Raw genomic sequence first — 54,821 nt, 5'->3', positions numbered from 1 at the left:
GTGCGGGCAGAGGATTCCGTCGACGGACCTCGCTCGAAAAGAATCTTTCACAAGTCGCGTCATGATCCGCGCGATCTGGGATCTACCTCCTCGGAACGCATTTCTGACGCAATTCCCCTCACCCAACGGGATTGCGTGAACCCTCACCCGAAAGGTACTACCCGTGAAATTCCGCGCTCGCTTAACCGTCATACCCATTGCCGCCGTTGCGGCCGTCGGCGTATTCGCCCTGGCGAACCCTTTCTCCGCATCGGCGGTGGGCGCCGCGGCGAACCCCCTCTCGCCTCTCGCCGGCTTCACCGTCGTCGTTCAGGGCGATTCGAGCCTCGGCAATCAAGAAATCGAAGGATCGGTCGCCGTTGGCGGCGATCTGACCCTGACCAAGAACTACAGCTTCATCCACAGTTCCGGCCTGACCCCGACGAACTACGACCTGCCCGTGATCGGCGGAGATCCCACACGGCTCCTCATCGGAGGCCAATTCGACACCACCGCGTCCGTCGGGGTTTCGGAGCTGAGCTCCAGGGGATACGTTCGCGCGAATCAGCTGGGCTACCTGAAGATCGGCGACACCAGCAATCTCGCTCTCAACCCGCGCGGTAACCAGGGCTTGGGTGTGTGGGCGAGTGCCGTGGGAACCACCGCGGGCACGGAGCCGGCCCTCTACGTGACCGACACCGTCGCGGAGCCGCAATCTTCTGTCGCGGCGACCGGCGCCTTTGCGAGCGAATTCAGCGGTGCATTTGCGACGCTGACCGCCACCGGGGCCAGCCTGCGCAACCTGGCCACCTGCACGGCAGCCCACGAGACGGTGTTGACCCCCGGTTCGGATGCGGGTCAGCGCACGATCGCCCTCGTGGCCGGAGTGACCAACTACATCAGCCTCTCCGCCGCCGACCTCGCCTTCAACGAGATCGTTTTCGTCGGCGCCCAGCCGAGCAGCGACACCCCCGTGATCTTCAACATCACAGGATCGCCGGACACCATCACGATTCCGCGCTTCGCCGCAGCCAACTCGACCTCCGCGACGTCACCGAACACGATCGCACCCTATGTGCTCTGGAACCTCAGCGGCGTCACCGACCCGATTACCATCCACGGCGACAAGATCAGCGGGAGCATCCTCGCCCCCACGAGCGCCGTAACCCTGGATGCGTCGAGCCCGCTCGAGGGCCAGTTGGCTGCCAACACGTTGACGACCGCGGGCGGCGAAATCCACCACTACGCGTTCAACGCCACCGTTGCCTGCCTGACCGGCTCCACCGTGACCACGACGCCGACGGACACCGTGACGCCTACCGTCACCGCGCCCCCCGCGCCCCCCACGACGCCGACGGACACCGTGACGCCTACCGTCACCGCGCCCCCCGCGAACCCTGCAACTCCTACCGTGACGCCGACGGATGGCGCCACAACGACCACGACAGGAAGCACGTCAAGTGGCTCTGACGGGAGCGTGACGGTGTCGACGACCGAGCAGCCCCCGACGACCGAGCAGCTCCCGACGCTGGCTTTAACCGAAAGCGACGTGACCGCGCTCGCATTCACCGGAGCGAACGCCACGGCTACCGTCATGACGGGCGCAGTGCTGCTTGGTCTTGGCGTGCTGGCGCTTCTGGCAACAATGGTCCGTAGACGGCGGAGCGCACGCGGTGCCGAGGCATCCGTCGGCAACGATTCCCTCTGAATTTGCTGATCCGATTTCAGCTTCAAAGATCGACGTCATGATCGTGTTGACGTGGTGTCTCTTTGACTAGGAAGATCGGTCTTGTCTGGGTACAGGTTTACGCCCTATCCGTCGCGCCACACGCGTTAATCCTGACTTCATCCCCGAAGGAGAATCGCGTGCAGGGACTTGAGCAGCGCATCAGTTGTCGTAATTGGTGGTATCGACACAACGCCATGCGTTCTTCGAAGGTGCGGCTCAGGTGACTGGGCTGGTCGGTCGCGACTCCGAGATCCAGACCATATCGAAGCACCTGCCGCCGCGCTCCGGCATCGGCGGAATCGTCATATCCGGTCCGGTCGGAATCGGAAAGACGGCCGTGCTCGACGCGGTTCAATCGGCTGCGCAGGGCGCCACCGTTATTCGCCATCACGGGGTCATCGGCGGCAGAGTCTGGCCGTACGCCGCAGTGCAACGGTCGCGATCGAGCGTGGACCTCTCGTCATCGCGCTCGAATCGAACGATCTCGCGGGCGGGCGCGTCGTGTCGGATGCACGCCTCGACGCGTCGGCTCCCATCACGGCTACCGAGCACGGAGCCAGGGTCTCGATCATCGGCGCCACAGTCCCCAAGTCGGCTTGGCCGTACGCGCTTGAGGAGACGAGCGGTGCAGCAGATCACGACGGCGTCGAGCTGATCCCGTACTTCACCTGGGCAAATCGGGGACCGTCGACCATGCGGGTGTGGCTACCCGTCCAGCAGCAATAGAGCGCGAAGAAGGGGCGGGAACCTCGAGGTTCCCCCTTCATTTGTATCCCGCTACGAGACCGTGATCGAGTCGATCTCGGCGTAGCCCGTACCGCCAGCGAATCCGGGCGAGCCCTTCGCGAGCCGGATCACGTTGTAGCCGGCCTTGAGGGTCAGCGTCTTCGAGACCACATTGGTCGCGCTGAACACGCCCCAGCTGCCCGTGACCGGGTACGAGATCGTGCTCCACGCGCTGCCGTTGTAGGCGAGGCCCTGGGTGGATGCCGCGGTCCCGCCGTTCGCGTAGCGCACCTTCATCGTGTACGTGCCCGCGGTGGGAACGTTCACGCGGAAGTCGACGAAGCTGTCGGTGCGCGCGTCGCCCGTTCCATCGATCTGGCCGACATAGCCACCCTGCGATGCGCTCGTCGACAACAGCCGATTGGCGTTGACGACCGTCGCGTTCTCTGCCTCATAGACCTGCTGGTAGCTCGTGGTCGGGCCAGCAGCCGGGGTGACGACGAGCTGGTACGCACCCAGGTAGTCCTCGCTCGTGATCGGCACCGTGATGGCACCATTCGTGATCGTGTAGGTCGCGGTGCTCACCACGGTTGGCGCGGTCACGTTGGTCATGCGGCCAGAGTCCGGCGTGTAGTTGAGTGTGACCTTCGCACTCGTGCCGAAGCTGCCGAGCCCCTTGACCGTCACCGCGTTGTTGCCGGCCTGGCCACCGAACACGACGTTGACGATCTGCCGCGTCGAGTCGTAGGACGCGATGCCGTCCTGGTAGCCAGCGGGGGTGACGGTGACCATGTTGCCGGCCATATCGCCGTACCACTTGTACATCCAGTAGGTGCCGGTCGGCATGTTGTTGTACAGCAGGCCATTGACCGTGCCTGACTCGTACCAGTAGGCGCGCTCGGCGTCATGCACCCCCGACCGCTCGAAGTTCGCGATCCAGTGCAGGGATGCGCTGGGCACATCGACATAGTTGGTCGGCGCGTACTCGTTGATCGAAATCGGAAGCGGGCCGATGCCGAGTGAGGATTCCAGCGCGCGATAGGCCGTCACATTCGTCTGGATGCTGGTCCAGCTGCTGCCGAGCTCGTGCCAACTGATGACGTTGGGCAGTGTTCCCGCGGCCTTGGCGTCGGTCAGGAAGTTTCGCATAAGCGTCGCGTTGTAGACCGACGTGCTCGGGCCAACGATGGGCGTCACGGTATCGATCGCGCGCACGGCGTTGAACGTGCGCGTCCATCCCGCGTCGTAGCTGCCCGCGTTGGTCGTGTCCCAGGTCCAGTCGGGCTCGTTCCAGAGCTCCCAGCCATTGATGTTGGTCGTGGTGGTCGCCGCGAGGCGGGCGTTCACCATGGTGCTGACTTTGCCAAGCCAGTCGGTCCAGCTCACCCACTTGTATGGGAAGTCCGGGTAGATGTCTGGCATGCGCACGTACTCTTGCGCTCCGGCTCCAATCGCGAGCGGCGCGACCTTCAGGGCGTCGCCCGTCGGGGTCGTGGCGCCGTTGCCCAGCTGCTGGACCCCGGGCGCTGGCTGGGTCAGCTGGTTGAGGCCGAGCGGTGGCAGCTGCGCCGCAGTCGGTGTGGTGGCGGTCGCCAACGCGTACAGTCCACCGGATGCCACGTGCGTGACTGTGCGCAGAACCGAGCTCGCATCGACCACGAGCGTGGTGTCTGCTGCCGAGGCGGTTCCGGCTCCCGAGAGGGTGGCCGCCGCCAGTAGGGCGCCGGCGGCGAGGCCGGCGATGAGGTGTTTCTTCTTCACTTGTGCTCCTTTGCATTGGGTGAAACGATTCGTCTACGTCACTATATCGAACCGGTTCGACGATACGCCAACAGTCAGTCACTTGGGAAGGGTCTTGGTTGGGGGTGTGGCCCTCGTTGGATGCGCAGGCTAGATTCGAATCCCGCAGGGCCGGCTGCTTTCACATGAACGGGATCCTCAATCCGTTCCATTGCCCAGGTGCTTCACCGGTCGCCATCGACGATCAGCCGGGAGGTGCGCCGCAACGGCACGAAGGCCGGCACATGCGAGCCTTATGCCTCGCACCGCGCCGCCGCTGAACGCCGACCCCGCCGAACAACTCGGGATCAGCCCACAGCGCTACGAACGCGAGCGCATGTCGGTGGCGAACCAGCTGCTCGATCTCACCAACCGACCGGTCTCCAGCATCGCCAGGGAGGTCGGCTGTGACGATCCGCACTATCTTCTCGCAACGCTTCCGGCGCTTCGCGGGAGTGAGCCCGAGAGCAGGGTGACCGATCCGATGCCCAGGGACACCCCGGCCGTCGCGGTGGTGGTCGCTCCGGAGACCTCCGGCGACCTTCGGAGTCCTCCGGCGCCGACGCGGTCAGGTAGACCACCGACAGCTCACCGCTGGCGGCCCCGGTGCATGCCCGTCCAGGAGGGGTGGTCGGTGCAAACCGGGAATGCTCCCGAACGGGTGCTCCGGTCACGGAATCAGGATGACCTTGCCGCGTACCGTGCGCGACTCGGCGAGGGTGAGCGCGGCGCTCGCCTCGGCGAGAGGGAATCGCGCGGCGATGTTGGCGGTGATGGTGCCGTCGCCGAGGAGCGCGAAGACGCGACCGAGGTCCTCCACCAGGTGGGCGCGAAAGCGCGCCGGGCGAAGGCGGTGCCCCGCCCAGAGGTCGTAGAAGGCGGCGCTGCGCCGGTTCGGCAGCACGTTCCACAGGGCGACCTGGGCGAGCGCCTTCACGAACGGCATGACCATGCCGCCGGCATTGTTCAGCTCGGAGGCAATGGCGTAGCAGACCAGGACGCCGGTGGGAGCGAGCATGCGATATGACGCATACATCATGGCTCCGCCCACGTTGTCGAAGGCCGCATCCACTCCTCCCGGCGCGAGCTCCAGAACCCGCTCGACGATCCGCGGATCGTTGTAGTCGACCGGCTCGACACCCGCGGCGCGGAGGGCGTCGTGGTGGCGCGGCGATGCGGTGCCGATGACGCGCACTCCGGCGAGTTGGGCGAGCTGGATCAGGATGCCACCCACGCCGCCATTGGCTCCGTGCAGCAGGATCGTCTGCCCGGCCTTCACCCCCGCGGTGCGGTGCAGCATCTGCCACGCGGTGAGTCCATTCACCACCACGGTCTCCGCCTCGGCCGGGTCTATGCCGGGTGGCACCGGGATGCTGTCGCGGGCGGCGACGATCGCGTGGCTGGCCCAGCCGCCGGTCTTCGTGATGGTGGCCACCCGAGTGCCGGGCAGGGCCGGGTCGCCGCCGGGACCCACCTCGAGCACGGCGCCGACGAGGTCGTAGCCCGGCACGAAGGGGAACGCCGGCTGGCCGAAGTAGCGGCCGCGGCGCATCGCTTGCTCGGCGAAGGAGATGCCGGTCGCCTCCACGGCGACGAGCAACTCGCCCGCTTCGGGTGCGGGGAGCAGGCGGCTCTCGACGCGGAGTCCGTCGGGCTCCACCAGCCCCGGCAGAACGACTTCGACGGCGGTGATCGCGGTGGGTGTTGAGCTGCTCATTTTCTTGCCTTTCGATGGATGGATGGGTGAATTTGCAGGTGACTGACTGAACAGTCACTTTCGAACGCCTGCGAAAGGGCGGGCCCTCCCGCGCGGGATGAGGGCCGGATCAGCCCCGGATCAGCCCCGGGTCGGGCCCGGATCGGCGGGGATCGATGCCTCGTCCGGGTGCTGGATGCCGTCGCTGAGCGTGTGCGCCCAGGTCTCGTCGATCGAGGCGAGGTCCGCCTGCACGATCAGGTGGCAGAGCTGGCCGTAGGCGATGAAACGCTGCACGCTCGGGGCGTCGGCTCCCGAGGCATCCGTCACGGCCGTCACGAGTTCCGCGAGCCCGCGCTGCACGGCGGCGCGGATCTCGGGAACGTCGCACGCGCTCTGGGCGTGCACCTGCAGCATGATGAGGTCGCGATCCCGGATGAGGTCCACATACGCGTCGGACATCGCCGCGAGGATCTCCTCGGGGGTGGTGCCGTCAGTGGCCTCCGCGCTGGCGACCAGTCCCACGCGTACGCGCTCGTAGCAGTGCTGGACGGCGGCCACGAAGAGGGCGAGCTTGCCCGGGAACAGCCGGAAGACGTAGGCGGGCGAGACCCCGGCGGCCTCCGCGACCTGCGCTACCGGGGTCGCGTGGTAGCCGGCGTGCGCGAACACTCGCACGGCGCGGGAGACGATCTTCGAGCGCTGGGCCTCGGCGGTCGAACGCGACTTCGTCTCGGCGTGGGTGGTGGTTGGCATGTAACTGATTGAACAGTCACAACCCGGAAATGTCAAGCGTAGTGCGAACGGCCTGCGCTCCCGGCTCGCCGAGAGAGGCGACCCCAGAAGCCCCGAAGACTGGCCCGCGCGGCGACGTGGCCGCGAGTTTTGCCTTCTGGCCCCGAGTATGGTTAGGCTCGCCTAATCCAGCCGATTGGGCTGGCGTCGAAAGAGCACGCAGACCATGAGCCTCGTAAACTTCCTGATTCTCGGGGCGATCGCCGGTTTCACGATCTTCCTCGGCCTGCCCATCGGTCGGCTTCGATCGAAGTCCCTGCGTCTCATGTCGCTCCTGAACGCGATCACCATCGGCGTGCTCGTGTTCCTGCTCTGGGACGTGTTCTCCCACGCGCTCGAACCCATCGACGCGGTGCTTGCGGATGCCACGGCAGGCACGTCGGCATCCTGGCTGCCCTCGATCGGCCTCGTGCTGGTCTTCTTCGCGTCGGTCGCCGTCGGCCTCCTGAGCCTCGTGGCGTACGACCGTTGGGTGGCACGCCGGGCCGAGGCCGGCAGCCTGGCGGCGGTCTCGGGCAGTGCCCCGGGAATCCTGCGGCTCGGTGAGGCGCCCAGCAGGCTCGCCTTCCTGATCGCCGTGGGCATCGGCCTGCACAACTTCTCCGAGGGCCTCGCGATTGGGCAGTCGGCCGCGAACGGTCAGATCAGCCTCGCCGTCGTGCTGGTGATCGGGTTCGGCCTGCACAATGCGACCGAGGGGTTCGGCATCACCGCGCCGCTCGCCGGTCAGGGCGTTCGGCCGTCCTGGGGCCAGCTGGCAATCCTCGGTGTGATCGGTGGAGCTCCGACGGTGGTCGGCACGCTACTGGGAAGCGTGTTCGTCAATGATGTCGTCTCGATGGTGTTCCTGGCTCTCGCGAGTGGATCGATCCTGTACGTGATCGTTCAGCTGCTCGGAGTCGCCAGGAGGTTCGGCCTCGGCTACAGCCTGTACGTGGGGATGCTGATCGGCCTGTTCGCCGGATTCGCCACCGACTTCGTGGTCACCGCCGCCGGGGTCTGAGCCACGATCCCCCTGACGCCGCATCCATCGCGATCCAGTCGCTGAGCCTCGCCACGGGAGGTCCGGGCATCACCCTGCAGACCACCCTGCAGACCACCCTGCAGACCACCCTGCAGGGACTCTCGCTCGACGAGCTGCTCATCCTGGCCCCGTCGAGCGAGCGGGCGCTCGTCTACGCTCGCCGCGACCGCGACCGCGACCGCGACCGCGACCGCGAGGCGCCCAAGCGCATCTCCGGCCGGCCGGGAGACGTCGCCGCCTTCTGACCGGGTTCAGCGCGCGGCGGGCGTCAGTTCGGCCGCGGCGCCCTGGTGGGCGAGGAACACGGCCTCGGTGCGCGAGGTCGCGCCGAGCTTGCGCAGGATGCTCGAGACGTGCACGCTCGCGGTCTTCGCGCTGATGAACAGCTGCTGGGCCACCTGGCGGTTGGACTGGCCCTGCTCGACGAGATCGAGGACCTGCCGTTCGCGCTCGGTGAGCAGCCGCCGGTTGTCGTGTACCGGGACCGGGGTGACGGCGCTCGCCGAGCCGGCTGCCGCGGGGACGCCGGCGCGCCGTTCCAGCTCCGCGACCCTGGCCACGATCAACCCGGCGCCGATCTCGGTCGCCCGGCGGCGAGCCTCCTCCGCCTGCTCCAGCGCCGCCGACCGATCGCCGTCGCTCGCGAGCACCTCCGCGAGCCGGAGGGCGGAATACGGCAACAAGTGGGACTGCGCTAGGGGCGAGCGGCTCGCCTTAACGGCGGCTCGCCAGAGGCCGGCATCCGTGCCAGTATGCCCGGCGCCGCCGAGCTCGGCATCGAAGACGGCGAGGTAGGCGGCGGCGGTCGGCCAGCTGGCCGACCGGTCGAGCACCGTGCGAAGGCGTGCCTCGATCCGCGCCGGGTCCGTCTCGCCGTCCTCGGTGGCGATCGACGTGCCGGAGGAGACAGAACTCGCGAGGGTGCGGGCGGCGACGGCCAGGAGTGGCAGATCGTACGCGGCAAAGCGGCGGTCGTCGGCGGACAGCACTCCGCGCACCTCCAGCCAGGCCCAGGGGAGGTTGCCGACGGCGAGGGCGATCTCCCCGGCCACCCGCGCGAGGCCCAGCCGCGACTGGGCGTCGATTTGCAGCTGAAGGCTGAGCGGCGCGCGCCAGCCGCGCAACAGTGCCTCGGCAGCGCCGATATCGCCGCCCCAGAGCGTCGACCAGAGTTTGAGCCGCTGCAGGCGGGCGCTGAAACCGATCGGGGGATCGAGCTCGAGCGCGCGCTCGAGCAATTCGTCCGCGCGCTTCAACTCGCCCTTGGCGAACAGCGGTTCGATCGTGTTCGAAATGAGCATCGCGCCGGACGTTCGCTCCACCCCCCGGCGCCGTGCCCCCTCGAACCCTTCGAGCGAGATGCGGATGGCGTCGTCGAAGCGGCCGAGCACGTTCATCGCCTCCGACATGTTCACGAAGTAGCGCAGGCGGGCGGAGTCGTCTCCCACGGCGAGCTCCCCGGCCCGCTCGAGGTCGGCCAGGCCGCGGTCGATCTCGCCGCGCGCGACGAGGGACATGCCCCGGATGTTGGCCGATACCGACATCCGTGCACGAGAACCGACTTCACTGGCCTCGTCGAAGGCCTCATCGGCGATCTGCACGGCCTCGTCGAATCGGGCGTCGAGCATGAGTCGCGCCGAGAGCTCCCCGAGTACGGTGGCGCGCAGCACGCTCGGCGGCTCCCCCTGGAGCACGGCGAGCGCCCGGCGCAGCAGCTCCACCGATCCGGTGCGGCCGACATTGGCGAGGTAGGACGCCTTGTCCTGCAGCAGCCGGGCGATTCGTTCCACGTCGTCGGTCGGCGAGTCGGCGAGCGCCTCGTCCACGAGGGCGATGGCCCGGTCGCTCTCCCCGGCGTTGCGCAGGTCGTGGGCGGTGTCCGCGAGAAGCGCGACGCGGCTGCGGCCGGCCACGGCCTCGGCATCCGGCACCTGGTCCCAGAGTTCGAGAGCGCGTTCCCCCATGCGGGACGCGGTGTCGTAGGCGAAGGCCTTGTGGGCCTGAGCCATCGCCGTAAGCGACGCCCCGAACGCGCACTTCATGTCGTGCGCGGCCATCCAGTGATAGGAGATCTCGGTGGCCGGGATGCACTCGGTGCTCAGCCCCGCCTCGAGGGCGCGCGCGTATTGCGAGTGGTGGCGCACTCGTTCGCCGGGCAGCAGCTCCTCGTGGATCGCGTCCCGCACGAGGGCGTGCCGGAAGGCGTATGACGTGTCGTCGATCACGATCACGTTGCCGAGCACGGCCTCGCGCGCCGCACGATCGATGTCGTCGGCGTCTCCCTCGTACACGGCGAGGAGCAGGGTGTGGTCGACGCGCGAGCCGCCGGCGGCCATCAGCCGCAGGATCTTCTGGGTCGGTTCGCTGAGAGTGTCGTACCGTGCGAGCAGGATCTCGCGCAGCGTGTCTGGGAAGCAGTCCGTGTTCTCGTAGCCGTCGAAGTCGACGAGCTCCTCGACGAGGAAGGGCACCCCGTCTGTGCGTTCGAACACGACATCCACGTCGTGGGCGAGGGGCGCGGAGCCGAGAATCTCCCCGACGAGCTGGCGCACCTGCCGTTTCGTGAGGCGCGAGAGGTCGCGCCGGCTCACACGCGGGGTGCGGTCGAGCTCCGGAAGCCAGGAGCGCAGCGGATGCCCGCGGGTGAGGTCGTCGCTGCGGTAGCTGAGCACGAAGAGGATGCGGCCGTGTTCGACCACCCGCACAAGGAATCGCACCAGGCTCAGGGTTGCCTGGTCGGCCCAGTGCAGATCTTCGATCACGATCACGAGGTGGTGCTCTCGCGACACGTTCTCGAGCGCAACCGCCACTCCGTCGTAGAGGAACTCCGCGCCGCCGCGGCCCGTGGTCTCGCCGACCCGGTCGGCGGTTGCGGCGACCTGGGCGCCCAGTTCGGGCAGCAGAAGCAGGAGGGCGCCGCGCGACGGGCCCGCCGCGTCGAGAAGCGCCTCGGCACCGATCGTGGCGGAGAGCGCTCGAAGGGCGCCGGTCACCGGGGCGTATGGCGGCGCATCCCGGTCCAGATCCACGCACTGGCCCTTGACCACGACGGTTGCGGCGGGAACGCTCCTGGCGAATTCATCGATGAGGCGTGACTTGCCGATGCCGGCCTCGCCGCCGATCACCACAGTGCGGGTGTCTCCGGACGCGGACTCGTGCAGGGCGTTTACCAGCGCGTCGAGGTCGCCCTCCCGTCCGATGAGGGAGCCGCTCGTCTTTCCCGACCGCATGCTCCCATCGTGCCACGAGCCCCCGACGCCGAGAACACTGTCGCGGATGCCCGTGACGCCGGGAACGCTGACGCCCATGACCGTGCCGCCGACAACTCCGCCGCCCGCCACGGTCATCAGGAGCGTGCGCGGTGGCCGACCGCGCCGGACCAGACCGCGCTGAGCCAGCCCGCGCCAAACCAGCCGACGATCGACTGCCCGGGGCAGGCGGGCGACGGCGCAGCGGCGCGCTCCTCGGCACGTCGCTCCTCCCGAACCCGTAGCCACTCCATCTCCTGGGCGAGCTGTCGCTCGTAGGCCAGGGACAGGTGCTCAAACGCGTACTCGTTGACCAACATGGTGTGCTCCGTTCTCTGCGTGACTCCGACACTCCTCGCTAAGGGGGGTCTGCCGCATGGGGCGGATGCACTACTTCGGGCGCGGTCGGTTCCGTTCGGCCTAAGCCGTTTACCCGTCTTAGGCGCGTACGGCGGGCGCCGCGGGAAATACGGCATTCTCCGGATGGTGCGGCGCGGTGCTCAGGGGCATTCTCGAAACCGGAACGTAAAAGGAGAGGAGGTGGGCACAATGCTGTTGTTGATCATCATGGCCGCGGTCGTCGTCGCGTCGATCGTCTGGGCGATCGTTGCGACGCTCGTGCGCACGGCCGCGGACGGCTACGGCCGGATTCCGACCCGGGTCGGAAACGATGCGGATGGGCGGGCGCGCTACCGGCGAATCTGGTGAGTCCCGACGGCCCGTCTGGGTCGGCCGGAGGGGTCAGATCGAGGCGCGCTCGGCCCCGAGCGGGCAGGCGAACACGTCGCGCTCGCCAAGACCCACGCGGTTGATGTAGCGCAGGACGATGCCGTACGACTCCCAGAGGCCGGTCTGGGTGTACGGCACCCCGCGCTCCCTGCAGTATTCGGCGATGAGCGGGGCGGCCCGCCGAAGGTGCGGCCGGGGTATGGAGGGGAACAGGTGATGCTCGACCCGGTAGTTGAGGCCGCTCATGGCCACGTCGAGCACCCGGTTGCCGCGCACGTTGCGGCTCATGAGCACCTGGCGGCGCAGGAAGTCGAGCGTGAGTGCCTTCGGCACGATCGGCATCCCCTTGCGATTGGGCGCGAATGACACGCCCATGTAGAAGCCGAAGAGCCCCCGCTGAACCGCCGCGCTCCCGGCGAGGGCGCAGTCACCGTGAGTCGGCAACCGTGAGACTGCCGGGCGTCAGACCTGCAGGCGGATGAAGAGCGGGCTGCCCCAGAGCTTGGACGCGTGCTCGACGTAACGGCCCCAGACGGGCGAGTTGTACATGCCGCCTGCCCCGTCGTAGATGCCGATGTGCTGACCCGGCCAGTAGACGAGGTCCCCGGCGACCGCGCTCGCCTGGTCGACCCGCACCCCGAGCCTGGCCTGGTGGTCCGCTCCGCGCGGCAGGCTGATGCCGAACCCGGCGAAGACGTACTGGGTGTAACCGTCGCAGGAGAAGCTGGTGGTCGGGCTGTTGCCCGATCCGTAGGGCACGAGGCCCACGAACTGCGCGGCGTACTGGATCAACGCGGCGCCGCTGTAGCCCTGGGCCGGCGGGGCGACCCCCGTGTAGCGGTTGATCTTCGCCGGCGCGGACGCCGGGGCGACGGGCGCGACCGGTCTCGGCATCGTCACGGCGTATCCGTCCCGGGCGGGCGCCGTGATGGCGACGGTCGCGTCGACCGCGAACGACTGCACGGCCGGAGCCTGCTGCCGCGGCGCGACCGGCGCATCAAGGCTCGCATAGGCCGGGATCGCCGTCGTTGCGATGAGCGCACCGGCGACCGCGATGGCCCCGAGCTTCGCAACGATGGATGACATCCGGCAAGAGTAGCGGAGAGGCCGCGAAAAGTCTCGAATTGGTAACGGAATGGCCCAGAAATGGCGGTCGAAACGAGTACCGTCGAGCCTCGGATTCGGCGCCGGATCCGGCAAATGTCTGGGGTGAATCGTAGGCTGGAAAAAAACATCCCGACACGCCGAAAACACTAGATGTTGTGGAATGACAAGAGTGTCATTCCGGTTATATAGTAGGGACTCACGAAGGCGCCGGCTTAACAACTGGTGACCCGGGGGTTACTAAACAACAGACTTAGGGAGGTCCGAAAATGGACAACGACAACGATTCCATTGGCGGCTACGCAGTACCGGTCGACCCGATGGACGACCTGCAGTGTGACAGCTGCCAGTAGGCCCCGTGCACGTCTAGGTACCGTACAGGTCTAGACACGGTGCACGTCTAGGCACTGTGCACGCTTAGACACGGTGCACGTCGCCTTAGGTGCGTGACGCGGGTCGCATACGAGCCGCACGAGAAGTGGAAGCCCCGGCCGCCAGTAATGGTGGCCGGGGCTTTGTCGTTAAGCTTTCGCTGTGCAAAGGACAACAGAGTGTCAGTGAACCCCGAGATCGAGGGGCGTGTCTTTCCGCCCACCACGCCCTACCTCGTCGGTCGGGAGAAGATCCGCGAGTTTGCGCGGGCAGTTCTCGCGAGCAACCCGGTCAACTTCGACGTCGAGGCGGCGAATGCGGCCGGCTACGCGGACCTCGTGGCGCCCCCGACGTTCGCCGTGGTGGTGCAGGAGCTCACGCTGCATCAGCTTCTAGCCGAGCCGGATGCCGGGATCGATTTCGCGCGCGTCGTGCACGGCGAGCAGCGGTTCAGCTTCTCGCGGCCGATCGTGGCGGGCGACGAGCTCACCGCGACCCTGACCATAGCGAGCGTGAAGTCGCTCGGCGGCCACTCGATGGTCACCGCCGAGTCCAGCATCGTCGACGCCGCGGGTGCTCACGTGGTCACCGCGACATCCACGCTCGTGGTCAGGGGGGACGCATGACACAGCAGGCTGCACCACTCTTCTCCGAACTCGAGGTCGGCCAGATCGTGGCCGAGGCCGGATTCGCCATCACCCGGGAGTCGCTCGTGCGCTACGCCGGCGCGTCGGGGGACTTCAACGCCATCCACTACCGCGACGACGTCGCTCAGTCGGTCGGCCTCGCGGGCGTGCTCGCCCACGGAATGCTCACGATGGGCGCCGCCGTGCAGCCCGTCGTCGACTGGGCGGGCGATCCAGGCAGGATCGTCGACTACCAGGTGCGATTCACCCGTCCGGTGTTCGTCGACGCGACCGAGGGCGCAGTGGTCAACGTGGTCGCGAAGGTCGGCGCGCTCGACACGGAGAACACCGTCGCCCGCATCGACCTCACCGTGACCTTCGGTGGCGAGACTGTGCTGGGCAAGGCGCAGGTGCGCGTGAGCCTGGCCTGACGATGGAGTTGCGGGAGCTCACGACGCTGCGCGTCGGGGGGCCGGCGGATGAGGTGATCGCACCCGCCGACGAGGCCGCCCTCGTCGCGGTGACGCTCGAGGTCTGGGCCTCCGGGGACGATTGGTTGGTGCTGGGCGGCGGTTCGAACGTTGTCGTCTCCGACGAGGGCTTCGCCGGGACCGTGATCCGGGTGGTCACGCGCGGCATCGAGATTCTGCCGGGCGACGGCGACGCGGTTCGGCTGCGCGTGCAGGCGGGCGAGCCATGGGATGCGCTCGTGCGGTTCGCGGTGGAGAACGGGTTGGCCGGCCTCGAGGCGCTCTCCGGGATCCCGGGGTCGAGCGGGGCGGCGCCGATCCAGAACATCGGGGCGTACGGGCAGGAGATCGCGTCGCACCTCGTCGCCGTCGACTTCCTCGACTACGGCACCGGCGAGCTCGGCCGCGTCGAGGCGTCGGCGCTCGACCTCGAATACCGAGGCTCTGCCATCAAGAGCGGACGCCGGGGAGTTGTCGTGGCGATCGAGCTCGAGCTGGTGCGAACCCCGGGCGGGGTCAGCGAGCCGATCGGCTATCCGCAGCTCGCCGTGGCGCTCGGCCGTTCGGTGGGCGATCGCGTGCCCCTGGCCGACGTGCGCGGCGCGGTGCTCGCCCTGCGCGCGAGTAAGGGGATGGTGCTGGATGCCGCGGACCCCGACTCGGTGAGCGCCGGCTCCTTCTTCACCAACCCGATCGTGAGCGAGCGCTTTGCGGGGACCCTGCCCCTCGACGCGCCACGCTGGCCGGTCTCCGCCGACATCTCGGCGCCGATGGTGCGGCCGCTCGACTCCTTCGACCCCTCCGACGTGCCGGTCATCCGCACCCCCGCCGACCGCCGGGTGAAGCTCAGCGCGGCCTGGCTCATCGAGCAGGCGGGCATCACGCGAGGGTTCCGCCTGCCCGGGTCGCGGGCGGCCGTCTCGGGCAAGCACACCCTCGCGATCGTCAACACGGGGGCGACCACCGCCACTGAGATCGCGGAACTCGCCAGGTACATCCAGGCCCGCGTGCTCTCGACGTTCGGCGTGATCCTGCGGCCGGAGCCCGTCTTCGTCGGCGCGTTCGAGTAGCTGGCCTCACGGGACGGGCCAGCGGGGACGGGACTACCGCGGCAGCAGCCCGAGCTCCATCGCGAGGGTGACGGCGCGCGTCCGGTCGTTCACGCCGAGCTTCTCGAACACGTGCAGCGAGAGTCCCTTGCGCAGACTCGCTGGCTCAAGCGCAATCGACAAGCCCACCACATAGGCCGCCCGCAAGAGGTTCCCCTGCCGGCACCCTCCAAGGTCGAATGACACCCTCAAAACCGTCCCGGGAGGCGCAACGAAATGCCGTCCGCTGATTGTCCGGCTCGTGGGCGGCCAGACCCTCTCCATCAACTGCGGAAGCGTCGTGGTTAGGCACATTTGTGAATGAAACGTATGGGCGGGCTTCGCTTCATAATTTCAAGTCGTGGGAGGTCTGGTTAGAGACCACAATTCGTCATCGAGTTGGTCGAGTCGAGATCTCGCGGACCTCGCCTCCTCCTGTGTTCGCGTTGATGATTCGAGCCTCAAGTCCGCTAACCCGCCCATGCCTGTGATGATCGAGTGAAGCTGAACCTTGATCGCTTCGATTTCAGGCGAAACTCTTGACGTTTTCAGCGCTGGGAGCCGCAGCTTGAGCCATTTCGTGCGTTCCGACAAGTGCTCGCTCGGTTCGAGAATCTGGATGACCTCTTCAACTACCTCCACCAACCGTTCACGCGTCGCCGCCCCATCCCAGGGTTCGTTGTTTGTATCGTCATCAACCACGAGCCAAGATCCGAGCACATCAACACCACTCCGGAGGCGATCCACAATTTCTCGCTTGCGGTCGACGTCACCATCCATCCAGCCCAGGTGAAGCCCGAATCCTCCGCTGGCCAATGGTTCAGACGGCGGGAAGATCACGAAGTCACCCTCGGCGTACGAAAGCCCTTCCATCCCGAGAATCTCAACGAAGTAGCCACGATTGGAGCTCGCACGCCGAGGGGTCACCTTGGTCCATGTCTCCCGCATACGTTCACCGTATTCGGAAACGAGCGAATACATCGCCATTGCAGCAGGAATATGTCCGGTCCTACTTCTGGGTTACGGATGTCCATAGCGCAGTGCGCCGCCGCTCGGTTGACGTTCCGCTATCGGGCACTGTGACCCGTCGCATCACGGAATTGATACGACGAAGTTGTCGTCGAGGGTGGTGCGATGGCGGTCGCGCCGTGTTCCGGCGATGATGCGAGCAGCGATCAGCATCACAAGCAAGATCGCCAAAAGGACGGGGAACATATTCCCGATCAGCCACAGCGCCCCGTTCCATGGCGGAAACACGCTCGGGTCGAAGCCCCCGGTTTGTTCAGATCGTGCGCCTAGGTAGTCGCTCTGCACGTCAACGAAGACGGCAATCACGATGGCGACAGCCAGCGCGACTGCCGAGACCACGATCGCCGCTGTGAGCATCACTCTCAATATGGGTGCGGTCTGATAAACACGGTTGACCTCTGGCATGAAGCTGACTGTATCAACCGGCCTTCCGTTTGCGGGACGACTTCGCCGACATACTGTCTCGTAACTAAACCGCCTGAACTCGCCACCCATGGGATCCGAGACGCCGACCGGTTTCGTTCGTTCGTTTCCGCGCGCCTACGTCCAGTTGGAGTCTTAGAGGCGAGAAGAAGGTGTGTCCAGCAACTCTGAATCGACCTTAGGCCGACAGGCTGGGGAGGTGATCCTTGACGTCAAGCTGGGTTACACCCCAACTGGACATGTCGTTTGCGACTTGATGGGGCCGGGCGCGTTGGGCAGCGTGGTCCCAGTCATGGTCAGGAGACAATGGGTTTGTGGCCCGTGCCGATGTTTCTCTCCCTGATGGATACCCCGAGTTCCTCGGCGACCTGAAACGGCGGGTCCGGGACGCGCAGGTTCGCGCACATCGCACGGTCAATACCCAACTCATTGAGTTGTATTGGACTATCGGTCATGCCATCGTCGCCGAGCAGGAGCAACAAGGGTGGGGCGCCGGCGTAATCGACCGCTTGGCGGGGGACCTGCGCCTTGAGTTTCCCCAGATGACCGGGTTGTCCCGTAGCAATCTGCAGTACATGAGGGCACTCGCAGCGGCCTGGCCGACCAATTCAAATGTCCCGCAGGCTGTGGGACATTTGCCGTGGGGTCACATTCGCCTGCTCCTTGACAAGCTGGAGGCCCGAGCCGCCCGGGAGTGGTATGCCGCAGCATCCGTGAAGAATGGCTGGTCTCGAAACGTGCTGCTCAATCAGATCATCAACCGCACTCTCGAGAGAACCGGCGCAGCGCCCTCGAATTTCAGCGCCGAGCTGGAGCCCGCTGATTCCAATCTGGCCCGGCAGATTGCCAAAGATCCCTACGTGTTCGACTTCCTGGAGCTCACCGAGGAGGCCGCTGAACGTGACCTGGAACAGGCGATGATGGACCGCATCGTCGACACCCTCCGGGAGCTGGGCACGGGTTTCGCATTCGTGGGACGCCAGGTCCACTTCGACGTAGCCGGCGATGACTTCTACCTTGACCTTTTGTTCTTCCACGTCGAGCAACTCCGGTACGTGGTCATCGAACTGAAAACCGGGAAGTTCCAGCCCGAACATGCCGGGAAACTTGGTTTCTACGTATCACTGGTTGATGACCGGCTCCGTCGGGAGGCCCACGCGCCCACGGTGGGAATACTCATCTGTGGCGACCGAAACGATCACACGGTCCGTTACGCACTCGGTCGCTCGGGCTCTCCGATGGCCGTGTCGACCTACACGTACGACTCCCTGCCGCCTTCAGAAAAGAATGCGCTCCCCGATGCCGACGAACTCACCTCGGCTCTTGGGTGGGACGAAGAAGCGCAGAAGCAGCACGACTGATTCCCGCAAGAGCAACGAATCTTCGGTCGTGCCGCTGTTGCATTTGACGCACCTGAGCGCGAATTCTTTACGGACAGGGCATACGCGAATCTTCGGCCCAGCCAATTCGTTTTGGCCAGTGAACGCGGGGGAGTGTCCGTAGGAGGTCCGACCTACGGGCATGCCGCTGAGGTAGCGTCAACTCATGCGGGATGACAAAGAGGGCAGATACGCAACGGTAAAAGCCGCTGAAATCGCGCTCCTGTCATCGACTGTTCGGCGCGATGGCCAGAGATTGAGCGCTCTCCTACATCCGGAGTTTGCTGAGATCGGTCGTTCAGGCCAGCGCTGGACCCACCAGGACACTATCGAGGCGCTCTCTGCTGAAGAATCACGAGAGGCTCCCGAAACCGCCGAGTGGCTCTTCAACGACATTGCGCCAGGCATCGTTCTCGTTAATTACCGCATCCACACACCTGAACGCGACAGTCGCCACTCGTCGATCTGGGAGCTCGCCGCAGGAGGTCCGGTCTTGCGCTTTCACCAGGGAACCGTCATCCCGTCCCGCTGAGGGATCCTCCTCGGGGCCGCCACGATCCTCTGCCGCGGCATAGTCGAGCAATTCTTCCGCTATGTTCCGTTTATGGCCATCTCATCCCAGCAAGCGGTTATCACAATCCAGGGCGAGAGCATGAAGCGCGCCAGCGGGATGCTCGTCGATGCGCTCGAGCCGTATGCGAACGCGCGGGTGACTTCCTTGGTCCAGTCCACGAGCTACACGACGAGCTGGCGCGGCCGCGTGACCCTCCTCGCGATAGTCGACCACGACTGACGCACTGTCGCTCTGTCCCGGTTGTCCTTGGGCGAAAGACACATCGGGGCGTAATCCTCGCGAAGGATGCGAGCGGGTAGCGCCAGCAAGGGAATGAGTGCAAAGGGGGCGGGATGGTATCGACACATAACGTTGAGGAGTGGACGGTTCGGGCGGGTCAAACCAACAAGATTCAATCGGCGCGATCCTCGAGGTGGGTTCCCTTGGTTCTGTTCCTTATTGAGCTTGGTATCACCTCAGTGGTGATGGGGATACTGAGTTTCGCGCTCGTGGTTCAACTCACGCTGACGCCTGGCGCAATCTTTGGCGAGTTCGATGACATCTTCACCTGGGTAGTCAGCCTTGGGGTTGATGCGGCCGTCGAGATCATCGGTGCCATCGTTGTGTTTCTGCTGACTGGTCTCATCGTCGGACTTCTCGGACTGCCGATACGACTCATCGGTCCCGTGCGGCGGGCTTGGCTCGGCAATGGAGAAATGACGATCGCTGGAGTCGCACTCGGAACGGTGCTCATCGTGGCTGCGTACCTGCTTGGCAATTGGAGCGACATCCATGAGCAGCACGGTACCTACGCGGTATTCACTCCCAGCCCGCAGCCGCTGCTAGTTGGCTGGTTCTTGCTTGCGTTCTCGCTGTCCCTGCTTGTGTGGCCCGCTCGATGGCTACCTCGAAGAGCCAGAATCTGGTGGACAGAGACACAGCTTACAAAGCGGCAACGAAACAGCGCGACAGTTTCGCAGTGAGCGTTCCCGAGTGACACAGCACCTACCGGAGTGAACAGCCAGATGGATCGGCCGTGGGACGGAGGTGCTGGTCGTCCTTTGTGGTCAGTAGCGTGCCGAGTACCCGCCGTCGACCTTGAGGAGTTGTCCGGACATCCAGCGACCTTCGGGAGACACCAGGAATGAAACGACGCTGGCGACGTCAGTGGGTGTGCCAAGTCGACCGAGCGGATGGTGGGTGGTGGGTGGTTAATTCGTCGCGAAGAGTGTCACCAATCCACCCCGTGTCGATCGGTCCGGGGTTCCCTACGTGTCAGGGTTGGGTGAGGCCAGCACCTCAGAGCAAGTCCGCCGTTTGATGTAGGGCGAGAGCAGGAAGGCTGAGCGCCTTCTGGGCGCGACGAAGCGGTCAATCAAACGGGTTGTTCAAGAAATGATCTGCGCTCGGCTGCTTCAGGAGCGAAACGGGAACACCCGGCCGACGTGCATGAGTGCCTCGAACACCCACTTCTCGGCCTTGTTCTTTACTGATCGGTTCACCGTCCACCCGGTCGCGATGTCAGTGACCGTCAGGGTGAAACAGAGTTCGCCCGACGCGTTCCCGCCCTCGTGGCCGACCAAGTCGATCTCCGCGAACCCGGGCACGGCGTCGTCCCAGTCAGCCTAGGTGCGGATCGGGATCTGCGACTTCAGCAGCGTTCCGGGTTTGGTATGTGACCGGCCCCGCGACATCAGCTTCGCCCGCTCCGGTGCGAGTCGGCGATCGATCGTCGCCGCGCTCATCCGTACCAATAGGGCCGCCTCGGCATCCGTCAGGTTCAGCTCGTTGTCGCGGCGCAGCAACGGCACCAACACGCCCAGCGTCGGCGCGAGGCGCTTCCCGGCCGGCGCCCGCAGCACCGCCCAACACTTCACCAGCGCCCGCGTCGCGGCTGGCCCACACGTCGGTGCCCGCCCGGCCCGGGGCTTCACTACCTTGAGCGTCAACGCGACCCGCAGTGCCGCCCGGGCGTAGTCGCGATGCCACCGGGTCAACTCAACCAACTCGGTCAAGATTCGACGCTTACCGGCCCGGTCAGCACTCCGATACGCGAGCGCTCTCTTCTTCGTCACGGCCTGCCGCTGCGTCATCGTCAGCTCCATAGAAACGGGCGTATCCCACATCCATCGGCCCGTTCCCGAACTGCGCCGAAGCGGGGGTTTTCATCTGAGGCAACGAATGGTGCTGCGCGGAGGTTTCTTATGAGTCAACGCGGACTCTTGCACGCTGTCGCGAAACCGCTATTATGATAGCGGTTTCAAGAATTCCCCGAACGGGGGTAGAACCGGCCGACACGCGTACGAAGGAGTAGAGGAATGTTTGACGACATCAGAAGGCAGGGGCACCGTCCGTCCTTGACCGCCCTCTCTACGGCGACGGTAGCAGCGCTCTGCCTCAGCCTCGCCGGGTTCGCCGCGGCACCCGCCGCGGCGGCCTCCACCGACGCCCTTCGCGTCGATCTCTCACAGTCGAGCGGCGACTTCCGCGGTGGTGCATCCGGAACCCTCTACGGTCTCGGTGACGATGGCGTCCCCAGCCAGCCGGTGCTCGACGGTGCTCGCGTCACCAACACCTCGCAGAAGCCGCCGCAGGGAGCGCAGCATCCCAACGGAGATGCGCTCGACGTGGAATCCTCTTTCTTCGCAGCGGGTGGCAGGGACCTCTACGTCTACATCCAGGACGAGTACCCGGACTGGGCTTACAACGGAGGCCAGCGGCCGGGCGACGCGAACAACGACGGTGTGTGGGACTACCTGCCCATCCTGCGCGCGGCCGTCGAGAAAATCGCTACCCAGTCGGCGCATCCGGAGAATTACGTGTTCATCCCGTTCAACGAGCCGGATGCCGGCAACTGGTATCCGAACTGGTCGACACAGAAGGATCAGTTTCTCTCCGACTGGTCGGCCGCCTACGACACCATCGAGAGCGTCTATGCCGCGCACGGTCTCGGCCACGCCAGGATCGGCGGACCCGGCGATTCCAGCTGGCACGCCGACCGCAGCACGGACCTGCTGACCTACGCGAAGGCGCACAGTCAGCTCCCCGACGTCTTCATCTGGCACGAGCTCGGAACCAACAACCTGGCGACCTTCCGGTCCAACATCGCCGCGTACAAGCAGGTGTTGAAGATCGTGGGCGTGCCCGAAATCCCGGTGAACATCACTGAATACGGGATGCTCCGCGACATGGGCGTTCCCGGCCAGCTCGTGCAATGGTTCTCCATGTTCGAAGACCAGAAGGTCGACGCGCAGACCGCGTACTGGAACTACTCGGGCAATCTGTCCGACAACTCGTCTCGCAACAACGGCGCCAACGGTGGCTGGTGGATGTTGAAGTGGTACGGCGACCTGGCCGGTTCGAAGACTGTGAGGGTCACTCCGCCCGCCCTGAATGCCCCGGACACCCTGCAGGGAATCGGAGCGATCGACAGGGGCAAGAGGAAGGCGACTGTGCTGTTCGGCGGCGGCTCAAACAACGTCGATCTCACCGTCACCGGCGTGGACCACGCAACCTTCGGTAAGAAGGTCGACGTTCAAGTGCGGGCTGATCGCCTCAATGGCGCCGAGGGCGCCTCCCTCCAGCCTCCCGTGATCCTTTCGACCAGCGCGACCGTGACAAACGGGATCGTGTCACTGGCCATTCCGAACGCGGATCGGTATGCCGCCTACCAGGTGGAAATCACTCCGGAACTGGCCTCGCCACAGCCTGTCGCCACCGACCTGGTCAGCAGCGTCGAAGCAGAGAACGCAACGCTCACGAACGCCACCGTGTACGCCCAGGACCCGTCGCGGGAGTGGTCGTTCATGGCGTCGAACGGACATGACGTCGGATCCTTTAACGCGGTCGGCTCGTCAGCGACCTGGAACGTGACCGTGCCACGCACCGGCGACTATCGACTATCGATCCTCGCGGGGGCCAACCAGACACCTGGTCAGCATGCCCTGTTCGTCGATGGCGCATACTCGGCACTCGTCAAATACTCCGCCGATCTCTCGTGGAGCTACCGCGGCACGACCGACGTGACCGTCCATCTGACGGCCGGAGCCCACGCCCTTTCGCTTCGGGCGAGCGCGAACGGAACGACGATCCTGCCCGGCGCCGACATCACTTTGGACCGGTTCGACCTCTTCGATGTTAGCCACGGCGAGAACGCGGTCTATCCGGCGCTGGATGCTCGGCTCAGCCGTGGTGCCACGCTGTCCTACGCCCCGAACGTCGCCGGCTCGGCAGCATTGTCGGGTGCGCAGACGGCCACATTCTTCGCGGCGACAGCCGAGACGGGCTACTACGACGTCACGACGCACTTCACCACGAAGAGCCGTACGGCTCTTAACCTCTGGGCGAACGGCCGGGCCGTCACCCTGACCGCACCGAAGACACCGGGAACGTTGGCCTCAACAGTTCGTCTGTTCCTCCCTCAAGGCATCAATGAGCTGACGGTCGGTGCGACGGGGGGTGCTGCGATCGCCGACGTGACCACCACCCGCGGGGCCGAGCAGAAGGCGGCGGATGTCGACAGCGCCAATGTGTTCCGCTCGGAGGCGGAGGCGCTTCCGCGAGCGGGCACCGCTGTGGTGCAGACGCTTCCCGACGGATCGAACGGCTCAGCGGATGCGTCGGGCATCGTGCGGGATGTGGGCTACCTCGGCAACGGCGTGGGAAACACGCTCAGCGTGCCGCGCCCGAAGGGCTTTGGGGCGGGTGACTACCAGCTCGTACTGGGGGCGACCAACGCCGACAAGGCGTCCGCGATCAACTACAACCCGCAGGTCATCAGCCGGTTCGTCGATGTGGCGGAAGCCGGGGGAGCCACTGTCCGAGCCGCTGTCCGTCACAACTACTCATGGAACAGCTTCTGGGACAAGACGATCCCGGTGAACTTGAAGACCGGAGACGGCGCCCTCACACTGGGCAACGCCACCGCATACGCACCGAACATCGACACCGTGGCTCTCGCAAAGTTCGTGGCGGGCACGCCGATCACGGTGCGGACTCCCGCCAACGGCGAGTAAACATCGTCCCGACCCGTTTCGGCCGGTGTCGCCTCGTGCGGCGCCGGCCGAACGGTGCATCCGGGCATCCCCGAGCTACAGGAGGCACCCATCTGATCGGACGACCTACTCCAGAACTCCGCGCGGGTCCAGGCGAGAAGCGGGAAGGCGCGGGTGACGCCGTGAAGGATCGTGGGCGCCGGATATCAGTCGTGCTCTTCGACGAGTTCGCCTCGCCAGGCCTCGCGCCCCTCGTGGATCGCGAACAGGGCGATCACGAAGCCCGCTGCCGCGTCGAGCCATGCCGCGCCTGAGAGCGCGTAGAAGAGCAGACCCACCAGGGTGGACGCGCTCAGCAGGATGCAGATGCGCGTCTCCGCGGCATCCGCGAGTATCAGCTTGTCTCCCAGCAGTGTTCCGACTTGCTTCTTCATCGCCGCCAGGATGGGCATCACGACGATGGACGCGGCCAGCACGATCGCACCGACAATCGACGCGTCTGGCCGTTCGCCGACGATCAGGTTGCGGATGCCGTTGGCGGTGACGTACGCCGCGAGCAGGAAGAACGTGATCGCGATGAATCGGAGAGTCGCCTTCTCGCGTTTCTCATCCGACCGACCATCGCGAAGGCGGGCGGCGAGCCGGAGGCCGACGAGAACGGCCGAGGCGGATTCGATACCGGAGTCCAATCCGAAGCCGACCACCGAGACGAGGCCGGCGGTGACGCCCGCCGCTATCGAGACCACGCCCTCCACCACGTTGTACGCCACCGTGAATTGGGCGAGTCGGAGGCCTCGCCTGGTGAGGCGGGTGACCTCGCTGCTTGAGAGCAGACTCACCGGGTGACCGTGCGGATCGCCACTCCGTCGAGGTTAGGCAGGGCGTGTCCGAGCCGGTGTTCCGCCTCGTGGGCGATGATCTCGGCGTCGGACAGGGAGGTGTCTGCGACGACGATTGTTGCCGTGCCCTGCAGTCGGTGCCCCACCCAGCGCAGTTGCAGAATGGGGGTGGAAAGCACCCCGGGGGTCGCGTCGAGCGCCGCCTGTGCGCGGTCCACGAGTTCGGGTTCTATGCCGTCCATCAGCCGTCGGCCGATGCTCTTCACCGTTCCCCAGAGCAGCACGATGATCGCCGCGGAGATCAGGAGGCCCACGATGGGGTCGGCCAGGGGGAATCCGAGAATCACGCCGAGGGCGCCGAGGACGACGGCGAGGGAGGTGAATCCGTCGATGCGCGCGTGCACTCCGTCGGCGACGAGCGCCGCCGATCCGATCCGCTGGCCCACGCGGATGCGGTAGATCGCGACGACTTCGTTGCCGGCGAAGCCGACGAGGCCGGCCACGAGAACCCACCACAGGTTGTTGAGAGGCTGCGGGTGGAGGAGTCGGTCGATGGACTGCCAGGCGGCGACGACGGCGGACAGCGCGACGACACCGACGATGAACAGGCCGGCGAGGTCTTCGGCCCGACCGAAGCCGTAGGTGTACCTGCGGGTCGCCAGGCGCCGGCCGAGGACAAACGCGATCCAGAGGGGAACGGCGGTGAGGGCGTCGGCAAAGTTGTGGATGGTGTCCGCGAGCAGCGCGACGGAACCACTGACGAGCACGACGACGAATTGCAGGATGGTCGTGCCGAGCAGGATGAAGAGGCTGATCTTCACCGCGCGCACACCCTCCTTGCTGGCCTCGAGCGCGTCGTCTATCGAGTCGGCGGCGTCGTGGCTGTGGGGCACGAATAGTCCGAAGAGGAACCCCCTGATGCCCGTCGGATGCGCGTGGCTGCCGTCGCCGTGGGAGTGCTCGTGTTCGTGGCTGTGCTCGTGCTCGTGTTCGTGGCCGTGGCTGTGCTCATGCTCGTGTTCGTGGCCGTGGCTGTGCTCATGCTCGTGCTCGTGCGGGGCGCTCATGCGGTGGCCTCATTCTGTGGGTCGTGGTGGCGTGGCGTGCCGCCGAGCGAGTGCTCTGCCTGCAGGATCGCGTCGGTCACCAGCTTGCTGGCGTGCTCGTTCTCGAGCCGATAGAAGACGCGTTGGCCGTCCTGACGCGCCGACACGATCTTCGCGAGCCGGAGCTTGGCCAGATGCTGCGAGACGGCCGCCGGGGACTTGTCGACGATGTCGGCCAGGTGATTCACCGACTGTTCGCCATCCCGGAGCGCCAGGATGAGACGCACCCGGGTGGCGTCGGCGAGCATCGCGAACACTTCCACCGCCAATTCCACGAACTGGCTGTCCGGCTCTCTCCCGAATACCTGCTTATCTGCGTCCATACGCATATCATTCCATGCCACAGCGGTCTAGGGTGACGGCATGGCAAGGCTCGACGAGGCGATGGTTGACGTGCTGATCGTGGGCGCCGGCCCCACCGGACTGGCGCTCGCCGGCGAGCTCCACGCTCGTGGCGTGAGCTTCCGCATCATCGACCGGGCACCCAGCGCGGTGCACGAGTCGCGTGCGCTCGCGATCCAGGCGCGCACGCTCGAGGTGCTCGCCCGTCAGGGCGCAACCGGAGAACTCGTCGCCGCCGGTGATGCCGCCGCCGTTCTGATGATGCACTTCCCGAACCGCACGACCGAGATGAGACTCTTCGGCGAGGGGGCGGGTGAGACCGCCTACCCGTACCTGCTCTTTCTCTCGCAGGCCGAGACGGAGAGAATCCTCGCCGGCCGCCTCGCCGAGTCGGGCGTGGTGATCGAGCGGGGCGTGGAGCTGCTCGGGCTCGACCGGAGCGAGGGCGACGTGACCTGCACCATTCGCGGCGAGTCCGGCGAATCCGGCGAGCTGCGGGTGCGTAGCCGCTACGTGGTGGGATGCGACGGGGCCCACAGCGTCGTGCGGCACGCGAGCGGGATCGGCTTCTCCGGCTCGGCGTTCCCGCAGACCTTCGTCATCGCCGATCTCGAGGCGGACGAACTCCAGGTGGAACGACTGCACGTGTACATGGCACGCGAGGGGATGCTCTTCTTCTTCCCGCTCGGCTCGCCGGCCACCTGGCGGATCCTGGTCATGGTGCCGCCGGGCCACGACGCAGGGGAGCCGTCGCTGCGGTCCGTTCAGGAGATGGTCGATCGCTACACCCGCGGTCGTGTGAGGCTGCACGATCCCGTCTGGCTGACGAACTTCTCGGTGCAGAGTCGTCGGGCCGACCACTTCCGATCGGGCCGTGTGTTCCTCGCGGGCGATGCCGCGCACATCCACAGCCCGGCCGGGGCGCAGGGCATGAACACCGGAATCCAGGATGCCGTGAACCTCGGCTGGAAACTCGCCCTCGTGACGTCGGGGCTCGCGAGCGAAGACCTCCTCGACAGCTACGAGGCCGAGCGGCTGCCGGTCGCCAATTCGGTTCTTCGAATGACTAACCGCGCCTTCCGGGTGGCCACGTCGACCAACGCGTTCCTGCGGTTCTTCCGACCCAGAGCGGCGGCGGTGGTCGTGCCCGTCGCGATTCGGATACCCGCCATGCGCCGCCTCGGTTTTCGAGTGGTCTCCCAGCTGGGCATCCGGTACCGGGGGAGCCCACTCTCCGTGGAGGGGCGCCCCCGGCTGAGACGCGGACCGCGCGCCGGTGACCGCCTGCCGGACTCGGGAATCGTCGTCAACGGCGTCTCCACGACGATTCACCGGAGCCTCTCGCCGACGCACTTCCACCTGATCCTGTGCGGGCCGCTGACAGGGTGGAGCGATCGCCGGGAATTCGATGAGCGGTGGTCGAGAGTGGTGAGGATCGCCTGGCTGAGTGCAGGCGCCCAGCAGGATGTGTGGGTGGATTCGACGCCTGGGGCGCTGCGTCGACTCGGCCTCGTCGAGGGCGAGACGGCCCACTATCTCGTGCGGCCCGACGGGTACATCGGTTACCGCGCGCGGGGCACGGACCTCGGGGGGCTGGAGGCCTATCTCCGCGCGCTGTAACCGCCGACGACCGGGAGCCGGACGCCGGCGCGGTCACCGCTGCGAGGCCAGCGCTCGGTTGAGTTGTTCCTGAGTCGGTTGGCCGGCAAAGCCGGCCGGCGTCAGATAGACCCGGCACGCGAGGTCGGTGGTGCGGCAGGCAGAGGGGAACAGGTCGGTGCCGTCGATGAGGATGGTCGGGGAGCCGGCGAACGGCACCCGTGCCGCGTCGGCCGGTGAGGCAACGAGCGTGTAGGTGATGACGGTGTCGTGGCGGCCGGTTGAGTCCAACGCCGCCCGGAGGCGCCGACCCGCCTCTTCCCAGCCGGGACAATCGTCGATGTGCAGGATTTCGGCCTTCATGCCATGCTCCCGTTCTCGCCGCGGCGATCGAATTCTACAACCGCTGCGGAGGGGGTGCTCGGTGCTTCGGCGCGGCGGGAGCCGACCGGCGTACTGTGGCAGATTGACCCGTTCGCCGCGTGCTTTCGAAGGAGAAGAACATGAGCTACGGAATGAGCATCACCCTCGCCGGGCCGTTCGACGACACTGTCGCCGTGGTGCGAGAGGCGCTCGCCCGGCAGGGCTTCGGCATTGTCAGCGAGATCGACATGCAGCAGACACTGCGCAACAAGCTCGGCGTGGAGATCGATCGCAATCTGATCCTGGGCGCCTGCAACCCGAGTCTCGCCCACCTTGCGCTTGAGGCGGAGCCATCGATCGGCCTGCTGTTGCCCTGTAACGTCGTCGTCCGCAGCACCGAAGACGGCATCGTGGTCGAGATGATCGACCCGCGCATCATGGCGGAACTCGCGGAGAACCCCGAGATGAAGCAGGTGGCGGGCGATGTCGGCGAGAAGCTGTCGGCGGCACTCGAAAGCCTGCGCTTGCAGGCATAGCGCCGTGCCCCAATGGTGTCATTGTCAGGGGACCAGCGCCAGGTGGGGTTGTGCGTGACGAGTGCGCTGGGCCGGGCCGATAGGCTGATGCAGATGTTCGCAACCCGCATCGGCAGCACCGCGCCAGAGAGACATCGGTGCGCGGTGAGTGACCGCCAATCGCCGGGCGATCCGAGCGTCGAGCGCCTCGTCGGCTTCACCAACGGCGTCGTGGCGATCGCGATCACCGTCATCGCACTGCCCCTCGTCGACACCGCCCGATCCGTCGGGTCGCGCCTCGCGATCGATTTCCTCTCCGCGAACGTTCTCAACCTATCGGCGGCGGCGCTGAGCTTCGTGGTCATCGCGGCCTCGCCGGGTCACGACCCCGTCGCGGCGGGCGTCTACGTCGCAACCGTGTTCGTGGCCGAGGTGTCCATCCGGATTCAGAAGGTGATCCTCACCCGTCGGGGACTTCTCGGGCCCGGCACCGAAGCATCCACCCGATTCGTCTGGGCAGACTGGATTCTGGTGCTGCTCGCCCTCGTCGCGCTGATTGTGACGGTGCTCGTCCCCGCCACCAGCCTCTACCCGCTGGTGCTGATCCTGCTCGCGCGCCCCATCAAGTGGCTGGCGCTGAGGGGTGCTCCATGACGAGAGCGCTCATTGTCATCGACATCCAGAATGACTACTTTCCGGGCGGCGCGTATCCGCTCGTGGGGAGCGAGGCGGCGGCCGCGGTCGGCCATCGCATCCTCGTGCACGCCCGGTCGGCGGGGATGCCTGTCGTGCACTTCCGGCACGTCTCGCGGGAAGAGGACGCGACGTTCTTCTTGCCCGGCACGAGCGGGGCGGAGATCTACCCCCTCCTGGCGCCCGGCCCGGGAGAACGCGTGCTCACCAAGTCGCTGCCCAACGCCTTCGTCGACACCCCTCTGGCGGAACTACTGCGGGAGGGGGGCATCGACGGCCTGGTGGTCGTGGGCATGATGAGCAGCATGTGCGTGGACGCGACGACGCGGGCGGCGCTCGACCTGGGCTTCGACGTGACGGTCGTGCACGACGCGTGCGCGGCACCCGACCTCGAATTCGAGGGAACCGAGCTGCCCGGGAGCCTGGTGCACGCGGCGTTCATGGCCGCGCTGCGCGACGCCGGGGCCACGGTCGTCGCATCGACCGAGCTCCGGCTGTAGTCGCTCCTGGGCCACTCAGTAGACCGGGGCCGCTCACCCGACCGGGGTCACTCACCCGACCGGGGCCGCACAAGTCCGGGGTCACTGTGGAGCCGCGGCGGAACACGAGCATGCGGGCCACGAGGAGCTGCCTCTCCGCGCCGACGGCCGTCAGGGTGCGGCTCTCCACCGTGACGATTCCCCGATCGGGCCTCGACCGGCTCGGCTTGATCTCGGTGACCACCGCCTCCGCGTGAAGCACGTCCTCGGGGCGCGTCGCGGTGGGCCAGGATAGCTCGGCACCGGCGCCGATCAACCCGTGGGCGAATGGAAAGCCGCTCGTCACCAGCAGGTTCATCGTGATGGCGGCCGTGTGCCAGCCGCTCGCCGCCAACCCTCCGAAGAAAGTGGCGGATGCCGCCTTCGCGTCGGCCTTCGCGCCGGCGATCGTCTCCTCGGCCGGCTGGAACACGGCGACGAGGGTGCCCGACCACTCGGAGCGACGCGCGAGCATGGCCTCGACCGCGCCGACGAGGCACGTCACATGCACATCGTGACCGCAGGCGGGCATGAGCGGCACCTCCGCGCCGTCCTCGGTGATCGGGGCGTCCGTGCTCGCGTAGTCCAGTCCGGTTTCCTCGCGCGCGGGGAGGCCATCCATGTCCGCGCGGAGGTAGACGACAGGCCCCTCGCCGTTCCTGGCGACCGCGACCTCACCGGTTCCGCCGACCACGCAGGTTCCGCCGACCACACCGGTTCCGCCGACCCCGGTGGTGACTGCGAGTCCGAACGACGTCATCGGTTGCGTGACGATGCCCGCCTCAGCGAGCGAGCGCGGCGGGCATGACTCCCAGCGGTCCGTGGCCGGGCAGAAAGCGCTCGGCGGCGAGGTCGAACAGAAGGCTCACGTTGGCGTGGGTCATGGCGTCATCCTCGTTGAAGATCGGATGAAGCACCTGAGGCCCGGTGCTCCGCACCGTCGGGTGACCGGTGACGAGGGCGTCGCCGGTGACGACGATGCCGTGCTGCGGCAGGTGAAAGACAGTGCGACCGGGGGTGTGGCCGGCAACCGCCAACGGAACCGGATGCCCCGGCACGTCGAGCGGCAGGCCCAGCTCGAGGGCGGCCACCCCCTCGTAGCCGACCGGCTCGAGCCCGCCCTGGCGCACCGCGTGCACCGCCCAGGCCACGATGCGGGGATTGTGGCGTGCCTCAGGATGTCGGGGATACCCACCTGGTGCAGCACGGTTCGTCGCACGTGGGCGACCTCGTTGGGCGAGCTGAGCACTCGAGGAGCGCCGGCCGACCGCGCGACGAGTCTGCCGACGTTGCCAATGTGGTCGGTGTGCCCATGGGTGAGGAGGATCGCCTCGAGGGAGCGTGCGCCCGTGCGCCGCGCCACCACCTCGAGGGTCTCGTCGACGAGGTCGGCATTGCGCGGGTAGCCGGTGTCGATGAGGGTCACGCCGCCCCCCTCGGTGAGCACGACCCAGTTGACGCTCGGGCCTCTGGCGAAGAAGACGCCCGAGGCGACCTCGGTGAGGGAGAGGGCGCTTCGGGCTGAGGTCATGAATACCAGTCTCTCCCGGCGCCCAGACGACCGACGCGCGGGCGACCGGCGCCCAGACGACCGACGCTCCGGGCGAACCGGTGAAGCCGCTCGGCTCAAGGCCCGGTACCGTATACCTGTACCCGAGAAGGAGAAAAAAATGGCGACCCGCATCTACAACGACATCACCGAGATCTTCGGCAACACGCCCCTCGTGCGACTCAACCGAGTGGCCGACGGCGTGGGCGCGACGGTGCTCGCCAAGCTCGAGTTCTACAACCCGTCCGCGAGCGTGAAGGACCGGCTCGGAGTGGCCATCGTCGACGCCGCCGAGGCCTCCGGCGCCTTGGCGCCCGGCGGCACGATCGTAGAGAGCACGAGCGGCAACACGGGCATCGCCCTCGCGATGATCGGGGCCGCCCGCGGCTACCGGGTGATCCTCACGATGCCCGAGACGATGAGCAGGGAGCGCCGGATGCTGCTGCGCGCGTACGGCGCGGAGCTCGTGCTCACCCCCGGGGCCGGTGGCATGAGCGCCGCGGTCGCCGCGGCGCGGGAGATCGTCGCGAACACGCCAGGGGCCGTCTTCGCCGACCAGTTCGCCAACGCGGCCAACCCCGCAATCCACCGCGCCACCACGGGACCCGAGATCTGGCGGGACACCGAGGGTGCGGTCGACATCTTCGTCTCCGGCATCGGAACGGGTGGGACCATCACCGGGGCCGGCGAGTTCCTCAAGGAGCAGAAGGCGGGCCTGCAGGTGATCGGCGTCGAACCCCAGGAGTCCGCGATCCTCAACGGCGGGGCACCGGGGCCGCACAAGATCCAGGGCATCGGGGCCAACTTCGTGCCCGAGATCCTCGACCGCGACGTCTACGACGAGATCATCGACGTGAACATCGCCCAGTCGGTGGCGATGGCCCGTCGTCTCGCGGCGGAGGAGGGCATCCTCGCCGGCATCTCGTCCGGTGCGACCGTGCAGGCGGCGCTCGAGGTGGCCGCGCGCCCCGAGAACGCCGGCAAGACCATCGTGGTGATCGTGGCGAGCTTCGGCGAGCGGTACCTCTCCACCGTGCTCTACGAAGACCTCGCGGACTGACCGGGTGGCCTTCTCTCGACTGCGGGAGGACATCGCCGCGGCTCGAGCGCACGATCCGGCAGCGGATTCGAACGCCGAGGTGTTCCTTGCCTACTCCGGCCTTCACGCGATCTGGGGCCACCGCGTCGCGCACTGGCTCTGGCGTCGGCGGCTGCGCCTGGCGGCGCGGGTCTACTCGCAGCTGGTGCGGTTCGCCACCGGGGTGGAGATCCACCCGGGCGCGACCCTCGGTCGCCGGCTGTTCATCGACCACGGAATGGGTGTGGTGATCGGTGAGACCGCGGTCGTCGGCGACGACGTCGTGATCTACCACGGGGTGACGCTCGGCGGCACGAGTTCCCGCCGCGAGATCCGTCACCCCAGAATCGGCAACGGCGTCGTCATCGGCGCCGGCGCGAGCGTGCTCGGCGCGATCAGCATCGGCGATCGGTCGATCGTGGGGGCAAACGCCGTCGTCGTGCGGGATGCCCCGGCCGACTCGATGATCACCGGAATTCCCGCCCGCGCGCGGCCCCGGGTTGCGACGTCGCCGACCGGCCCGCTGCATCCGGACAGCTACACCGACCCGGCGATCTATATCTGACGAATCTATATCTGACGAATCTGGATCTGACGGATCTAGATCTGACGATCAGCCGAGCTCGTCGACCGGGTTCGGCAGGGTGTCGCCTCCCGGTGTGCGGGATGCGGTGCGCACGGCCCCGATGCTCGCGGCGATCACGAGCGCGATCGCGACCATGCCGACCACCGTGAGCTTCTGCCCGAGCAGCAGAAGGCCGGCAATCGTCGCGATCGCCGGGGACAGACTCATGAGGATCGAGAAGGTCGCCGACGGCAGCCGACGCAGCGCCACGAGTTCGAGGGCGTACGGGATGGTCGAGGAGAGCATGGCGACGGCGGCGCCGAGCAGCAGGATGTCCGGTCGGAAGATCGCCGGCCCCGCCGAGGCGATCCCGAGCGGCAGGGCCAGGATCGCGCCGATGGTCATCGCGATCGCGAGCCCGTCGAGTCGCGGAAAGCGCCCGCCGGTGCGCGCGGAGAGCAGGATGTACCCGGCCCACGCGGCGGCGGCGGAGAACGCGAAGACGAGCCCGAGCGGGTCAAGCGATCCGAAGCTGCCCTGCCCGAGCAGGACCACCCCCACGAGGGCGAGCACCGCCCAGAGCCAGCTCACCGCCCGACGGCTCATCACGACCGAAAGCACGAGCGGCCCGAGCACCTCGATCGTGACCGTCGCGCCGAGCGGGATGCGGGCGATGGCCTCGTAGAACAGGGCGTTCATCCCGGCGAGGGCCACGCCGAACGCGATCACCGTGAGCCAGTCGTTGCTGCTGTGGCCGCGCAACCGGGGACGGGCGACGGCGAGCAGCACGATCGCCGAGAAGCCGAGCCGCAAGGCGACCATGCCGAGCGCGCCCGTGGTGGGGAAGAGCAACACGGCGAGGGAGGCGCCCACGTCCTGGCAGACGAGGCCGATCACCACGAGTCCGACGGCGCCGATCGGGCGCGAGGCCGGTCGACTCGTGGATGCGGTGGTCACACTGCAACGTTAGGGGCGAATTCGATTCGGGCCGACACGCGGGGCGGCGGTCGGAACGTGTTACCGTCGCGGAATGGCCCGTATCGCTGCTGTCGCGCCGGCGCTCCCGGCTCACCTCTACACGCAGTCGGAGATCACCGACACCATCGTGCCGATGGTCACCTCCGACCCGGGTAAGCAGGCCGTGATGCGTCGGCTGCACGGCGCGAGCATGGTCGACACCCGCCACCTCGTGATGCCGATCGAGCGCTACCTCGACGAGACCACCTTCACCCAGTCGAACGGCATGTTCATCGAGGTCGCCGCCGACCTCACCGAGCGCGCGCTGCGTGACGCCCTCGACATCGCCGGGCTCGCCCCGGCCGACATCGACTACCTCATGTTCACCTCGGTCACCGGCATCTCGGCGCCGTCCATCGACGCGCTGCTCGTGGCCAGGCTGGGCCTGCGCGCCGACGTGAAACGGGTGCCCATGTACGGACTCGGATGTGTGGCCGGGGCCGCGGGGATCGCCCGCGTCAACGACTACCTGGTCGGGCATCCGAACGATGTCGGTGTGCTGCTCGCCGTCGAGCTCTGCTCGCTCACCTTCCAGCGCGACGACGACTCGATGGCCAACCTCGTGGCGACCGGGCTGTTCGGCGACGGCGCGGCGGCCGTGGTGATGGTGGGCGACGAACGGGCGAAGCGGATGCCGGTGACCGGTCCGGACGTGATCGACGCGAGAAGCCAGCTCTACCCGGACACCGAGTCGGTGATCGGCTTCAACGCGAGCGAGACGGGCTTCCGCATCATCCTCACCGCACAGGTCTCCGAGGTGATCGAGCGCAACTTCGGCGAGGACGTCACCGCGTTCCTCGGCGCGAACGGGATCGGCATCGGCGACGTGACCACCTGGGTCGCCCACCCGGGCGGGCCGCGAGTGCTCGAGTCGTTCCAGGCCTCGCTCGGCCTTGCCGACGGCGCGTTCGACAACAGCTGGAGCTCGCTCTCCCGGGTGGGCAATCTCTCGTCGGCGTCGGTGCTGCACATCCTCTCGGAGGAGCTCGCCGCCGGGCCGCAGACCGCGGGCGCCGACACCGTCGTGTTCGCGCTCGGCCCTGGGGTGAGCGCCGAACTCGTGCTGCTGAGGTGGCCGTCGGCATGATCTGGTTTCTCCTGCTGATTCTCGCCACGGGCGCCGAGCGCATCGCCGAGGTGGTGATCTCGAACCGCAACGCGGCGTGGGCGTTTGCGCGCGGCGGCCGGGAGTACGGCCAGCGCCACTACCCGTACATGGTCGTGCTGCACACCGGCTTTCTGCTCGCCTGCCTCGCCGAGGTGTTCCTCGGCGACCGGCCGTTCATCCCGCTGCTCGGCTGGCCGATGCTGGCGATCGCGCTCGCCTGCCAGGGCCTGCGCTACTGGTGCATCGGCACGCTCGGGCGGCAGTGGAACTCGCGAATCGTGGTGGTCCCGGGTCTCGGCCGGGTCACCCGCGGCCCGTACCGCTTTCTCAGCCACCCCAACTACGTCGTCGTGATCGCGGAGGGCATCGCGCTGCCTCTCGTGCACACCGCCTGGATCACGGCCGTCGCGTTCACGGTGCTCAACGCGATCCTGCTGTTCGGGTTCCGCATCCCGGCGGAGGAGCGCGCGCTCGCCGCCCTCGAGACGGCCAGGGTGGCGCCGCCGTCATGACCGCGGACTTCGACGTCACGGTGGTCGGCGCCGGCCCGGTCGGGCTCGCGGCGGCGATCGAGGCGCGGATGCTGGGGCTCACGGTTGCGGTGATCGAACCCCGTACTGCCGCGATCGACAAGGCCTGCGGTGAGGGACTCATGCCGGGGGCGCTCCCGGCGCTCGCGCGGCTGGGGGTCGACCCGGCCGGCCATCCGCTGAGCGGGGTGAGCTATCGCAGCGGCACGACCCGGGTCGACCATCTCTTCGGCGGCGGCGCCGCGGGCAGGGGCGTGCGGCGAACGACCCTGCACTCGGCCCTGTCGGCGCGGGCGGCGGAGCTCGGCGTCGACTTCGTGCCGAGAAGGGTGGACTCCCTCGAGCAGGACGACTCCGGCGTCACGGCTGCCGGCATCCGGTCCCGCTATCTGCTCGGGGCGGACGGACTGCACTCGACGGTGCGGCGGCTCACCCGGCTCGAGCGGCCGGTCGCCCAGAGGGCGCGCCGGTTCGGGCTGCGGCGGCACTACAGCATGGCCCCGGGGGGCGACCTCATCGAGGTCTACTGGACGAAGACCGTGGAGGCGTACGTCACCCCGGTCGGCGACGACCTGGTCGGCATCGCGATGCTCGGCCCGCAAGGCACCAACTTCGAGCAGGCGCTCGCCGAGATCCCCGAGCTCGCGGCGCGGGTGGCCGGTCGGCGGCCGGCGAGCGACCTGCGTGGTGCCGGCCCGTTCCGGCAGCGCACGACCGCTCGCTCGCTCGGCCGCGTGATGCTCGTCGGCGACGCGTCCGGCTACGTCGACGCGATCACGGGTGAGGGCATCCGGGTGGGACTCGCCCAGGCCAGGGCAGCGATCGACTGCGTGGATGCGGATGCCCCCGGGCGCTATGAGAGGGAGTGGTCGAGGCGCACGCGCGACTTCCGGCTTCTCACCGCGGGGCTCGTCGCCGCGGCCAACTCCCCGCTGCGCGCCCGCATCGTTCCGACGGCCGCCGCCCTGCCCGGGCTCTTCGGGGCCGTGGTGGACCGGCTCGCCCGCTGATCGGTTCGGGTCAATCCACCTCGACCACGTGGATCACGACCCCCGCTGCAGCGATGCGCTCCAGCTCTTCCGGGTCCGCGCTCGAATCGGTGACGAGCTCGTGGATCTGGTCGAGTCCGGCCACCTTCGCGAGGGTGATTCGCCCCACCTTTGAGCCGTCGGCCACCACGAGCACGCGCTCGGCATGGGTGACCATGGCGAGGTTGGTCTTCGCCTCGGTCTCGTCGTGGGTGGTCGCGCCGGCCAGTGCGCTGATGCCGTCGGTGCCCAGGATGGCCGTGCCCACGTTGATCGCGTTGAACGTGTTCTCCGCGAGCGAGCCCACGAGCTCGAAGGAGTTGGAGCGGATGAGCCCGCCGGTCATGAGCACCTTGAGGTTGGGGCGCGAGGCGAACTCCATGGCCGTGGTGAGCGAGTTGGTCACGATGGTGAGCTCCGACCGGTTGGCGAGCGCCTTCGCCACCTCCGCCGTGGTGGATCCGCCGCTCAGCGCGATCGCGTAGCGCCCGGTCGGGATGAGCAGGGCGGCCTTGCGGGCGATCAACTGCTTGGCGCGCCGAAACTGGGAGTCCTTGAGCCGCACCGGAAGCTCGGACTGGCTGCCGATCGCCCGGGCTCCGCCGTGGGTGCGGGCGAGCAGCCCCTGCGCCTCGAGGTCGGCGAGGTCGCGGCGGATGGTCGCGGCCGAGGCGCCGAGGGCGTCGGAGAGCGCGGAAAGGGGCACGGTCTCGTCGCGGCCCAGCAGTTCGAGGATCGAGACCATGCGCTGCGAGCGCTTGGACGAGGCCGCCCGCGGAACGAGGAAACCCGGTGCTGCGAGACTCATTCGCTGCCCTCCATCTGGTGCGGCCGCCCTTAAGTGCGCAGCCTTGACGTCAATCGCTCAGGAATTCTGACCACTTCGACGAAAAAGAGATCGAAAACTTGCGCGGTTTGATCATACAAGTCGATGATCGCTCTATGACAACGGTTACCTTCATTGGCGCGGGAAGCGTCGTTTTCACCCGCCAACTGGTGGCCGCTCTCCTCGGATTCGCCGAATTGGCCGACGTGACCCTTGTGTTGCACGACGTGGATGCGGCGCGGCTCGCGGTGGCGGAGGGCACCGCTCGCCAGGTGAACGAACGGCTCGGTGCCAGCGCCGCGATCTCGTCCACCCTCGACCGCCGGGCGGCCCTCGAGGGCGCGGACTTCGTGATCAACACCATCCAGGTTGGCGGCATCGACGCCACCCGCAAGGACCTCGAGATCCCGGCCCGTTACGGCCTCAACCAGACCATCGGTGACACCACCGGAATCGGCGGCGTGTTCCGGGGCCTGCGCACCTTCCCCGTACTGAGCGAGCTCACCGCGGACATCCGCCGCTACTGCCCGGATGCCTGGTTGCTCAACTACACGAACCCGATGGCGATGAACATCTGGTGGGCCTCCGTGGTGGCCCCCGAGGTGAAGGCCGTCGGCCTCTGCCACAGCGTCTACTGGACCGTGCACGACCTCGGCGAGCTGATCGGCGTGCCGATCGAGGAGACCCGCTATCGCGCTGCCGGAGTGAACCATCAGGCCTGGCTGCTCGAGTGGACGCGCGACGGCGAGGACCTGTACCCGCTGCTGCGCGAGAAGATCCGGGCGGATGACGGCCTCTCGCGCCGCGTTCGGGTGGAGATCTTCCGACGGCTGGGCTTCTATCCCACCGAGACGAGCGAGCACTCCTCCGAGTACCTGCCCTGGTTCCTGCGTTCGGTGGAGCAGATCGAGCGTTACCGCCTGCGGCCGCTCGAGTACATCGGCATCAGCGAGGAGAACGTGGCCGAGTTCGAGCAGGCCAAGCGGTCCCTCGCCGACGGCACACCGCTCGTGCTCGAACAGAACGCGGCCGAGTATGCCCCGCAGGTGATCCACTCGATGGTCACCGGCACGCCGCGGGTCATCCACGCAAACGTGGTCAACGCCGGCCTGATCGACAACCTGCCGCAGGGGGCCGTGGTGGAGGTGCCGACCACGGTGGATGCCTCGGGCCTCACGCCGCACGCGGTCGGGGCGTTGCCCGTGCAGTGCGCCGCCCTCAACCGCCCGTACCTCTCGGTGGCGGAGCTCACGATCGAGGCCGTGCGCACCGGTGACCCGCGGCTGATCCGGCAGGCCGTGCTCATGGACCCGAACGCCAACTCCACGCTCACCCCCGAGCAGATCTGGGAGCTCTGCAACGATCTCGTCACGGCCCACGGCGATCTGCTGCCCGAGCCGCTGCGTGAACTCATCCCGGCGGACGCGCTGTGACGCTGGTCCCCACGGCCACCCTCATCGCCGAAGCGGTCGCGCGCGGTCGAGCGGTGCCGAGCTTCAACGTGATCTCGCTCGAGCACGCGGAGGCGATCGTCAGCGGCGCCGACCTGGCCGGCGTCGGCGTGCTGTTGCAGCTGAGCGAGAACACGGTGAGGTACCACGGCGGGATGCGGCCCATTGTGGCGGCATGCCGAGAGCTCGCGGCCTCCGCGCGGTCGCCCATCGGCATCCACCTCGACCACTTCGAGTCGGCGGCACTCATCGACGAGGCGATCTCGCTCGGGCCACGGTCCGGCTCTGACTTCGGCCTCGGATCCCTCATGGTCGACGCGTCGACCGGGCCGTATGAGCAGAACGTCGCCCTCACGGCATCCGCCGTCTCCCGCGGTCGCGCCGCCGGTCTCTGGATCGAGGCCGAGTTCGGCGAGGTCGGCGGCAAGGACGGCGGCCACGCGCCGGGGGTGCGCACCGACCCGCTCGAGGCGAGCCGGTTCGTGGCGGCCACGGGCGTCGACGGCCTCGCCGTGGCGGTCGGCAGTTCGCACGCGATGACGGAGCAGACCGCGTCGCTCGACCTCGATCTGATCGCGAGGCTCGCCGAGGCCGTGCCGGTGCCGCTCGTGCTGCACGGCTCGTCCGGTGTGCCGGATGCCGTGCTGCGCGAGGCGATCGCCGCCGGCATCCGCAAGGTGAACGTGGGCACTGGTCTCAACATCGCGTTCACCGCCGAGGTGCGGGCGATGCTCGACTCGACGCCGACGCTGACCGACCCGCGGCGCTACCTCGCCCCGGCCCGCGATCGGGTGGGCGAACTCGTGGCGCACCTGTGCGAGGTCATCGCCGGGGCGTGACCGCGTAGCGCGACGGGGAGAGACCGGGCCCAGGACCGGGCTGGCGGGCTGGCGAGCGAGCGGGCTAGCGAGCGGCCTGGCGAGCGGGCGGGCCGGCGAGCGTGCGCCCGACTCCCGCGGGCAGACTGGCGTCACGCGAGCTGGGCGGCATAGAGGTCTCGAAACGCGGCGCTCTTGGAAGGCATCAGCCGCGGCAGCCGGTCGGGGTCGATGCTCGCGGGCGGGATGAGCCAGTAGCCGGCCTGGTCGTGCGCGATCTCCCACCCGTTGTTGTGCACGAGCATGTGGTGATGTCGGCATAGGAGCACTCCGCGCTCGAGGTCGGTCTGGCCGCGATCCCGATGCCAGTGGTCGATGTGGTGCGCTTCGCACCAGCTGGGTGGTCGGTCGCAGCCGCGGAAGAGACATCCGCCGTCGCGGGCGGCAAGGGCGACGCGTTGGCGGGCGGTGTAGAGGCGCTGTTCGCGGCCGACATCGAGGGCATTTCCGGTGGAGTCGAACGAGATGGCGACTACGCCGTCCGCGCAGGCGATGCGCTCGACCGTGGCGAGCGAGACCGGGGTGGCGACGCCTTCGATGTGGCCGGCTCCGACGCCGGTTTCGAGCGCCCGGGCGGTGACGAGCACGCGCACGGACGGTGAGCGGGAGCCGATGATGCCGCGGGAGGCCGGCGTGTCGCTACCGCAGGCGAGACGCAAGAGGTCGGTGAAGGTGTCGTGCACGTACTGGTCGACCGTTCGACCGTCGCCACGCACGCCGCCGGATACGGCATCCGCCCAGGCTCGGTCCTCGGCGCTGAGGAAGCTGACGTTGCCGCGGTGGGGAGCGGTGACGCGGTCGTAGAGGTCATCCCAGAAGGCGGCCGCCTCGAGGTCCGGATCGACGATGTACCGGCTGAGCCCGTTGGCTCGCCGAACCCGGCGGATGGAACGCTCGTCACGCAGCTGTTGCTCGCGCTGGGCGACCCCGTCAACGTCGAGATCGTCACGCAGCTGGCGTGCGCGCGTGAGCAGCTCGTCGGCATTCAGCGCGGGGGCCTCGGCGAGCAGCGTCTGCACGGCCGCGGCCAGCAACTCGCTCGTGACGAGCGCCGCCGGGCCCCCGAGACCGGTGCGGATGGCTCGAGCGGCGTCCACAGAGAGGGCACCGGATGCCACGGCACTCCCGACCGCCAGGAGCCAGGGTTCGGGCAGGTCATCGATGTGACCATCGGAACAGAGCGCGGCATTGGCCTCGTGCATCAGGGTGCCGACGGCGACGAGAGCCGAAGCATCCCGAGCGGTGGAGCCTGTGGTGTGTTGCACGAGCTTTTCGGGAGTGCGGAAGCCCTGGCGCTGCGCGAGTCCGTCGTAGCCGAGCTCCCGCCGCGAGCGGTGCGCGATCTCGCCGGCAATGACCGACGCGGAGGCATCGAGTGCACGGCGAGCCTCGGCGAGGATGCGCTGGGCGCCGAGCAAGCGATCGTCATCGAGGACACGGACCGCGCCTGCGGCGGTGGGAAGCGCACACGCGGCGGCCCGAACCGCGGCGAGCGATTCAGTGAATGTATCTTCGAGAACTGCCATAGAAATATTGTCTCAGAATCGAACATAGATCTGAATAGCTCCTAGAAACTGGTGGACAACTCTCGAATCCCGGGCCTGTGGAGGAGAGGACACCGGCACGTAGACGAAGCGCAGGCGCGGATCGGCGGCCAGACCCTCCTGCACGAAGACCGCCCGATAGGTCTCGAGCAGGCGCGACCAGACGCACTCGTTCCAGATCGACAGATGGCGCTGCCCTCCTAGTCCGGACCGTAGGTCTTCACCCCGCAGGCGGCGACCACCCGGTCGGGCGCCCAGGTCTCGCCACTCGCGAAGATGCGCATCCAGAACGGCGTGCATTCGGCGAGCTGGGTGGCGAGCGGGGCGAGCTTCATCCCCTCGGCCGAGCCGGCGCTGGTGGTGTCGAGCGAGCGCACGTCCACGTGCGGGAGCGGCGAGAGGTCATGAGTGCAGCTTCGGTCAGAGCCCAAGCACCCGCAGCGCATTGCCGCGGTAGATCGCCTCGAGCTGCGGATCCGAGAGATGCAGAGCCGAGACCGTCCAGCGGCCCTGCGGCGGGATGGCTGACTCCGGCGCGTACTCGAAGGCCTCGTCGCGCGACTCGAGAAAGCGGAAGTGCAGCTCGTACTGCTCGCCCGTGATGGGGTAGATGTCGGTGCCGAAGAGCACGCGGTCGGGGAAGCGCTCGATCAGCTCGCGGAACCGGCGCGGCTGGCGCCCGAGCTCGGCCATGCGCCCGGCGATGTCGATCGTGAAGTGGGGAGCCGCGGCCAGCAGGGACGAGACCCGGTCGAGATCCTCGGCCGCGCAGCCGGCGTGCGCGCCGATGTAGCGTGTGCCCGGGGTTGCGGTGACGAGGGTCGCGAGGGCGTCGAGTAGACGCTCGAAGGTCGGATGCAGGTAGGTGTCGCCGAACCACCAGTCCTTCTGCTGCACCAGCTCGTCGAGTCGCTCGTTGTTCTCGTCCGCCGGCTGGAAGAACGCCTTCGGGTCGGCCACGTGGATGAGCACCGGCAGCCCGAGCTCTCCCGCGTGGGCCAGGATGCGCACCACGCGGTCGTCATCCGGCAGCACGAGAGCGCCGGAGGCGTCGCGCACGGTGAGCCCGAGGTTCTTCCACACCTTGAGCCCCGCGGCGCCGCGCGCCGCGCTGTCGTCGAGGGATTCGCGCAGCACCCGCTCCCCGTCCGGCCGGGCGAGCAGCGCCCAGTCGAGCTGGCAGAAGGTGAGGAAGCGGCCGGGATGCGCGCGGTCGTAACGGTCGAGGTTCGCCTTGAGCTCGTCTCCCCACATTCCGTCGAGGCTCACGATCGTCTCCACGTTGCGGTCGTCCATGAGCTGGAGCAGCGCGGCGACGTCGGCGATCATCCACTGGCCGTCGCTGAGCCAGCGGCCCAGGTGATTGTGGATGTCGATGGCCGCGAACCGCGCGCGGGGCACATTCGTCACCCGCCTGGTCAGCTGCGACCGCGGGGTCCACTCGGTGAGACGCAGGCCGGCAAGGGCGGCCCAGTCGGGAGAATCCATCTTCCGACCCTGTCATAGCCCGATCCGGCCCGCACCACGCGCCGTCAAACGCTCAGCGAAACTGATCAGTTCAGACCGTTTTCTTGTCATATGAACAGTTCTGGATCCACCATGGGGGAATCGTGGCGCGCGGCGCCACAGCGTAAGCAGAGGACCAGTGCACCAGATGAGCATCACGTCAGCAGAGATCGCGAGCCAGCCCACCGTGTGGGCGCGGGCGCTTCTCGAACAGGACCGCTCGGCCCTCGGGCTGCCCGGAGAGCGAGTGCTCTTCCTGGGCTGCGGAACTTCGGCATTCGTCGCCGAGTCGCTCGCGGTGCTGCGGGAACGCGCCGGAGACGGCGAGACCGATGCCGCATACGCCTCGGAGTGGACCCCCGGGCGACGCTACGACCGGGTGGTCGCCATCACCCGTTCCGGCAGCACGAGCGAGGTGCTCGCCGCTCTCGCCCTCGTCGACCCAGGAACCCCGACCGCCGCGATCACCGCGGTCACCCACGAGGCGGTGCATGCCCTCGTGGACAGCACCCTCGTGCTCGGCTTCGCCGATGAGGAGTCTGTCGTTCAGACGCGATTCCCCTCGGCGCTCCTCATTCTCGCGCGGCAGGCCTACGGCTACGACGTGACCGGGGTGCCGGAGGCCGCGGCCGCCGCGATCGCCGAACCGCTCGGGATCGACGTCACCGCGTTCGACCACTTCGTCTACCTCGGATCCGGCTGGACCTACGGCCTCGCCCAGGAGGCCGCGCTCAAGGTGCGCGAAGCGGCGCAGGCCTGGTCGGAGTCCTACCCCTTGCTCGACTACCGCCACGGGCCGATCGCGGTCGCGCATCCCGGATCGCTGGTCTGGATCTTCGGCGCCGTCGAGCTCGACCTCATCGCGGACATCGAGGCGACCGGCGCGACGGTGCGGTCGGACTTCTCCGACCCGCTCGTGCAGCTGGTGCAGGCCCAGCGGCTCGCGGTGGCGCTCGCCGAGAGCCGTGGCCTCGACCCGGACAAGCCGCGCCACCTCACCAGGTCGGTCATCCTGCACTGATCGCATCCCCCCAGTTCGGCACCCCACCACCCCAGAGGAGCACGTCGATGGTCAGCAGAATCTTCACTTCGAACGGCGGGGCTCGCCGCTGGATTGCCGGCTCCGCGGCGCTGCTCCTGGGCGTCGCGCTCCTGTCCGGATGCTCCGGACAGTCCGGCGGGTCGGCCACCCTCGACACGAAGGCAAAGGTCAGCCTCACGGTGTGGACCGGCCAGGAGGAGGGCGCGGAGAAGCTGCTCGACAAGCTCGCCGCCACGTTCGAGAAACTACATCCGAACGTCTCGCTGAACCTGTCGCCCGGCGCCTCCTCCACCGAGGACCTGCTGCAGAAGCTCTCCGCGAGCTTCGCCGGAGGCAACTACCCGGACATGTCGTACTCGTTCGGTTCGTGGACGAGCCAGCTCGAGTCATCCGACCGCACCCTCGACATCACCACGCAGGTTGCCGATCCGAGCGTGAAGTGGTCGGAGTTCTCGAAGGCCGCGCAGGAGACAGCCCGGCCCACCGGCAAGAAGACCATCGGCTTCCCGGCGATCGTCGACAACCTCGCCCTGCTTTACAACAAGACGGTCTTCGACAACGCCGGGGTCGCCTACCCGACAAACGATTGGACCTGGGATGACTTCCGGGCCGCCGCGAAGAAGCTCACCGACAAGTCCAGGCACATCTACGGCTACGCGTATTCGGTCTCCGGAAGCGAGGAGACCACCTGGCAGCTCTGGCCGCACCTCTGGCAGAACGGCGGTGACATCCTCTCCCAGGACGGCACGAAGTCCGCCTTCAACAGCGAGGCCGGCGTCAAGGCGGTGAACTTCCTGCGGGACATGGCCATCACCGACAAGAGCGTCTACCTCGATCAGACTGACACCAAGTTCGGCCAGCTGTTCGCGAGCGACGACATCGGCATGATCACCTCGGGCCCGTGGCAGCTCTACGACCTCGGCATCGCGAAGACGAAGTACGGGGTCACCTCCCTGCCGGGCACGAACGGCAACCACGCGACCGTGTCCGGGCCGGATGTCTGGGCCCTCTTCGACCACAAGGACGCGAACCGCGCCTACTGGACATACGAGTGGGCCAAATACCTCACCGACCCTGCGCAGGACCTGCAGTGGAACGTGGCGATCGGCAACCTCCCGCTTCGTTCGAGTGAGGCGGACAGCCCGGAGTTCGCGACGCAGGTGAAGGCCAACCCCGGGCTCGACGTGATGGCGGCCAACTCCGCGAACGCCACGACGGCACGCCCGACCGTCGCCGGGTATGTCGGACTCTCCGCCGCCGTCGGCGACGCGGTGAGCCAGGTGCTGCAGGGCCAGGGCACCGCCGAAGCGGCGCTCACGGCCGCCGCCGCCAAGGCCGACAAAGCCCTGAAGGACAAGTAGTGACCGCCGTCGTCGATCGGGTCTCGACCGGGCCGCGCCCGACCGCGCCCCGGCCGGCGGCCCGGGACTCGAAGAGGCGGCGGCGCCTGCTCGACAGCCTGGAGGGCTGGGGCTTCGTCGCCCCCGCGCTCGTCATCGTGCTCGGCCTCTCGATCTTCCCGGCGATCTGGGCCCTCTTCCTCTCCCTGCAGAAGTGGAACGGGTTCAGCGAGCCGGTGAACGTCGGATTCGCCAACTACCAGCGGATGGTGGCGGACACCGAGCTGCAGGATGCCCTGTGGCACACCATCCTCTACGTGTTGCTTTTCGTGCCCACCTCGGTGGGCCTCGGACTGTTCCTCGCGGCGGCGCTCAACCGCAACATCCGGTTCATCGGGATCTACCGCACGGCCATCTTCATCCCCTTCGTCGCCTCGGCGGCGGTCACCGGCATCCTCACCACCTACCTGTTCAACCCCCAGTTCGGTCTTTTCAACAACGTCCTGCGCGTGCTGGGCCTGCCCCAGCAGGGCTGGCTCGAGGACCCGGCCCAGGCGATGGTCGTGATCACGATCATGTCGCTCTGGGGGCAGGCCGCCTTCACCACCGTGATCTACCTCGCCGCCCTGCAGGACATGCCGGGCGAGCTCATGGAGGCCGCCCGCATCGACGGCGCCAACAAGTGGCAGGTGTTCTGGCAGGTGGTGTGGCCGCAGCTCACGCCGGTGACTGTCTTCGCCACCATCTGGCAGGTGATCGGCGCCATCCAACTGTTCGACCTCGTCTACACGACCACGAGGGGCGGCCCGCTGGGCGCGACGCAGACCATCGTCTACTACCTCTGGCAGACCGCCTTCCAGAAGCTCGACTTCGGCTACGGATCGGCGATCGCCTACGGACTGTTCGCGCTGACCCTCCTGATCACGATCGGCGTGGTCATCTACTCGCGACGCACCAAGATCGAGGCCTTCTGATGACGGCACTCGCCGCTGCTCCAACCCGACAGCCCGGCCGAAAGCGTCGCCCGCTGCCGTTCAGCGGCTGGCACTTCTTCCTGCTCCCGGTGGCGGTGCTCTTCGCGATCCCGTTCGTGCAGATGTTTCTCACCTCGGTGACCCCCGCGTCGGAGATCAACAAGTTCCCGCCCCGCTTCTGGCCGTCGGCCATCAGCTTCGACGGTTACGCGTCGCTGTTCGGCAAGTCGGACATTTTGCTCTGGCTGGGCAACACCCTCATCGTCTCGAGTTCGGCGATCGCCTCTCACCTCGTGTTGTGCTCGCTCGCCGGCTACGGATTCGCCCGGTTGAAGTTCCGCGGGCGCCACTTCGGGTTTTTCGCGGTGCTGGCCACAATCATGATCCCCACCCAGCTGCTCATGATCCCCACCTACATCCTGTTCTCCCGGGTTGGCCTCATCGACAGCCTCGGGGCGGCGATCGTGCCCTGGCTCGCCTCGGCGTTCGGGATCTTCCTGATGCGACAGTTCTTCCTCTCGCTGCCCGCCGAGCTCGAGGAGGCCGCCATGATCGACGGCTGCACGCGGCTGCAGGTGTTCTTCCGCGTGATCCTGCCGCTCGCGAAGCCGGCCCTCGCCACGCTCGCCATCTTCACCCTGCTCGGCTCGTGGAACGACCTGGTCTGGCCGCTCATCGCGATCAACAACGACCACGCGTTCACGCTGCAACTCGGCCTCGCCAACTTCCAGGGCACGCGGCGAACGCAGTGGTCGCTGCTCATGGCGGGTAACGTCGTTGCCACGCTGCCGCTCATCCTGTTCTTCCTGTTCGCCCAGAAGCAATTCATCGCCACGATGACCTTCTCCGGACTCAAGGGGTGAGCGCGATCGAAGAGAACGGGAACCCGATGCGAGTGCTCGTCGCCGGCGACGCCAACGTCGACCTCGTTCTGCGCGGCGACGTCGTGCCGCGATTCGGCCAGGCCGAGCAGCTGCTCGACTCGGCGGACCTCACCCTCGGCAGCTCGGCCGGGATCGTCGCGCACGGGCTCGCGAGGCTCGGCATCCCCACCGGGCTCGCCGCTCGAGTCGGGGACGACGAGTTCGGCCGGCTCACCCTCGGCTGGCTCGCGGACGCCGGGGTCGACACGTCGTCGGTCGCCGTTGATCCGAGCCTGCCGACCGGCCTCTCGGTGATCCTCTCGGCGCCGGCCGACCGCTCGATCCTCACCCTGCTCGGCTCGATTCCCACGCTCACGGGCGACGACGTGCTCGCCGCGAGCGCCGGCTTCTCGCACGTGCACTTCGCGTCCTATTTTCTGCTTGCCGGCCTCGCGGCGGAACTGCCGCAGGTGCTCGCGGAGCTCCGGGCGCGCGGGATCACGACGAGCCTCGACACCAACTGGGATCCGGCCGAGCAGTGGGCGGGCCTCGGCTCGGTGCTTCCGCTCGTCGACTTCCTGCTGCCGAACCTCGAGGAGCTGCGCGCGATCGCGCTCTCCCTCGGCGCGCGGGCCGCCGACTCGGACGAGCAGTGCGCCCGGTTCCTCGCCGCGCTGGGTCCGCTGGTCGTGGTGAAGGCCGGACGCGACGGCGGATGGTCGGTGCGCCACGACGCAGCCGTCGTGTCGGCTGCCGGGCTCGTGCTCGACGTGGTCGACACCACAGGAGCAGGCGACAGCTTCGACGCGGGCTATCTCGCGGCCGTGGCATCCGGGGTGCTGGATGAGGCCGAGCGGCTGCGCTGGGCGACCGTCGCCGGGTCGCTCTCGACTCGCGCCACCGGCGGCTCAACCGCCCAGCCCGGCCGCGCCGAACTGCTCTCCCAGCTGGCGTGATCACCATCCTCGCGCTCGGCCCGTCGGTGGATGTCACCTACCTCGTCGACGAGTTCTTCGAGGGCGGCACCTTCCGTCCGACCGGGGTCTATCGGGCCGCCGGAGGCAAGGCCATCAACGCCGCCCGGGCCGCGGTGACGATGGGGGCGGATGTCGCGGTGGTCGCCCCGCTCGGCGGGGCCTCCGGGCAATTCGTGCTCGACGAGGCCGTCGCGGCCGGCATCCGCCTGGTGCCGGTGTGGGCGTCCGCCGACACGCGAACCTGCATCTCCATCTCGTCCGCCGCGAGTGGGCTGCTCACGGAACTCTACGAGCAGCCGTCGGCGATCACCGGGGACGAGCTGGCGCGATTGCACGAGGGTGCGGACGGGTTGCTCGCCGAGCGCCCGGGGTGGTTCGCGATTTCGGGCGGGATCCCGGCATCCGTCCCCGTCGGCGGCCTCGCCGCCCTCGTCGAGCTCGCACACTCGCACGGGCACCCCGTGGCCGTCGACAGTCACGGACCGCCGCTGGCCGCCGCCCTCTCGGCCCGGCCGGAGTTGCTCAAGATCAATCGAGCCGAGGCGGCAGAGGCCCTCGGAATCGAGCCGGAGGCCGACGCGTTCGACACGGCGGAGCGGCTACGCGCCCTCACGGGCGGCACCGTCGTGATCACGGATGGCGTGGCCGGGTCGTACGCCGTCGACGAACAGGGACGCCACCGGGCCGAGTGGTCCGGCGACTTCGGGCGGTATCCGGTGGGCAGTGGCGACAGCTACCTCGGCGGGTTGCTGGCGTCGCTCGACGCCGGCGGCACCCTCGGAGACTCGCTCAGGCTCGCGGCGGGCTGTGCCGCTGCGAACGCCCTCGTGCCGGGGGCCGGCCGGTTCGCCGAGACCGACGCCCTGGCGATCGCCGCCGAGGTTGTCGTCTCCTAGCCGGCCGCCGCTGTCCTGGCCGGCGCCTTTCTAACCGGCCGCCGCGACGAGGCGGTCGTAGAGCTCGTTGAGGCGCGGGTCGACCACCTGGTGCAGCGGGTGCTCGTCGTGCCACTCGATGATCTCGCGAGCACCGAGCGCGAACGGGGTGGTCGCGACGTACCCGGGAACGAGCGACTTGACCTTGCTGTTGTCGAAGATCACGGAGTGGCTCCGATCGCCGAGGTGACCGCCAGACTGGTCGGGATCTGCCGCCGCGAGCACGTCCGATGTCACGTGCACGATCTTTGCTTCGACTCCGGCCGCGGTGGCCAGGGCCTCGGCGATCTGCGTCCAGGTGAGCACCTCGTCCGAGGTGATGTGCACGCTCTCGCCGATCGCCTGCGGGTTGCCGAGCAGCCCGACGAAGCCCTTGGCGAAGTCGCGGCTGTGAGTGAGCACCCAGAGCGATGTGCCGTCTCCGTGCAGCACGATCGGCACGCCGCGGCGCAACCGGTCGATCGCGGTCCAGCCGCCGGCGAGAGGGATGCTCGCCGCATCGTAGGTGTGCGACGGTCGCACGATCGTGGTCGGGAATCCGGTGTCGCGATAGGCCGTGACGAGCAGGTCCTCGCAGGCGATCTTGTCGCGGGAGTACTGCCAGAACGGGTTGCGAAGGGGCGTCGACTCGGTGATCGGGAGGCGGGCCGGCGGCTTCTGGTACGCGGAGGCCGAGGAGATGAAGACGTACTGGCCGATCCGGCCCGAGAAGAGGTCGATGTCCTGCTGCACGTGAGCGGTGCTGAAGGCGACGAAATCGACGACGATGTCGAACTCGAGGCGGCCCAGCGCGTCCCGAACCGAGTCGGCATCCCGCATGTCGGCCTGCAGGGCCCTCGCGCCGGCCGGCACGGTGTGCAGCGAGCTCAGACCGCGGTTGAGCAGGGTGACGTCGAGGCCCTGGCGCACCGCGAGTTCGCTGGCCTCCGAGCTGATGGTTCCGGTACCGCCGATGAACAGGACTCTGGGAGCAGACATCCCTACACCGTTGCCGCTGCGATGAGTTTCGTCAAGTCGTCGCGGACTCGCTCGAGCTCGGCCACCGGCATCCCGAGCCGCGCCACGATTTGGCCAGGCACCTTCTCCGCCTCGCTTCGCAGGGCGGCCCCGGCCGGGGTCAGCTGCACGGCGAGGGCACGCTCGTCGCTCGTGCTGCGGGCGCGGGTGACGAGCCCGGCCGCCTCGAGGCGCTTGAGCAGGGGCGAGAGGGTCGCCGGCTCAAGCAGTAGCGTCGCGCCGATGTCGGTCACCGTGCGCGGGCTCCGTTCCCAGAGGGCGAGCATCACGAGGTACTGCGGATGCGTGAGGCCGAGGGGCTGCAGCACCGGGCGGTAGAGGGCGATCACGCTTCGGGACGCGGCGGCGAGGGCGAAGCAGACCTGGCGGTCGAGGGCGAGGACATCGGGGCTGGCCATGGCCCCAGCATAGTGGGGATACGCAGAGTACACTGATGATTAGTGCACTAAGGAGTTGGGGCAATGTCGAAGAGAGTTCCCTGGTGGAATCGGTTGAATGGCGCGCTCGTGCCGTACATCGGGCCGCCGCCGCTTGGACCGTACAACGAGGCCCCGCTGCCGGCGACCGGGCCCAAGCCGTGTCCGATGTGCGGAAATCCGATGGACAAGCACGACATCGAACGCCGCGAGGGTCGCCCGACTCAGATCCACTGCCCGGCCGCGGCCTGATCACAGCCGCCGGCATCGACGCGGGCCGCGCCGGCATCGACGCCGCCCGCGCCGGCATCGCCGCCGCCCGCAGGGGCCCTACCCGAGCAGCGCCCTATCCGAGCAGCAGCGCGCTGAGCTGTTCGGCCGTCTTCGCGATGGCGAACGTTCCGACCTCTTCCACCTTGGAGCCGTAGCCCCACTTCACGAGGATCGTCGGCACCCCGTGCTCGGCGGCGCCCTCCACGTCGTGTTTGCGGTCGCCTACCATGATGGGGTTCGTGATGTCCGCGCCGAGGTGGCGCAGGCGCACGAGCGCCTCCTCCACGACATCCGCCTTGCGGCTGCGCACCTCATCCGCCGAGGCGCCGGTGATCACGTCGAAGTACTTCGTGAGGTCGAAGTGGTTAAGCATGGTGATGGCCGGCAGTTCGGGCTTCGAGGTCGCAAGCGAGAGCTTGAGCGGGCTCTCCGCGATCCGCTTGAGCACCGCGGGGATTCCCGGGTAGACCTTGCTGTCGAACACGCCGTTTTGCAGGTAGCGGCTGCGGTACACCTCGAGCGCGCGCGCCGACTCCTCCAGAGTCATGAAGGCGAGATCGCGGAACGAGTCGAGGATGGGCGGCCCTACGTAGGCGAGCAGCTCGGCGGGGGTGGGGATGGGGCGACCCAGTTGGGCAAAGGTCCACGAGAGCGTCTCGGTGATGCCGGGAGCCGAATCGAGGATCGTCCCGTCGAGATCGAACAGGATGCAGGTCCATTTCGTGGTCACTGTCCCAAGCCTAGGCGGCCTGAGCGCGGCGGTAGCCGGGAGCCGGCCGTAGCGCGCGCGGCTGTCTTCCGTTGTGCAGGACGCTCAGCCGCCGCCTCGGGTGGGTCGCGTGCGTTCCAGTTGTGCAGGACGCCTGGCCGGGTGCGCGGACTGGTTGGCAGACTCTGGTTGTGCAGGACGCCCAGCCGCCGCCGGTGTCCTGCACAACCGGAGTCTGTGGGGTGGCTGCCTGTGGGCGGGGTGTCCTGCACAGCCGGAGTCTGTGGGGTGGCTGCCTGTGGGCGGGGTGTCCTGCACAACCGGAGCCTGCACAACCGGAGCCTGCACAACCGGAGCCTGCGGGGTGGTCGCCAGAGGGAAGGTGCGCGCCCCGCGCGAGAGCCTGCTTGACTCAGAAGAGGCGCGAGTCGCTGTCGTCGAGGCCGCGCATCGCGTCGTAGTCGAGCACGAGGCAGCGGATGCCGCGATCCTCGGCGAGCGTGCGGGCCTGGGGCTTGATCTCCTGGGCGGCGAACACGCCGGCGACCGGGGCGAGGTGAGGGTCGCGGTTCATCAGCTCGAGGTAGCGGGTGAGCTGTTCGACGCCGTCGATGTCGCCGCGCCGCTTGATCTCGATCGCCACGGAGCGGCCGTCCGCATCCCGCGCGAGAATGTCGACCGGCCCGATCGCGGTCATGTACTCACGGCGCACCAGCCGGTGACCGTCCCCGACGAGCTCGATCTGCTCGGCGAGGAGCTTCTGAAGGTGGGCCTCGACGCCGTCCTTCTGCAGTCCGGGGTCGATGCCGAGCTCGTGTGCGCTGTCGTGCAGGATCTCGTGGATCGAGATCACGAGGAGGTCGGCGGTCTTCGCCTGGCTGATCTTCCAGATCTCGGCGACCCCGGCATCCGCCTGGTCCTGGTCGGGCTCGATGGTCGACGCCGTGCACGGGGGGCTCATCCAGTTGAGCGGCTTGTAGCTCAGCGAATCGGAGTGCACGAGCACGCTGCCGTCGGCCTTCAGCAGCAGCAGCCGGGTAGCGAGCGGAAGGTGCGCGCTGAGCCGGCCGGCGTAGTCGACCGAGCAACGGGCTATGACAAGACGCACCCGACGAGCCTAACTGGCGCAGCGCCTAACCGGTGACGTGCACCCCGTGTGACTCACGCGCGGCCCCAGATGCGAACCCTGCCACTGCCACGAGCACGAGCACCACGAGCAGGGCGTGCAGCAACCCGAAGTGCTCGCCGAGGAACCCGATGAGCGGCGGGCCCACCAGAAAGGCGAAGTACCCGATGGTCGCCACCGCGCTCACGCGGGCGGCCGCCGTCTTGGGATCGTCCGCGGCCGCGGACATTCCCACGGGGAAGCCGAGCGCCGATCCGAGACCCCACAGCACGACGCCGACGATCGCGACCCACTCGTTGGGCACGAAGATGAAGATCACGAGGCCGAGGGCCGCCAGGGCCGCCGACCAGCGGAGCACCGGCACGCGGCCGAAACGGTCGAGCAGCCTCACCCCGGCGAGCCGCCCGATCGTCATGGCGCTCACGAAGACGCCGAACACGATGGCGCCGGTCGTGTTATTCACGCCGTGCCCGTCGACCATGGCGAGCGCGAGCCAGTCGTTGGCCGAGCCCTCGGTGAACGCCATCCCGAGCACGATGAGCCCGATGATGAGGGTGCGCGGGTCGCGCCAGATGCTCAGGCGCCCGCGCCAGCTCTTGGAGTGGTCGTCATCCGGAACCGGCTCGGCGTCGTCCTCGACGATGTGCTCGGACTGCATGAACCGCACCGCCGTGATCGCCGCGGTCGCGATGATGAGCGCGACGATGCCGGTGTGCACCGCGATTGGCAGGTGGACGAGCTCCGCGAGGGCGCCGAGTCCCGCCCCCACCATTGTGCCGAAGCTGAAGAAGGCGTGGAAGATCGGCATGATCGCCCGCCCGAGAACCCGCTCGTTGGCGGCGCCGATCACGTTCATCGACACGTCGGTGATGCCGAAACACGCCCCGAAGATGGCAAGGCCGATGAAGGTCAGAACGTAGTTGGGCCCGACGGTCGCGCCCACCCCGGCCACCGCGAAGCCGATGGAGGCGATGGTGAGGCAGGAGGCGATGGTGAGCCGAGCGCCGAATCGGGCGATGATGTGGCTGGAGCCGACGAGCCCGATGATCGAGCCGGCAGCGATGCCGAAGATGAGCAGAGCCATCTGGAGCGTCGACGCGTGCAGCGAGTCGCGAACGGCCGGAACGCGGGACACCCAACTGGCCATCGCGAGACCGCAGAGGCCGAACACGACGAAGATCGCGTTGCGCCAAGCCACCACCTGGGCGCGGGCGAGACCGCCGGCGTATGTGACGCGCTGGGCTGGCCGGGTGGGGTGGGGCATGAAGGATCCAGTGTCGATGTCGGTGCGTGCGGAGCCGGAAGAATGCGTGCGGAGCTGGGAGAATCGGGGCGAATCGATTCAATCGAATCGATTCGACTAAGCTACCAAGGCATGAGCGGCGAAGCAACCACGGGGCCGGCGAGAGGGCGCCCCACCCTGGCAGCGGTCGCGCGACTCGCCGGGGTCTCGGCCTCCACCGCCTCCCTCGCGTTCAGCGGGGCCGGCCCGGTGTCCGCTGCCACTCGGGCCAGGGTGCTCGCCGCCGCCGAACGGCTCGACTATGCGGGCCCGGACCCGCGCGCCCAGTCGCTGCGCCGGGGCCGCTCAGGAATCATCGGGGTCGTCATCGAGGACCGGCTGCGCGACGCGTTCCGGGATCCGGTCAACATCGCGATGCTCGACGGCCTCGCCGACGAGACCGGCCCGCTCGGCAACGGCCTCCTCCTGCTCACGGACACGGGCGACGGGTCGGCGACGATCGCGACCGCCCCGGTGGACGCCGTCGTGCTGATCGGATGCAGCACCCGCCTCGCCGAGAAAGTGGCGGTCTTCCGGCAGCGCGGCGTCGCCCTCGTCGCGATCGAGGCCGAGCCGATGGCGGGGGTGCTCGCGATCGGCCTCGACAATCGGGAGGCGTCACGCCGACTCGCGCGGCACCTCGAGCAGCTCGGGCACGATCTGGTCGCGATGGTCACCCTGCCACTGAACGACGCGAGGAGCCGCGGCGAGCTCACCGCGGAACTCGAGCGCGAGAGCACGGGGTTCGTCGCCTCGGAGCGGATTCGGGGCGTGCGCGAGGTGTTCCCGAACGCCCGCGGCTGGGTCTCGGCCGGCAGCTTCATCGAGGAGGGGGTGCTCGCTGGCCTCGCCCTCCTGGCCGATCCGGAGACCCGTCCGACCGCGATCATCGCCCAGAGCGACCTGCTGGCCGTCGGCGTGATCCGGGCGGCAGAACAGCTCGGAATCGGCATCCCCGGGGAGCTGAGCGTGGTCGGGTTCGACGGCGTGCGCGTCGATGGGATCGCGCCGCTCGATCTCACCACCATGCGCCAACCGGCGGTCGAGAAGGGCCGGGCGGCCGGCCGTG

The 54,821-nt window shown here is 67.8% G+C and carries 58 protein-coding genes and 5 pseudogenes (1 of these 63 running past the window's edge); 32 read left to right on the top strand and 31 right to left on the bottom strand.

Annotation, left to right across the window (positions count from 1 at the left end; all coding sequences use genetic code 11):
- The first annotated feature begins 163 nt into the window (after positions 1-163).
- From VIM54_RS03995 to VIM54_RS03990, 3 genes and pseudogenes are all read left to right on the top strand, one after another.
- The gene (locus tag VIM54_RS03995; RefSeq protein WP_331899339.1) at positions 164-1,687 is read left to right on the top strand and encodes a collagen-binding domain-containing protein; all 1,524 of its coding nucleotides are present in this window, start codon (positions 164-166) and stop codon (positions 1,685-1,687) included.
- A gap of 196 nt (positions 1,688-1,883) precedes the next feature.
- Positions 1,884-2,117 (top strand): annotated as a pseudogene (locus VIM54_RS15890) (ATP-binding protein); the annotation flags it as partial.
- Entirely contained in the window at positions 2,015-2,434 is a 420-nt protein-coding gene (locus VIM54_RS03990; protein WP_414673165.1) for a hypothetical protein, read from the top strand. The pseudogene VIM54_RS15890 and the gene VIM54_RS03990, both read left to right, overlap by 103 nt.
- Positions 2,435-2,485: 51 nt before the next feature.
- Here VIM54_RS03990 and VIM54_RS03985 read toward each other — a convergent pair whose 3' ends face one another.
- Entirely contained in the window at positions 2,486-4,195 is a 1,710-nt protein-coding gene (locus tag VIM54_RS03985; protein ID WP_331899335.1) for a CBM35 domain-containing protein, read from the bottom strand.
- Positions 4,196-4,375: 180 nt separating this feature from the next.
- Here VIM54_RS03985 and VIM54_RS15855 point away from each other — a divergent pair, with 180 nt between their 5' ends.
- Positions 4,376-4,624 (top strand): helix-turn-helix domain-containing protein, encoded by a 249-nt coding sequence (locus tag VIM54_RS15855; RefSeq protein ID WP_349257502.1) that lies wholly within the window; start codon positions 4,376-4,378, stop codon positions 4,622-4,624.
- A gap of 259 nt (positions 4,625-4,883) precedes the next feature.
- Here VIM54_RS15855 and VIM54_RS03980 read toward each other — a convergent pair whose 3' ends face one another.
- Both VIM54_RS03980 and VIM54_RS03975 read right to left on the bottom strand, forming a co-directional pair.
- Complete coding sequence (locus VIM54_RS03980; RefSeq protein WP_331899334.1) at positions 4,884-5,930, bottom strand: medium chain dehydrogenase/reductase family protein; 1,047 nt, start codon at positions 5,928-5,930, stop codon at positions 4,884-4,886.
- Between the two features lie 120 nt (positions 5,931-6,050).
- Complete coding sequence (locus VIM54_RS03975) at positions 6,051-6,665, bottom strand: TetR/AcrR family transcriptional regulator (RefSeq protein WP_331899333.1); 615 nt, start codon at positions 6,663-6,665, stop codon at positions 6,051-6,053.
- A gap of 205 nt (positions 6,666-6,870) precedes the next feature.
- Between VIM54_RS03975 and VIM54_RS03970 the strand changes: the two genes are divergently transcribed.
- Positions 6,871-7,707, top strand: coding sequence for a ZIP family metal transporter (locus VIM54_RS03970; protein WP_331899332.1), 837 nt, complete (start codon positions 6,871-6,873; stop codon positions 7,705-7,707).
- 272 nt (positions 7,708-7,979) lie between these two features.
- Here VIM54_RS03970 and VIM54_RS03965 read toward each other — a convergent pair whose 3' ends face one another.
- Together VIM54_RS03965 and VIM54_RS03960 are read right to left on the bottom strand one after the other, a co-directional pair.
- On the bottom strand, positions 7,980-11,075 hold the full coding sequence (locus VIM54_RS03965; protein ID WP_331899331.1) for a helix-turn-helix transcriptional regulator: 3,096 nt from the start codon (positions 11,073-11,075) through the stop codon (positions 7,980-7,982).
- The gene (locus tag VIM54_RS03960; RefSeq protein ID WP_331899330.1) at positions 11,075-11,296 is read right to left on the bottom strand and encodes a hypothetical protein; all 222 of its coding nucleotides are present in this window, start codon (positions 11,294-11,296) and stop codon (positions 11,075-11,077) included. Before VIM54_RS03960 ends, VIM54_RS03965 begins: the two co-directional genes overlap by 1 nt.
- A 229-nt stretch (positions 11,297-11,525) precedes the next feature.
- Here VIM54_RS03960 and VIM54_RS03955 point away from each other — a divergent pair, with 229 nt between their 5' ends.
- Positions 11,526-11,684, top strand: coding sequence for a hypothetical protein (locus VIM54_RS03955; RefSeq protein WP_331899328.1), 159 nt, complete (start codon positions 11,526-11,528; stop codon positions 11,682-11,684).
- Between the two features lie 33 nt (positions 11,685-11,717).
- On the opposite strand, the pseudogene VIM54_RS03950 reads toward VIM54_RS03955, so the two are convergent.
- Both VIM54_RS03950 and VIM54_RS03945 read right to left on the bottom strand, forming a co-directional pair.
- A pseudogene (locus VIM54_RS03950) lies at positions 11,718-12,110 on the bottom strand (fatty acid desaturase); the annotation flags it as partial.
- A gap of 57 nt (positions 12,111-12,167) precedes the next feature.
- Entirely contained in the window at positions 12,168-12,791 is a 624-nt protein-coding gene (locus VIM54_RS03945; protein WP_331899326.1) for a C40 family peptidase, read from the bottom strand.
- A gap of 569 nt (positions 12,792-13,360) precedes the next feature.
- Here VIM54_RS03945 and VIM54_RS03940 point away from each other — a divergent pair.
- Genes VIM54_RS03940 through VIM54_RS03930 form a run of 3 tightly spaced genes read left to right on the top strand, consistent with a single transcriptional unit; the run spans position 13,361 to position 15,347 of the window.
- Positions 13,361-13,807, top strand: coding sequence for a MaoC family dehydratase N-terminal domain-containing protein (locus VIM54_RS03940; RefSeq protein WP_331899324.1), 447 nt, complete (start codon positions 13,361-13,363; stop codon positions 13,805-13,807).
- Positions 13,804-14,238 (top strand): MaoC family dehydratase, encoded by a 435-nt coding sequence (locus VIM54_RS03935; RefSeq protein WP_331899323.1) that lies wholly within the window; start codon positions 13,804-13,806, stop codon positions 14,236-14,238. Before VIM54_RS03940 ends, VIM54_RS03935 begins: the two co-directional genes overlap by 4 nt.
- 2 nt (positions 14,239-14,240) lie before the next feature.
- Positions 14,241-15,347, top strand: coding sequence for a UDP-N-acetylmuramate dehydrogenase (locus VIM54_RS03930; RefSeq protein ID WP_331899321.1), 1,107 nt, complete (start codon positions 14,241-14,243; stop codon positions 15,345-15,347).
- A gap of 33 nt (positions 15,348-15,380) precedes the next feature.
- Here VIM54_RS03930 and VIM54_RS03925 read toward each other — a convergent pair.
- The 3 genes and pseudogenes from VIM54_RS03925 to VIM54_RS03915 all read right to left on the bottom strand — a co-directional run.
- A pseudogene (locus VIM54_RS03925) lies at positions 15,381-15,464 on the bottom strand (DNA-binding response regulator); the annotation flags it as partial.
- Positions 15,465-15,719: 255 nt separating this feature from the next.
- Positions 15,720-16,352 carry a hypothetical protein gene (locus VIM54_RS03920; protein WP_331899318.1) on the bottom strand — a complete coding sequence of 211 codons (633 nt, stop codon included), beginning with the start codon at positions 16,350-16,352 and terminating at the stop codon, positions 15,720-15,722.
- Between the two features lie 105 nt (positions 16,353-16,457).
- Positions 16,458-16,799: a hypothetical protein gene (locus VIM54_RS03915; RefSeq protein ID WP_331899317.1), complete on the bottom strand. Its 342-nt coding sequence runs from the start codon at positions 16,797-16,799 to the stop codon at positions 16,458-16,460.
- 332 nt (positions 16,800-17,131) lie between these two features.
- Here VIM54_RS03915 and VIM54_RS03910 point away from each other — a divergent pair, with 332 nt between their 5' ends.
- The 3 genes from VIM54_RS03910 to VIM54_RS03900 all read left to right on the top strand — a co-directional run bounded on the left by VIM54_RS03910 (position 17,132) and on the right by VIM54_RS03900 (position 18,989).
- The gene (locus VIM54_RS03910) at positions 17,132-18,178 is read left to right on the top strand and encodes a PDDEXK nuclease domain-containing protein (RefSeq protein ID WP_331899316.1); all 1,047 of its coding nucleotides are present in this window, start codon (positions 17,132-17,134) and stop codon (positions 18,176-18,178) included.
- Between the two features lie 184 nt (positions 18,179-18,362).
- Positions 18,363-18,728: a nuclear transport factor 2 family protein gene (locus VIM54_RS03905; protein ID WP_331899315.1), complete on the top strand. Its 366-nt coding sequence runs from the start codon at positions 18,363-18,365 to the stop codon at positions 18,726-18,728.
- A gap of 72 nt (positions 18,729-18,800) precedes the next feature.
- Entirely contained in the window at positions 18,801-18,989 is a 189-nt protein-coding gene (locus VIM54_RS03900) for a hypothetical protein (protein ID WP_331899313.1), read from the top strand.
- A gap of 236 nt (positions 18,990-19,225) precedes the next feature.
- On the opposite strand, the gene VIM54_RS03895 is transcribed toward VIM54_RS03900, so the two are convergent.
- The 4 genes and pseudogenes from VIM54_RS03895 to VIM54_RS03880 form a co-directional block, all read right to left on the bottom strand.
- Positions 19,226-19,543, bottom strand: coding sequence for a hypothetical protein (locus VIM54_RS03895; RefSeq protein WP_331899311.1), 318 nt, complete (start codon positions 19,541-19,543; stop codon positions 19,226-19,228).
- A gap of 273 nt (positions 19,544-19,816) precedes the next feature.
- Positions 19,817-20,024 (bottom strand): annotated as a pseudogene (locus tag VIM54_RS15885) (SDR family oxidoreductase); the annotation flags it as partial.
- Between the two features lie 140 nt (positions 20,025-20,164).
- Positions 20,165-20,356 carry a hypothetical protein gene (locus VIM54_RS03885; RefSeq protein ID WP_331899309.1) on the bottom strand — a complete coding sequence of 64 codons (192 nt, stop codon included), beginning with the start codon at positions 20,354-20,356 and terminating at the stop codon, positions 20,165-20,167.
- Positions 20,357-20,374: 18 nt separating this feature from the next.
- Complete coding sequence (locus tag VIM54_RS03880) at positions 20,375-20,764, bottom strand: hypothetical protein (RefSeq protein WP_331899308.1); 390 nt, start codon at positions 20,762-20,764, stop codon at positions 20,375-20,377.
- A 342-nt stretch (positions 20,765-21,106) separates the two neighbouring features.
- Here VIM54_RS03880 and VIM54_RS03875 point away from each other — a divergent pair, with 342 nt between their 5' ends.
- Complete coding sequence (locus VIM54_RS03875; protein WP_331899306.1) at positions 21,107-23,764, top strand: CBM35 domain-containing protein; 2,658 nt, start codon at positions 21,107-21,109, stop codon at positions 23,762-23,764.
- Positions 23,765-23,949: 185 nt separating this feature from the next.
- Here VIM54_RS03875 and VIM54_RS03870 read toward each other — a convergent pair whose 3' ends face one another.
- From VIM54_RS03870 to VIM54_RS03860, 3 genes are read right to left on the bottom strand one after another with little or no spacing between them, the layout of a single operon-like run.
- On the bottom strand, positions 23,950-24,582 hold the full coding sequence (locus VIM54_RS03870; protein ID WP_331899305.1) for a cation transporter: 633 nt from the start codon (positions 24,580-24,582) through the stop codon (positions 23,950-23,952).
- Positions 24,579-25,649, bottom strand: a complete 1,071-nt coding sequence (locus tag VIM54_RS03865; RefSeq protein WP_331899303.1) for a cation diffusion facilitator family transporter — start codon at positions 25,647-25,649, stop codon at positions 24,579-24,581. The genes VIM54_RS03870 and VIM54_RS03865 overlap by 4 nt, the downstream gene beginning before the upstream one ends.
- Positions 25,646-26,011 (bottom strand): metalloregulator ArsR/SmtB family transcription factor, encoded by a 366-nt coding sequence (locus tag VIM54_RS03860; protein ID WP_331899360.1) that lies wholly within the window; start codon positions 26,009-26,011, stop codon positions 25,646-25,648. Before VIM54_RS03860 ends, VIM54_RS03865 begins: the two co-directional genes overlap by 4 nt.
- Before the next feature lie 40 nt (positions 26,012-26,051).
- Here VIM54_RS03860 and VIM54_RS03855 point away from each other — a divergent pair, with 40 nt between their 5' ends.
- Positions 26,052-27,650, top strand: coding sequence for an FAD-dependent monooxygenase (locus VIM54_RS03855; protein ID WP_331899302.1), 1,599 nt, complete (start codon positions 26,052-26,054; stop codon positions 27,648-27,650).
- Between the two features lie 33 nt (positions 27,651-27,683).
- Here the strand turns inward: VIM54_RS03855 and VIM54_RS03850 are convergent, their stop codons facing one another.
- Positions 27,684-27,992, bottom strand: a complete 309-nt coding sequence (locus tag VIM54_RS03850) for a hypothetical protein (RefSeq protein WP_331899301.1) — start codon at positions 27,990-27,992, stop codon at positions 27,684-27,686.
- 152 nt (positions 27,993-28,144) lie between these two features.
- On the opposite strand from VIM54_RS03850, the gene VIM54_RS03845 reads away from it, so the two are divergent.
- The 3 genes from VIM54_RS03845 (at position 28,145) to VIM54_RS03835 (ending at position 29,700) form a co-directional block, all read left to right on the top strand.
- A complete protein-coding gene (locus VIM54_RS03845) occupies positions 28,145-28,528 on the top strand; it encodes a DUF302 domain-containing protein (protein WP_331899299.1) in 384 nt (127 codons plus the stop codon).
- A gap of 93 nt (positions 28,529-28,621) precedes the next feature.
- Complete coding sequence (locus VIM54_RS03840; RefSeq protein ID WP_331899298.1) at positions 28,622-29,161, top strand: TMEM175 family protein; 540 nt, start codon at positions 28,622-28,624, stop codon at positions 29,159-29,161.
- Positions 29,158-29,700 (top strand): cysteine hydrolase family protein, encoded by a 543-nt coding sequence (locus VIM54_RS03835; RefSeq protein ID WP_331899296.1) that lies wholly within the window; start codon positions 29,158-29,160, stop codon positions 29,698-29,700. Before VIM54_RS03840 ends, VIM54_RS03835 begins: the two co-directional genes overlap by 4 nt.
- Here VIM54_RS03835 and VIM54_RS15880 read toward each other — a convergent pair.
- The 3 genes and pseudogenes from VIM54_RS15880 to VIM54_RS15875 form a co-directional block, all read right to left on the bottom strand.
- On the bottom strand, positions 29,639-30,478 hold the full coding sequence (locus VIM54_RS15880; protein ID WP_414673161.1) for a M20/M25/M40 family metallo-hydrolase: 840 nt from the start codon (positions 30,476-30,478) through the stop codon (positions 29,639-29,641). The genes VIM54_RS03835 and VIM54_RS15880 overlap by 62 nt on opposite strands.
- Positions 30,479-30,500: 22 nt before the next feature.
- Positions 30,501-30,869: an MBL fold metallo-hydrolase gene (locus tag VIM54_RS03825; protein WP_331899294.1), complete on the bottom strand. Its 369-nt coding sequence runs from the start codon at positions 30,867-30,869 to the stop codon at positions 30,501-30,503.
- Between the two features lie 173 nt (positions 30,870-31,042).
- A pseudogene (locus VIM54_RS15875) lies at positions 31,043-31,249 on the bottom strand (MBL fold metallo-hydrolase); the annotation flags it as partial.
- 139 nt (positions 31,250-31,388) lie between these two features.
- Between VIM54_RS15875 and cysK the strand changes: the two are divergent.
- A complete protein-coding gene (gene cysK, locus VIM54_RS03815; RefSeq protein WP_331899291.1) occupies positions 31,389-32,327 on the top strand; it encodes a cysteine synthase A in 939 nt (312 codons plus the stop codon).
- Positions 32,328-32,331: 4 nt separating this feature from the next.
- A complete protein-coding gene (epsC, locus tag VIM54_RS03810; protein ID WP_331899289.1) occupies positions 32,332-32,910 on the top strand; it encodes a serine O-acetyltransferase EpsC in 579 nt (192 codons plus the stop codon).
- A 48-nt stretch (positions 32,911-32,958) separates the two neighbouring features.
- Here epsC and VIM54_RS03805 read toward each other — a convergent pair whose 3' ends face one another.
- A complete protein-coding gene (locus VIM54_RS03805; protein WP_331899288.1) occupies positions 32,959-33,867 on the bottom strand; it encodes an EamA family transporter in 909 nt (302 codons plus the stop codon).
- A 73-nt stretch (positions 33,868-33,940) separates the two neighbouring features.
- Here VIM54_RS03805 and VIM54_RS03800 point away from each other — a divergent pair, with 73 nt between their 5' ends.
- The 3 genes from VIM54_RS03800 to VIM54_RS03790 are packed head-to-tail and all read left to right on the top strand — an operon-like array spanning position 33,941 to position 36,575.
- Positions 33,941-35,014, top strand: a complete 1,074-nt coding sequence (locus VIM54_RS03800; protein WP_331899286.1) for a type III polyketide synthase — start codon at positions 33,941-33,943, stop codon at positions 35,012-35,014.
- Complete coding sequence (locus tag VIM54_RS03795; RefSeq protein ID WP_331899284.1) at positions 35,011-35,547, top strand: isoprenylcysteine carboxyl methyltransferase family protein; 537 nt, start codon at positions 35,011-35,013, stop codon at positions 35,545-35,547. The genes VIM54_RS03800 and VIM54_RS03795 overlap by 4 nt, the downstream gene beginning before the upstream one ends.
- Positions 35,544-36,575, top strand: coding sequence for an NAD(P)/FAD-dependent oxidoreductase (locus VIM54_RS03790; protein ID WP_331899282.1), 1,032 nt, complete (start codon positions 35,544-35,546; stop codon positions 36,573-36,575). Before VIM54_RS03795 ends, VIM54_RS03790 begins: the two co-directional genes overlap by 4 nt.
- Positions 36,576-36,585: 10 nt before the next feature.
- On the opposite strand, the gene VIM54_RS03785 is transcribed toward VIM54_RS03790, so the two are convergent.
- Positions 36,586-37,401, bottom strand: coding sequence for a DeoR/GlpR family DNA-binding transcription regulator (locus VIM54_RS03785; RefSeq protein ID WP_331899281.1), 816 nt, complete (start codon positions 37,399-37,401; stop codon positions 36,586-36,588).
- A 134-nt stretch (positions 37,402-37,535) separates the two neighbouring features.
- Between VIM54_RS03785 and VIM54_RS03780 the strand changes: the two genes are divergently transcribed.
- Positions 37,536-38,852, top strand: coding sequence for an alpha-glucosidase/alpha-galactosidase (locus tag VIM54_RS03780; protein ID WP_331899280.1), 1,317 nt, complete (start codon positions 37,536-37,538; stop codon positions 38,850-38,852).
- Complete coding sequence (locus tag VIM54_RS03775; protein ID WP_331899278.1) at positions 38,849-39,709, top strand: class II fructose-bisphosphate aldolase; 861 nt, start codon at positions 38,849-38,851, stop codon at positions 39,707-39,709. The genes VIM54_RS03780 and VIM54_RS03775 overlap by 4 nt, the downstream gene beginning before the upstream one ends.
- Before the next feature lie 131 nt (positions 39,710-39,840).
- Here the strand turns inward: VIM54_RS03775 and VIM54_RS03770 are convergent, their stop codons facing one another.
- The 3 genes from VIM54_RS03770 to VIM54_RS03760 form a co-directional block, all read right to left on the bottom strand.
- Positions 39,841-41,274, bottom strand: a complete 1,434-nt coding sequence (locus VIM54_RS03770; protein ID WP_331899277.1) for an HNH endonuclease signature motif containing protein — start codon at positions 41,272-41,274, stop codon at positions 39,841-39,843.
- A 218-nt stretch (positions 41,275-41,492) separates the two neighbouring features.
- A complete protein-coding gene (locus VIM54_RS03765; RefSeq protein ID WP_331899275.1) occupies positions 41,493-41,675 on the bottom strand; it encodes a hypothetical protein in 183 nt (60 codons plus the stop codon).
- Between the two features lie 37 nt (positions 41,676-41,712).
- Positions 41,713-42,780 (bottom strand): amidohydrolase family protein, encoded by a 1,068-nt coding sequence (locus VIM54_RS03760; protein WP_331899274.1) that lies wholly within the window; start codon positions 42,778-42,780, stop codon positions 41,713-41,715.
- Positions 42,781-42,946: 166 nt separating this feature from the next.
- Between VIM54_RS03760 and VIM54_RS03755 the strand changes: the two genes are divergently transcribed.
- Genes VIM54_RS03755 through VIM54_RS03730 form a run of 6 tightly spaced genes read left to right on the top strand, consistent with a single transcriptional unit; the run spans position 42,947 to position 48,890 of the window.
- Positions 42,947-43,819 (top strand): sugar isomerase, encoded by an 873-nt coding sequence (locus VIM54_RS03755; protein WP_331899273.1) that lies wholly within the window; start codon positions 42,947-42,949, stop codon positions 43,817-43,819.
- Between the two features lie 47 nt (positions 43,820-43,866).
- The gene (locus VIM54_RS03750; RefSeq protein ID WP_331899272.1) at positions 43,867-45,201 is read left to right on the top strand and encodes an extracellular solute-binding protein; all 1,335 of its coding nucleotides are present in this window, start codon (positions 43,867-43,869) and stop codon (positions 45,199-45,201) included.
- Positions 45,201-46,154 (top strand): sugar ABC transporter permease, encoded by a 954-nt coding sequence (locus VIM54_RS03745; RefSeq protein ID WP_331899270.1) that lies wholly within the window; start codon positions 45,201-45,203, stop codon positions 46,152-46,154. Before VIM54_RS03750 ends, VIM54_RS03745 begins: the two co-directional genes overlap by 1 nt.
- Positions 46,154-47,017, top strand: a complete 864-nt coding sequence (locus VIM54_RS03740; RefSeq protein WP_331899268.1) for a carbohydrate ABC transporter permease — start codon at positions 46,154-46,156, stop codon at positions 47,015-47,017. Before VIM54_RS03745 ends, VIM54_RS03740 begins: the two co-directional genes overlap by 1 nt.
- On the top strand, positions 47,014-47,973 hold the full coding sequence (locus VIM54_RS03735; protein WP_331899266.1) for a carbohydrate kinase family protein: 960 nt from the start codon (positions 47,014-47,016) through the stop codon (positions 47,971-47,973). The genes VIM54_RS03740 and VIM54_RS03735 overlap by 4 nt, the downstream gene beginning before the upstream one ends.
- The gene (locus VIM54_RS03730; RefSeq protein WP_331899264.1) at positions 47,970-48,890 is read left to right on the top strand and encodes a 1-phosphofructokinase family hexose kinase; all 921 of its coding nucleotides are present in this window, start codon (positions 47,970-47,972) and stop codon (positions 48,888-48,890) included. Before VIM54_RS03735 ends, VIM54_RS03730 begins: the two co-directional genes overlap by 4 nt.
- A 30-nt stretch (positions 48,891-48,920) precedes the next feature.
- Here the strand turns inward: VIM54_RS03730 and VIM54_RS03725 are convergent, their stop codons facing one another.
- Both VIM54_RS03725 and VIM54_RS03720 read right to left on the bottom strand, forming a co-directional pair.
- The gene (locus tag VIM54_RS03725; RefSeq protein ID WP_331899263.1) at positions 48,921-49,907 is read right to left on the bottom strand and encodes an SDR family oxidoreductase; all 987 of its coding nucleotides are present in this window, start codon (positions 49,905-49,907) and stop codon (positions 48,921-48,923) included.
- Positions 49,908-49,909: 2 nt separating this feature from the next.
- Complete coding sequence (locus VIM54_RS03720; RefSeq protein ID WP_331899262.1) at positions 49,910-50,344, bottom strand: MarR family transcriptional regulator; 435 nt, start codon at positions 50,342-50,344, stop codon at positions 49,910-49,912.
- Between the two features lie 63 nt (positions 50,345-50,407).
- On the opposite strand from VIM54_RS03720, the gene VIM54_RS03715 reads away from it, so the two are divergent.
- Complete coding sequence (locus VIM54_RS03715) at positions 50,408-50,614, top strand: hypothetical protein (RefSeq protein WP_331899261.1); 207 nt, start codon at positions 50,408-50,410, stop codon at positions 50,612-50,614.
- A gap of 94 nt (positions 50,615-50,708) precedes the next feature.
- Here VIM54_RS03715 and VIM54_RS03710 read toward each other — a convergent pair whose 3' ends face one another.
- From VIM54_RS03710 to VIM54_RS03700, 3 genes are all read right to left on the bottom strand, one after another.
- On the bottom strand, positions 50,709-51,365 hold the full coding sequence (locus tag VIM54_RS03710; protein WP_331899260.1) for an HAD hydrolase-like protein: 657 nt from the start codon (positions 51,363-51,365) through the stop codon (positions 50,709-50,711).
- 391 nt (positions 51,366-51,756) lie between these two features.
- Positions 51,757-52,452 carry an endonuclease NucS gene (gene nucS, locus VIM54_RS03705; protein WP_331899259.1) on the bottom strand — a complete coding sequence of 232 codons (696 nt, stop codon included), beginning with the start codon at positions 52,450-52,452 and terminating at the stop codon, positions 51,757-51,759.
- A gap of 25 nt (positions 52,453-52,477) precedes the next feature.
- Entirely contained in the window at positions 52,478-53,734 is a 1,257-nt protein-coding gene (locus VIM54_RS03700; protein ID WP_331899258.1) for an MFS transporter, read from the bottom strand.
- A gap of 111 nt (positions 53,735-53,845) precedes the next feature.
- On the opposite strand from VIM54_RS03700, the gene VIM54_RS03695 reads away from it, so the two are divergent.
- Positions 53,846-54,821: the 5' portion of a LacI family DNA-binding transcriptional regulator gene (locus VIM54_RS03695; protein WP_331899257.1), read on the top strand. It continues 98 nt past the right edge of the window; only the first 976 of its 1,074 coding nucleotides appear in the window; the start codon lies at positions 53,846-53,848; the stop codon falls past the right edge of the window.

It is taken from the genome of Lacisediminihabitans sp. (assembly GCF_036569425.1).
GTDB lineage: Bacteria > Actinomycetota > Actinomycetes > Actinomycetales > Microbacteriaceae > Lacisediminihabitans.
This window is presented reverse-complemented; position numbering and strand designations above follow the sequence as displayed.

What these genes read in the sequence shown, in the direction of transcription:
- VIM54_RS03980 (WP_331899334.1), bottom strand. Translation starts at nt 5,930, where the DNA reads ATGAGCAGCTCAACACCCACCGCGATCACCGCCGTCGAAGTCGTTCTG.
- VIM54_RS03975 (WP_331899333.1), bottom strand. Translation starts at nt 6,665, where the DNA reads ATGCCAACCACCACCCACGCCGAGACGAAGTCGCGTTCGACCGCCGAG.
- VIM54_RS03970 (WP_331899332.1), top strand. Translation starts at nt 6,871, where the DNA reads ATGAGCCTCGTAAACTTCCTGATTCTCGGGGCGATCGCCGGTTTCACG.
- VIM54_RS03965 (WP_331899331.1), bottom strand. Translation starts at nt 11,075, where the DNA reads ATGACCGTGGCGGGCGGCGGAGTTGTCGGCGGCACGGTCATGGGCGTC.
- VIM54_RS03960 (WP_331899330.1), bottom strand. Translation starts at nt 11,296, where the DNA reads ATGTTGGTCAACGAGTACGCGTTTGAGCACCTGTCCCTGGCCTACGAG.
- VIM54_RS03955 (WP_331899328.1), top strand. Translation starts at nt 11,526, where the DNA reads ATGCTGTTGTTGATCATCATGGCCGCGGTCGTCGTCGCGTCGATCGTC.
- VIM54_RS03945 (WP_331899326.1), bottom strand. Translation starts at nt 12,791, where the DNA reads ATGTCATCCATCGTTGCGAAGCTCGGGGCCATCGCGGTCGCCGGTGCG.
- VIM54_RS03935 (WP_331899323.1), top strand. Translation starts at nt 13,804, where the DNA reads ATGACACAGCAGGCTGCACCACTCTTCTCCGAACTCGAGGTCGGCCAG.
- VIM54_RS03930 (WP_331899321.1), top strand. Translation starts at nt 14,241, where the DNA reads ATGGAGTTGCGGGAGCTCACGACGCTGCGCGTCGGGGGGCCGGCGGAT.
- VIM54_RS03920 (WP_331899318.1), bottom strand. Translation starts at nt 16,352, where the DNA reads ATGGCGATGTATTCGCTCGTTTCCGAATACGGTGAACGTATGCGGGAG.
- VIM54_RS03915 (WP_331899317.1), bottom strand. Translation starts at nt 16,799, where the DNA reads ATGCCAGAGGTCAACCGTGTTTATCAGACCGCACCCATATTGAGAGTG.
- VIM54_RS03905 (WP_331899315.1), top strand. Translation starts at nt 18,363, where the DNA reads ATGCGGGATGACAAAGAGGGCAGATACGCAACGGTAAAAGCCGCTGAA.
- VIM54_RS03900 (WP_331899313.1), top strand. Translation starts at nt 18,801, where the DNA reads ATGGCCATCTCATCCCAGCAAGCGGTTATCACAATCCAGGGCGAGAGC.
- VIM54_RS03895 (WP_331899311.1), bottom strand. Translation starts at nt 19,543, where the DNA reads ATGGATGTCGCTCCAATTGCCAAGCAGGTACGCAGCCACGATGAGCAC.
- VIM54_RS03865 (WP_331899303.1), bottom strand. Translation starts at nt 25,649, where the DNA reads ATGAGCGCCCCGCACGAGCACGAGCATGAGCACAGCCACGGCCACGAA.
- VIM54_RS03860 (WP_331899360.1), bottom strand. Translation starts at nt 26,011, where the DNA reads ATGGACGCAGATAAGCAGGTATTCGGGAGAGAGCCGGACAGCCAGTTC.
- VIM54_RS03855 (WP_331899302.1), top strand. Translation starts at nt 26,052, where the DNA reads ATGGCAAGGCTCGACGAGGCGATGGTTGACGTGCTGATCGTGGGCGCC.
- VIM54_RS03850 (WP_331899301.1), bottom strand. Translation starts at nt 27,992, where the DNA reads ATGAAGGCCGAAATCCTGCACATCGACGATTGTCCCGGCTGGGAAGAG.
- VIM54_RS03845 (WP_331899299.1), top strand. Translation starts at nt 28,145, where the DNA reads ATGAGCATCACCCTCGCCGGGCCGTTCGACGACACTGTCGCCGTGGTG.
- VIM54_RS03840 (WP_331899298.1), top strand. Translation starts at nt 28,622, where the DNA reads ATGTTCGCAACCCGCATCGGCAGCACCGCGCCAGAGAGACATCGGTGC.
- VIM54_RS03835 (WP_331899296.1), top strand. Translation starts at nt 29,158, where the DNA reads ATGACGAGAGCGCTCATTGTCATCGACATCCAGAATGACTACTTTCCG.
- VIM54_RS15880 (WP_414673161.1), bottom strand. Translation starts at nt 30,478, where the DNA reads ATGACGTCGTTCGGACTCGCAGTCACCACCGGGGTCGGCGGAACCGGT.
- cysK (WP_331899291.1), top strand. Translation starts at nt 31,389, where the DNA reads ATGGCGACCCGCATCTACAACGACATCACCGAGATCTTCGGCAACACG.
- VIM54_RS03800 (WP_331899286.1), top strand. Translation starts at nt 33,941, where the DNA reads ATGGCCCGTATCGCTGCTGTCGCGCCGGCGCTCCCGGCTCACCTCTAC.
- VIM54_RS03795 (WP_331899284.1), top strand. Translation starts at nt 35,011, where the DNA reads ATGATCTGGTTTCTCCTGCTGATTCTCGCCACGGGCGCCGAGCGCATC.
- VIM54_RS03790 (WP_331899282.1), top strand. Translation starts at nt 35,544, where the DNA reads ATGACCGCGGACTTCGACGTCACGGTGGTCGGCGCCGGCCCGGTCGGG.
- VIM54_RS03785 (WP_331899281.1), bottom strand. Translation starts at nt 37,401, where the DNA reads ATGAGTCTCGCAGCACCGGGTTTCCTCGTTCCGCGGGCGGCCTCGTCC.
- VIM54_RS03780 (WP_331899280.1), top strand. Translation starts at nt 37,536, where the DNA reads ATGACAACGGTTACCTTCATTGGCGCGGGAAGCGTCGTTTTCACCCGC.
- VIM54_RS03770 (WP_331899277.1), bottom strand. Translation starts at nt 41,274, where the DNA reads ATGGCAGTTCTCGAAGATACATTCACTGAATCGCTCGCCGCGGTTCGG.
- VIM54_RS03760 (WP_331899274.1), bottom strand. Translation starts at nt 42,780, where the DNA reads ATGGATTCTCCCGACTGGGCCGCCCTTGCCGGCCTGCGTCTCACCGAG.
- VIM54_RS03755 (WP_331899273.1), top strand. Translation starts at nt 42,947, where the DNA reads ATGAGCATCACGTCAGCAGAGATCGCGAGCCAGCCCACCGTGTGGGCG.
- VIM54_RS03750 (WP_331899272.1), top strand. Translation starts at nt 43,867, where the DNA reads ATGGTCAGCAGAATCTTCACTTCGAACGGCGGGGCTCGCCGCTGGATT.
- VIM54_RS03740 (WP_331899268.1), top strand. Translation starts at nt 46,154, where the DNA reads ATGACGGCACTCGCCGCTGCTCCAACCCGACAGCCCGGCCGAAAGCGT.
- VIM54_RS03725 (WP_331899263.1), bottom strand. Translation starts at nt 49,907, where the DNA reads ATGTCTGCTCCCAGAGTCCTGTTCATCGGCGGTACCGGAACCATCAGC.
- VIM54_RS03720 (WP_331899262.1), bottom strand. Translation starts at nt 50,344, where the DNA reads ATGGCCAGCCCCGATGTCCTCGCCCTCGACCGCCAGGTCTGCTTCGCC.
- VIM54_RS03715 (WP_331899261.1), top strand. Translation starts at nt 50,408, where the DNA reads ATGTCGAAGAGAGTTCCCTGGTGGAATCGGTTGAATGGCGCGCTCGTG.
- VIM54_RS03700 (WP_331899258.1), bottom strand. Translation starts at nt 53,734, where the DNA reads ATGCCCCACCCCACCCGGCCAGCCCAGCGCGTCACATACGCCGGCGGT.